Raw genomic sequence first — 54,734 nt, 5'->3', positions numbered from 1 at the left:
GGTCATGGTCTCCACGACCTCCTCGAGCTTACCGAGCTCGCACAGCTCGGTGACGAACCCGGCGGCGTGGGCTTCGTCGGCGGTGAACATGCGGGCGCGCAGCAGCATGTCCTTGGCGCGCGACGGGCCGAGGTGAAACACCAGCATGGAGTAGGTGTTCATGGCCAGGCAGTTGCCCAGGGTGCGCGCCACCGGCACCCCGAAGCGCCCGGTGGTGGTGGAGATCCGCAGGTCGCAGGCCGCGGCCAGGGCGATGCCGGCGCCCACGCAGTAGCCGGAGATCGCCGCGACCGTGGGCACGGTGGCGGCCTCCAGGCGCCCGAAGACCTCCTCCATGCGCTGCTCGTAGGCCACCCCGTCCTCGCCGCTGGTGAACTCGGCGAACTGGGCGATGTCGGTGCCGGCCACGAACGCCTCCTGGCCGGCACCGCGCAACACCATCACCCGGATGTCCGGGTCTGTTTCGGCGCGTTCGATGGCGGCCACCAGCCCGTCGTACATGGTCCAGCTCATGGCGTTGCGCTGCGCGGGGCGGTTGAAGGTCACCCGCAGCACGGGTCCCTCGGCGGCCACCAGCAGTTCATCGGACATCGGCGTGTTCCTTCCTTCCCGCCCGGTGGCGGGCCAGCAGGGGTGCGGTGAGCATGGCCGCGGCGATCAGCAGGATCACCACCGCGATGGGCTGGGTGGCCAGCAGCCACATGTTTCCGTCGAAGATCGCCGAGGACTGCACGAGCGCCTTCTCCAGCAGGCCGCCGATGACCACGCCCACCACCAGCGGCGCCATCGGCAGGTCGAGGCGTTTCATGCCGTAGCCGACGAACCCGAAGACCAGCACGAGCACCACGGAGAAGAAGTTGTTGTCGATGGCGAACGCGCCGGTGAAGCTGGTCACCAGGATGAGCGGGTAGAGCAACCCGTAGGGCACGCGCAGCAGCTGGGCGAACACCGGCGCCAGGGGCAGGTTGAGCACCAGCAGGATGAGGTTGCCGATGAAGAACGACACCAGCAGGCCCCACACGAGGTCGGGCTGCTCGGTGAACAGCAGCGGCCCGGGCTGGATGCCGTAGACGGTCAGCGCACCCAGCAGCACCGCGGTGGTGGCGCCACCGGGGATGCCGAGGGTCAGGGTGGGGATGAAGTTGGCGTTGGCGGCGGCGTTGTTGGCGCTTTCCGGTGCGGCCACGCCCTGGATGGCGCCGTGGCCGAAGTTCTCCCGGTTGCGCGAGACCCGCTTCTCCAGCCCGTAGGCCAGAAACGACGCCAGGGTCGATCCGGCACCGGGCAGGGTGCCCAGGGCGAACCCGATCAGGCTGCCGCGCCCGATCGCCCCGGCCGAATCGCGGATGTCGGACCGGCGGATCACCAGGTCCCGGAAACCCGCCCTGATCGGGCGCGCCCCACCGACCCGGATCTGGTGCAGCACCTCACCGACGGCGAACAACCCGATGACGACCTCCACGTAGGGGATGCCCGACAGCAGGTTGATGCTGCCGAAGGTGTAGCGCGCCTGCCCGGTTCCGGCATCGATGCCCACGCAGGCGATGAGCACTCCCACGCAGGCCATCGCCGCGGCGCGCAGCGTCGACCCGGTGGTCAGCACCACCATGGTCACCAGCGCCAGCACCATCACCGCGAGGTTCTCCGGCGGCCCGAACCGCAGCGCGACCTGCGCGATCGGCGGTGCCAGCGCGGCCAGCAGGATCAGCGAGAGGATCGCCGCGGCGAACGAGCCGATCGCCGCGATCGCCAGCGCCGCACCGGCCCTGCCCTGCCGCGCCATCTGATAGCCGTCCAAAGTGGTCACCACGCTGGCGGCCTCGCCCGGTGTGGACAGCAGCACCGAGGTGATCGTCCCGCCGTACTGGGCGCCGTAGTAGATCCCGGCCAGCAGGATCAGCGCGGTGACCGGCTCGACGGTCAGCGTCAGCGGGATCAGGATCGCCACCCCGGTGGCCGACCCCATCCCGGGCAGCAGCCCGATCACGGTGCCCAGCACGACACCGGCGAAGCACCACAGCAGGTTCGTCGGCGTCAACGCCGTCGCCACACCCAGCAGCAGGTTCTCCCACACCCCGGCCCACCCCCTCCCTTTCTAGAACCCGAAGATCCCGGTCGGCAGCGGCACGGCCAGCAGCACCGCGAAGATCACCCACACCCCACCGGCCACCGCCACCGAGAACGCCACCGCCGGAAGGAGCCTGCGGCCTTCCAGCCAGGTGGAGATCACCAGCACCAGGCCGCCGAACGCGCACACCATGCCCACCACCGGCACCGCCAGCACGGTCACCGGCAGCAGCACGAACACCCGCCGCAGGATCCACGACCGCTGCCCGGCCGTGCGCCCGAAATCATCGGTGCCCGACTCGGTCTCACCCGCCGCGACCGGTTGCGACAGCTGGCGGCGCAGCAACACCGCGGCCAGCACCGCCAGCAGCCCACCGGCGACCATCGGCACCAAACCCGTCCCGATCCGGCCCTGCTCGCCCACGACCCCGTAGACCGGGGCGGAGAGCGCGAAACCCGCGCCCAGCACCACCAGGCCGATCAGCACCCACACCTGCGCGCGATCACCGCTCATCGGCTCACCACCTGCTCCACCGGGCCCTGCGTGGCGGCCAGGTACGCCCCGAACTGCTCACCGAAGGCGGGCCGGGCCTGCAGGAACTCCGAGGCCACGTATTCGCGGTAGGCGGGGGAATCGGCGAAGCGCCGCGCCGCCTGCACCCAGAACTCCCGCGCCTGCGGGTTGAGCTCGCCCGGGGCGATCACCCCGCGGAACTGCGCGAAGACCACCCCCACGCCCTGCTCCACCGAGGTGGGGATGTCGGCGAGCTCGGGGTAGGTGTAGCGCTGGTCGGCGAACACGCACAGCGCCTTGAGCTCCCCGGCGCGCAGCTGGCCGATGACCTCGCTGGGGTTGAGCGAGGCCAGCTCCACCTGCCCGCCCAGCACCGCCGCCATCGACTCCCCACCGCCCTCGTAGGGCACGGTGTCGATGTCGGCGCCGGTGGTGGCGCGCATCTGGGAGAACACCACCGCATCCGGGCCCATCGCGCCGGAGATCGCCGCCAGCACCCTGCGGTGCCGGGCCTGCTCGACGGCATCGGCGCAGCTGGTGATGGGGGAGTCGGGGCGGGCCACCAGCAGCGTGAAGTCCTCACCGACCTTGAAGATCGGGGTAAACGAGCGGTGCGAGAACGCCACGTCCACCGACGCCGGCAGCGACAGCAGCGAGGTCTCGGTGGCCAGCAGGTACTGCGGGGAACCGGCCTTGCCCAGCAGGTAGGAGTAGCCGACCGCGCCTTGCCCGCCCTCGCGGTTGTCCACGCTGATGTTCAAGCCCGGAGTGACCGACACCAGCCCGTCGGCCACCGCGCGCCCGGCGATGTCGCTGCCGCCTCCGGCGGCGAAGGGCACCACCATCGTCACCGGCCCCACCGGTCGATCCGCGCCCGCCGCGTCCTCGGTGCCGGACGCGCCACCGCACCCGGCACACGCCACCGCGACCACGGCCATGATCAGGGATAACGCACGCATCGCTCCTCCTCGAGCTCGCGTAGCGAAAGGGACTGCTCAGGGCTCGGCGATGACTCCCGCCTGCGCCAAGCCCGCGATCTCGTCGGCGCCCACGCCCAGCTCGGCGAGGACCTCACCGGTGTGCTCACCCAGCACCGGGCCGGCCGTGCGCCGCTGCGGCGGGGTGTCGGACAGCCGCATCGGCGAGCCGATCTGGCGCACCGCGCCCAGCTGCGGGTGCGGCGCGTCCCAGAAGAACCCGCGCCCGGTCAGGTGCTCGTCGGTGAACACTTGGCCGGTCTCGGCGATCGGGGCGCACGGCACCCCGGCGTCCACCAGCGCCTCCACGATCCCGGCCGTGGTCCACCGGGTCGTTTCCCGCTCGATCGCGGCGATGAGCTCGTCGCGGTGGTGGTAGCGGTCGTAGGAGGAGCCGTAGCGGGAGTCCTCGAGCAGTTCCTCGAGCCCCAGCGCCCGGCAGAACGCCGGCCAGGTCTTGGTGGTGGTGGCACCGACGGTCACCCACCCGTCCTTGCTGCGCACCGCCTGGTACGGGGCGCTGTTCTGGTGCGCCGAGCCGTGCTTGCGGCCGCTTTCCCCGGTGGCGAAGTAGGTCCCGGCCTCCCACACCGCCAGCGACGCACCGGCCTCGAACAGCGACACGTCGGCGAACTGGCCGCGCCCGGTGTGCTCGCGGGCCCGCAACCCGGCCATCGCGCTCATCGCCGCGTACAACCCGCACACCAGGTCGCACACCGGGACCCCGACCTTGACCGGGGCGCCGCCTTGCTCGCCGGTGATGCTCATCAGCCCCGCGCGGGCCTGGGCCATGATGTCCAAACCGGGCTGGGCGGCCAGGGGTCCGTCCTGGCCCCAGCCGGAGACGGCGACGTAGATCAGCTGCGGGAAGCGCTCCCGCACCTGCTCGGGGCCGAACCCGAGGGATCGCAACGCCCCGGGCCGCAGGTTCTCGATGAGCACATCCGCCGAGCCCAGCAGCTCACCGAGCAGCCGTGCGCCCTGCTCGGTCTTGAGGTCCAGCGCCACCGAGCGCTTGTTGCGGTTGAGCCGCACGAAAGGGGAGGAGTGCTCCTGCAGGAACGGGCCGGTCTGGCGCACCGGGTCGCCCCCGGCGGGGTTTTCGACCTTGATGACATCGGCTCCGAGATCGGCCAGCTGCATCGCCGCGAACGGCGCGGCCATGAACGCGCCGATCTCCACCACGCGCACACCAGCCAGCGGAGCCGACTCTGATCGGGTACTCACATCCACGCCTCCCACCTCACCGGGCGACACGGCGCTACCGTGATCGGCATCACCTGACTTTTGTCTACAGCAGTCAGATCATGGCTGACAAGCTCGACCGACCAGGTTGCTCCAGCCGAGGCAATAGGATCGCGCCGAGCACCGAAGGAGAACAGTGACCGGACCCGTGGACAACACCAGCAGCGCCCCGCACATCGTCGGGCCACCCAGCCTCGTCGAACTCGCCGCCGCCACCCTGCGACGCATGATCGTCGGCGGCGACCTGCTCTGCGGTCAGCGCATCGTGGAAAACCGGCTCACCGGCCAGCTCGGCATCTCCCGCCCACCCCTGCGCGAAGCCCTGCGCGTCCTCGAACGCGAAGGACTCGTCCGGCAAGTCCCCCGCAAGGGCGTGATCGTCACCCCGCTGACGCTGCACGACATCTACGAGATCTGCACCCTGCGCGCCGAATTCGAACGCCTGGCCATCCGCCTGGGCGTGCCGGTCACCGACTCCGCCCGCCGCACCCGCTGCCACCAGGCCCTGCAGGCCATGACCGACGCCGCCCGCACCGGCGACCGGCCCGCCTACCTCGAGCGGTCCTTCGAATTTCACGTCTCGGTGGTCGGCCTGTCCGGCCACGCCCGCCTCGAAGAGGCCTACCGCTCCCTGCAACTGCAGATGATGCTGTCGATGGCCCTCAACCGCCGCGCCCGCGAAGAACACGAAAGCCTCGACGGCGACGTCGCCCGCCACGCCCACCTGCTGGAGATCATCGACACCGGCGACCCCCAAGCCGTCCTCGACGAACTCGCCACCCACGGCGACCGCAGCTTCCTCGACGGCATCGAGGACAAAGTGGACGGACACACCGACGTCGCGCTGGCCTGGCTCGCCCAGCAGCGCACCAGCCGAAAGGACACCCGTTGAACGACCCGCTGACCGTGACCGTCGACGACATCACCCCCGAGATCCACCCCGAGGCCTTCACCGCCCCCGGCACCAGCCTCATCGGCCGCGTCACCATCGGCCCCCGCGCCAGCATCTGGTACGGCGCGGTCCTGCGCGGCGACCAGGAAACCATCACCATCGGTGAGGCCACCAACATCCAGGACGGCACCGTCATCCACGCCGACCCCGGATTCCCCGCCGACATCCACCCCGAAGTCACCGTCGGCCACCGCGCCGTCCTGCACGGCTGCACCGTGCACACCGGCAGCCTCATCGGCATGGGCGCGGTCGTGCTCAACGGAGCCAGCATCGGCGCAGGCTCACTGGTGGCCGCCGGCGCCGTGGTCCTGGAAGGCACCGACATCCCACCCGGCTCCCTGGTCGCCGGCACCCCCGGCAAGATCCGCCGACCCCTCACCGACGACGAACAAGCCGCCCTGAAGCTCTCCGTCGAGCAATACCTCAACCTCGCCGCCAAGCACCGCCAAGCCCTCACCTGACCGCGGCAGGGGAGAAGCCCCGCAGGGGTGGGGCCGCACCAGCGCGAGAGCAGAACCCGCCCACCGCAGCGGCACGCCGCGCGCGACGAGCAGACCGCCGCGCCGGCGCCGCTGCTGACCACCACGCGCACACCGCGCACCCGCCACGAGCACCAGCCCCACCAACGCCGGGCCCGGCTCGAGTTCCGCCACGAACCGGGGACCTGGGCGACCACATACCGCTAATCCCGCCGCCCGGCCACCACCGTGGCGTCGAGCTCATCGCACCGCGACACCCGCGCCCGCAGGCCCGCCGCCGACATCAGCTCCACCGTGCCCCCGGCCTGCTCGCGCGAGGTCTCCACCAGCAGCACCCCGCCCGGAGCCAGCCAGCGCGGCGCCTGCTCGACCACCCGCGCCTGCACGGCCAAACCATCCCCGCCACCGTCCAACGCCACACGGGGCTCGTGGTCACGGGCCTCCGGAGGCATCAATGCCACCGCACCGCTGGGAACGTAAGGCGCGTTGGCGGTGATCACCCGCACCCGCCCCCGCAACCGGCACGGCAGCGGAGCGAACAGATCCCCCGTGCCCACCCGGCCCCCCGGCAAGTTCCGCCTCGCACACCTCGTCGCGCGCTCATCGACATCGCACGCCCACACCACCGCACCCGGCCGCTCGGCCTGCACCGCCGCGGCCACCGCACCCGAACCGCAGCACACATCCACCACCACATCACCCGAACCCAGCCCTGCCACCGCCAGCTCCACCAGGTGCTCGGTACGACGACGTGGCACGAACACCCCCGGCGCCACCGCGATCCGCAACCCCCGAAACCACGCAAAGCCCAGCACCTGCTCCAACGGCAACCCCGACTCCCGCTCGGCGAGCATCCGCTCCAACCGCACCCGATCACCACCGGCCGCATCGCGCAGCAACGCCGCCTCGTCCTCGGCGAACACGCACCCGGCCGCCCGCAACCGGCCGGTCACCTCATCACACACCATCAACGCTCCCCGAAAACCCCTGACACCGGTGCACATCGTCGCACCCGCAGGCGGCGAAACGACGTCTGCCGTGCCCCCGGGGGACGGGGACACGGCAGACGTGAAGTCAGTTCTTCGGTTGTGCGCTCAGAACCTCAACCGCGCGGGAAACGCGTGCAGGTCTGCGAGCGGGGGTGACGCATCTGCGCGCGGGCGCGTTCGAGTTCCCGCGTGATGCCGCCCAGCCAGCGAACCATGCTTGCCATGGGGCGTCCTCCATACTGCTACGTAGGGGTTGGTTGTGGAGTTGACGGTGTTCCCGCTCGTTGTCAACACCCGGATACGCGGACACCCACTTCTCCGGCCGAGTTCGTACCCGTCAACCGGGATGTCGCCGCAGGTCGTCCGCGTGTTTCAACCGTGACATAACAGAATGGTCACAACAATGAGCGGGCAGTCACACCCTTCCGGACGACCCCCGCAACCACCCCCCGTAGCGATCAACCCGGATGCGCACCCACCGCATCCCGCAACTCACCGGCCACCGCCACGTCCGACTGCCGCGCACAATGCGCACAGCAGAAGAACCGCCCACTGGCCTCCACACCGTGCCCCAAGATCCGGCAACCGCAGTGCTCGCACTGCGGCGCCAACCGCTGCGCCGCGCACTCGAACGAATCGAACGTGTGCACACCACCGCCCACGGTGCGCACCTCAAAACTCATCCAGTAGTCGTTCCCGCAAACCTCGCAGGTCCCCATCGAAACCGCCCTCCCACAACACGACGACAAGCCAACAGCGCGAGCATGCGGCCTGCCCCCACCACCGGCAACCGCACACAAGCGAAGACATTTCACCTCTGGCGTGCCGCCGCCCCGAGCCAGCATGATCACCACCACACCCACGCGCCGAAACACCAGGAGCCGCCCCATGCACGACGACCGCCACATCGTCGAACAACGACTCGACCGCGTCCTGCACCAACGCATCAAACCCGCCCAGCACACCGACACCCGCCCCATGAACATCGCCGTCTGGCACACCCCCGGCGAACCCGTCCCCGTCACCCAAGCCCTCGCCGCCACCTACCAACCCGCCCACATCGGCCAACCCTGGGGACCCGCCTGGGGCACCGCCTGGTTCCGCCTCACCGCCACCATCCCCGAACACTGGGCCGGCCACACCGTCGAAGCACTCATCAACCTCGGCTCCCTCGACGAACGCCCCGGCTTCCAATGCGAAGGCCTCTGCTACACCCCCGACGGCACACCGCTGAAAGCCATCAACCCCCTCAACACCTACCTCCCACTAGCCGCCACCCCCGGAACCCACACCATCTACGTCGAAGCCGCCGCCAACCCCGACATCCTCGGCCCCCGCGGCTTCCAACCCACCCACCTCGGCACCCAACCCACCACCGACGGACCCCCCCTCTACCAACTCCACCAAGCCGACATCGCCCTGCGCCACACCGAAACCGCCGCCCTCTACCACGACGCCGAAGTCCTCGACCAGCTCATGCGCCAGCTGCCCGAGAACTCACCCCGCCGCCACCACATCCTCCGCGCCCTCGAACGCATGCTCGACACCCTCGACCTCCACGACATCCCCGGCACCGCCACCGCCGCCCGCAACCAACTCACCCCCGCCCTCACCTCACCCGCACACCCCAGCGCCCACCAGATCTCCGCCGTCGGCCACGCCCACATCGACTCCGCCTGGCTGTGGCCCATCCGCGAAACCATCCGCAAAGTCGCCCGCACCCTGGCCAACGTCACCACACTGCTCGACCACCACGACTTCCACTTCGCCATGTCCCAGGCCCAACAACTCGCCTGGACCAAAACCCACCACCCCCAACTCCACGAACGCGTCCGCCACCACATCAACCGAGGCGGCATCGTCCCCGTCGGCGGCATGTGGGTCGAATCCGACACCAACATGCCCGGCAGCGAAGCCCTAGCCCGCCAACTCATCCACGGCAAACGCTTCTACCTCGACGAATACGGCATCGAAACCCGCGAGGTCTGGCTACCCGACTCCTTCGGCTACAGCGCCGCACTCCCACAACTCATCCACCAAGCAGGCAACACCTGGTTCCTCACCCAAAAGCTCTCCTGGAACCAGACCAACCGCTTCCCCCACCACACCTTCCACTGGGAAGGCATCGACGGAACCCGCATCTTCACCCACTTCCCACCCGCCGACACCTACAACGCCGAAATCACCGGCGCCGAACTCGCCCGCGCCCAGAACAACTTCGCCGAACACGGCTACGCACAACACTCACTGCTGCCCTTCGGCCACGGCGACGGCGGGGGAGGACCCACCCGCGACATGCTCGAACGCGCCCACCGCACCCACAACCTCGAAGGCTCACCCCAAGTCCACCTGCACACCCCCGCAGAATTCTTCACCACCGCCCAAGCCGACCACACCCAACCCGCCGTCTACTCAGGCGAGCTCTACCTCGAAGCCCACCGCGGCACCTACACCTCCCAAGCCCGCACCAAACAAGGCAACCGACGCAGCGAACACCTCCTGCGCGAAGCCGAACTCTGGGCCACCACCGCCACCATCAACACCGGCGCCACCTACCCCTACGACGAACTCGACGACATCTGGAAACAAGTCCTGCTCCACCAATTCCACGACATCCTGCCCGGATCCTCCATCGCCTGGGTCCACCGCGAAGCCGAAGCCACCTACACCGACCTCGCCCAACGCCTGACCACCCTCATCAACCACGCCCAGCACACCCTCACCGGACCCGGCGACCACCCCATCACCTTCAACGCCGCACCCCACACCCACCACGGCATCCCCGCCCTCGGCGCCACCACCGCACCCACCGAAGACCCCGCCACCCCACAACGCCAACCCGACGGCACCATCACCCTCGACAACGGCCTCGTCCGCGCCACCATCGACACCCACGGCCTCATCAACGCCGTCCACGACCACACCGCCGACCGCGAAGCACTCGCCGCCCCCGCCAACCTCCTGCAAATCCACCCCGACCACCCCAACCACTGGGACGCCTGGGACATCGACAACTTCTACCGCCACAACACCCACGACCTCACCGAACTCGACTCACTCGACATCCACGACCACACCGTCGTCATCCGCCGCACCTACCAGAACTCCACCATCACCCAAACCCTGTCCGTGCCAGCAGGGGAGAAGCGCGTCGACATCACCACCGACGTCGACTGGCACGAATCCGAAAAACTCCTCAAAGCCGCCTTCCCCCTCGACGTCCACGCCGACCGCTCCGCCTCCGAAACCCAATTCGGCCACGTCATGCGCCCCACCCACACCAACACCTCCTGGGACGCCGCCCGCTTCGAAATCTGCGCCCACCGCTACATCCACGTCACCGAACCCGGCTACGGCCACGCCCTGGTCAACGACTCCACCTACGGCCACGACGTCACCCGCCACACCCGAAACGACGAAGGCACCACCACAACCATCCGCCTGTCCCTGCTGCGCGCACCCCGATTCCCCGACCCCGACACCGACCACGGACACCACACCCTGCGCTACGCCCTCTGCATCGGCGCCGACATCACCGAAGCCGCCCGCCAGGGCTACCGCATCAACCTGCCCACCCGCACCCAGCAAGGCACCCACACCGTCGAACCCCTCATCACCCTCGACAACCCCAACGTCATCGTCGAAGCCCTCAAACTCGCCGACGACCGCAGCGGCGACGTCATCGTCCGCCTCTACGAAGCCCAAGGCGCCCAAGCCCGCGCCCACCTCACCACCAGCTTCCCCGCCACCACCATCACCCGCACCGACCTACTCGAACGCCCCACCCGCGACCCCCAGCCACCCGACACACCCCTGCAACTGCGCCCCTTCGAGATCCGCACCCTCCGCATCACCCGAGCATGAGAAAACCCCGGGGTGGACCTGACCGGCCCACCCCGGGGCTCACCCGCAACAGGGGAGAGGGGGCATCAAGACAGCAGCCGCTGCCAACTCGCCTGATCCACCACACCCGAGACCGCAAGCCCATTCGCGGCCTGGAAATCACGCACCACCGACACCACCCGATCACCGAAAACACCATCGACCGGCACGTAATGACCGCGCGAGGTCAACAACACCTGCACCGCACGCACCGCCTCACCAGCAGCACCCGCACCCAGCACCGGCGCCACGTCCTCCCACGCCAGACCACCGAACAACCCCGGCTCGGCCACCCGCGAGGCGAAGCACGACGGACCCGACCCAGCACGCGCCGCCGACACACCGCCCGCCGCCCGCTGCGTGGCCTCACCGAACACACCATCCACCGGCACCGCCAGGCCCCGCGCACCCAACAGCACCTGCAACGCCGTCACGGTCGGCCCCTGCGCACCCGGACGCAGCAGCGGCCACGTCGACGGCTGCACCACCGCCGAGCCCAGCGAGGCGCCCACCGTCTGCCGCAACTCCGGCAGACGCGCGTAGAGCACATCGCCCGGGCACGCCGTGGACATGTAATCCCGGTGCCCGTAGATCTCACCCGGCTCGATCCCGTACTGCGAGACCATGTACAAGCACAACTCCACCAGCGAGTCCCACAACGAGTCCGGAACCGAGGCCTCGGTGTAGGTGCCCTCATTCTCGATGCCCAGCGACACCGAGTTCTGCTCACCGGCGTGCGCACCCTTGACGTGCTGCGTACCGCCCTGCAGCGCCGCGAGGCTCTTGTGCCGGCCTTCCATCAGGTGCCCGCCGCGGGAGTTGGTGAAGTTCTGGCCGGTGTCCGACCAGCCGTTGCTGTCCATGTGGAAGGCCTGGATCTGCCTGGATAACTCGAACGCGTGCGCCTGCGAGGTGTCATCGCTGTTGGGCGTCGCGGTGTGGTGCACGATGATCATCGTGGGCTTGGAGTCGAGCACCTCGATGTCCCCCAAGGCGTCCCGCGCGTTCCAGTCCGCCGTGGAGGAGATCGACGGAGCCGCAGCCGGGCGCCGCACCGCCGCACCCGCGGGCAACCCCGCGAAACCCACCGCTGAGACGGCCAAACCGCCGGCCAGCACCGCACGTCGAGCCACTCGCACTTCCCGTAGCGCCATAACTTCTCTCCCGAAATCGGTCAGCGATCACGAAACAGGGCCCGTGCCCTCGGGGATCGACACGCTACGCAGCCGATCAGGTTCACGGGAATTCCTGGCGACAAGCCGCCACCAGTTCGCCAAAAAGTCACCAACCAACAATCCCGCGGCAACACGTCATGACCACGCGCTCAGCACGTCCCCGCTAAGGACCGAGATCACCGAGGGACACCAGGGGAGAGCCGACGATGGGCCGCTTCGTGCAGTTCTTGCGCCGCCAGATCGACATCGACCTCGAGCTGCACAGCCAGGCCAGACAAGACGAGGAGACCGGCAACGCCCCCCACCGCTGCCTCATCGGCCCCCTGCGCGGCTTCCGCGAGTGCGAGCTCAAAACCCGCCTGCTCACCCAGCACCACCACTGCGGCTCCGGCCAAGGCCCCTGCGACACCCTCGGCAACAGCTACCCGCGAGAAGACGAACGAGGATGCCCCACCCTGGCCCTGTTAGGACTGCCGTACACAGACCGCCCCGGCTACGCCCAACGCTGGCGCCCGTAGGGGATCAGCCCAGCCGGCAGGGGAGCGCGCGTTCCGGCTTCCGCCGGGGTAGGGCTGCGCGGGAGCTCGCAGGGAAGGGGAGTGCTGAGGGCTTCCAGTGATGGTTGTCCCTGTGGATCCGGAAGTCCTCGGCCTGCGGGGGTGGAGTCGAGGCGAAAGCTGCTTCGCAGCAACGACATCCATACGTTGATCATGACAATGCGTGGATAATCTACGTTATCCATCAATCGGAGTGATGGATCAGGAGAGAGGGCGATGCTTCCTCGGGGGATCGAGGCGTTGCCCATCTCTGGCTCCACGGGTCGGCCTGGCAGGCCCGCGCCGACCCAACGGCTTCCTTCTTCGCGTCGCGTCCACCTGAACCTGGCTTGCGGCCGGCCAGGCCGACCCCGGGCGCGTCTCCGGCAGGCCGGAGTGATCATCAGTGAAACGGGAATGCCCTGCGCGGCGCACTGTTTCCAGGTCCAGCAAGACCAACCCAGTTCCGTCACTGTGACGCAAATAGTGGTTGATAAGGGGTTGCCAAGGCGGCAAGGGGATAGCGAATCGAGCCCCGTCATGGCAACGCTTGCGACTGGCTCCGCGTGGTGCCGGCGCACTTGAGCACCCGGCTGGCCGCCAGGCTGCTGCGTCGCGGTGCACACGCCGAAGACGCGACGCCGACTCCGCACCAAGCCGCTCAACGAGCTCACGGCCACAGCCTCACCGACACAGCCACCTCAATCCTCGACAGCGCCCGGCCTCGCAACGCGCATCTGACACTGCAGCTACGTCGAGAAACCCCGCCAGGCAACCCCTCTCGGTCCATCCGCGCACCATGACCTAATGCCGATAATGCACATTATGTTAAGTGAAGTGTTCGGAGGTCCGCGAGGACCTCTTCCCCGGGTGGTTGGTGCGCTGTCAGTTCGCTGGAGGCGTCCGGGCGCAGATGCGCAGGCGCCAGGTGTTTGTCAGCTTGTGCACGGGCAGCAGCAGGGTCCAGATCGTGCGCGCCAAGCGGGACGTGTAGCGCACGTGCGTGGTCCAGGTGACGTTGGTGCCTTCGAGGGTGATGACGTTGGCGGCCGCGATCAGCCATGAGTCCTGTTCGAGACGCAGCTTCTCGCGTTCCGAAGTGGCGATCCGCCAGCCCAGGACGTAACGAGGGTCTGTCAGCGGGCCCAGGCCCAGGCCGAGGACGACGCGCCAGCCCAGCAGGAAGGTTCGCATCAGTATCGATGTTCCTTCGAAGACCTCCCGGGCCCATTGTTCGGCGGTGCGCATGTCCCTGGCGGACGCGTGTGCCGACGGGTGTCGTGGAAGTCGTAGTCGCGTTCGTCCACGGGGGGACTCACGTCGGGCCCTCCCCTCGTCGCCCTGGCACAGCACCAGTCGGATGGTAGCGAGCGCTTCCAGGCCTGGTGGGCGGAACTCACCCCTCTCCCCTGTGTCCGGCCATGTCGAGGGCTGCGAGGTGGCTGAAGACCATGCAGGCGCCGATGGGGTTTCCGCCAGCGGGATAGGTGGTGCCCGAGACCGCGGCCATCGAGTTTCCCGCTGCGTACAGGCCGGGGATGACGTCGCCGTGGGTGTCGAGGACGCGGGCTCGCGGGTCGGTGCGAAGGCCTCCCTTGGTGCCGAGGTCGGAGACGCCGAAGGCCGCTGCGTGGAACGGGCCTTTGGTGATGGGCACCAGTGGTGAGGCTCCGCCGGTGAAGGTGCGGTCGAACGGTTCGTCGCCGCGGCCGAAGTCCTCGTCGGTTCCGGTTTCGGCGAAGGTGTTGAAGCGGGTGACGGTTCGGGTGAGTTCGTCGGCGGGGACGCCGATCTTGGTGGCGAGTTCGTCGAGGCTGTTGGCGGTGTGCCAGAGCCCGGCCTCGACGTAGTCCTGGGTGTTGCCGAGGGGGACGCTGGTGGACTGCACGGGTGGCCTCTCCCCTTCCCTGTCGTCGTAGATCATCCAGTACGGCAGGGTCATGCGGTCGTCGGCGATGCGGGTGAGGATTTGACGTCCGATGCGGTCGTAGGCGGCGGATTCGTTGACGAAGCGGTGGCCGTGGTCGTCGACGAAGATGCCGCCGGTGAACCACAGGGAGAACGTCGAGGTGCCGTCGAGGTGGGTGATTCCTGGTGACCACCAGGCCTCGGACATGAGGTCGGTGTCTGCTCCGGCTGCGATGCCGGCGAGGGTGGCCAGGCCTTGGTTGCTGGTCGGACCCATCGCGTCGCGGGTGGAGCCGGGGACGCCGTGGTCGGTGCGCATGTGCTGGTTGTGCTCGAAGCCGCCTGCGGCGATGAGCACGCCTCTGCGGGCGTGGATGTGGCGGCGGGCGCCGTTGTGGGAGACCACGGCGCCGGTGATGGTGCCGTCGGTGCGGATGAGTTCGTGGCAGGTGGTGTTGCGGCGCAGGTCGGCGCGGGGTTGTTGGGACAGGGCGATGAGCAGTCGGGCGAGCAGGGCTTGGCCGCCGAAGAGGCCGTCTGGGAGGGGTTCGCCGGCTCGTTCGGTGCCCAGTGGTGGGCGCAGGGTGTCGCGGAGCGCTCCGAGTTTTTCGGCTTTGACGGGTTTGGCCATGATGTGGCGGCCGGTGGCGCTGGCTTTGGGTGCTGAGCCGAAGTAGTCGGGCCACGGGAAGGCCATGAACTTGAAGTCGGGGTCGGCTTCGAGATAGTCGATCAGCGGTGCGCCGCCTTCGAGGAAGGCGTCTTGGAGTGCGGTGGGTGTGCGGTCGCCGACGACGGCGCGGAAGTAGGTGCGGGCGTCGTCGAGGGTGTCGTGGTCGCCTGCGCGTTGGAGCGCGGCGTTGCAGGGCAGCCAGATGCCGCCGCCGGAGTAGGCGGTGGTGCCGCCGAAGTGGGTGGAGGCTTCGGCCACGATGACGGAGAGTCCTTCTCGGGCGGCGGTGTAGGCGCCGGTGAGTGCGCCGCCGCCGGATCCGATGACGAGCACGTCGCATTCGTCGTCCGGGGTGTTGACCATGCACCCAAGTAGAACATGTTTCATTTTGTGTGGCGAGGCTTGTTCTCGGGGGCGTTGTCGGGTGTTTCCCCGAGTCGCCGGTGTGGGTGGTGGGCCTAGCTTCGGTCCATGACCACACGAGTCGCGCGGTTGTCCTGGCCGCTGATCGCCCTGCTCGGGGTGTTCGCCCTGGTGCGCCCGGTTCCGAGCATCACGGGTGCGATGGAGGTGCTGGGCAGGCCGTGGGCGCCGCTGGTGGTGACGGTGCTGATCTCGATCGTCTGGTTCGCCGCGGTGGTGTGGCGGCGAGAGGGCCGGCCGGTGTTGACCTTGACGTGCGCGGGCCTGGTGTACGGGGTGTTGGCGGTGGTGCTCAGCGCGGTCCTCTCCCCCGTCTTGCATGGTGAGCTGATGGGGCCGCTGGCCTCGCCCGGTGGTGTCGGTGTGGTGATGGTGCTGCTGGTCAACGCCGCGTGGGGCGCGGTGGTGGGTGTGGTGGCGTCGGTGGTGTCCCGTCGCCACCACACCGGTGATCGGTAGGTCAGCTGCCGGTGGGGTTTTCGAAGAGGACCTCGGGGTAGTTCGCCGACGGTGCCTGCAGGAGTGGGTGCGGGGTCGCGCGCAGGTGCTGGTCGAGGAAGGCGGCGACGTAGTCGCGGGTGATCTGGGCGGTGCGGTGGCCGTCGAGGGTTTCGCCGGGCAGTCCTGGGCCGAGCTGCTGGAGGAGGATCGAGAAGTCGGTGAACGAGGCGTGCTCGGTTCCCGAGACCGTCAGCCAGCGTCGCCAGTCGGTGAGGTGCGGCCAGCTGGTGTCCCAGGATGGGTCGATGCCGTGGGGCCGGTGCGCGGGTGTGCCGATGAGCATGAAGGGCCGGTGCAGGTCGTGGTCGAGTGCGGAGGCGAAGGTGCCGTCGAGGTTGATTCCGGCGCTGACTCGCGGGTCGGTCTGCAGTGCCCGCGCGGCGCTGGCGCCGCCGATGGAGTGGCCGACCATCGCGGTGCGGGTGGGGCGCAGCGGTGTGTGCGGGGTAGTTGGTCGAGGACGAAGGTGACGTCGTCGGTGCGGGTGCGCGCGACTTTCGGCATGTCCTGGGGTTGGCAGGCCAGGCATGGGGTGAGGCGGCCGTCGGGGAATTCGGTGGCGAAGGATTCGTGGTTGTGGCCGATGGGCGCGACGGCGTAGCCGCGGCTGGCGAGGTCTTCGCCGAGGCCGGTGAGTGCGGCGCGGGGGTGGGAGAAGCCGGGTGAGAGCACGACGAGCGGGAGTCGGGGCGAGAGGGGTGGTGCTCCGGTGTGGGCGTGGGGAACGGGTTGGGGTGGTGGTGCGTCGGAGCGGTGAGTGCGCCGGTTCGAGAGGAGTGGTCGTGGTGGACGACGCTTGGCCCGAGATGGTGGATGGTTGGGAGTTGGCTCGTTCGCAGGGGCGGGAGACCTATCGCAAGCGGTTGGCCAACAACGTGACGGTGTTCGCGATCTGGGAGTCGGCTGCGGGTGTGGGCCGGGTCAAGGCGCGGGTGGGTTCGTCGGGGTTGGGGCGGGAGTTGACGTGCAGCCGGGCGGATTTTCGGGATCGGGAGTCGTTTTGGACGGCTGCGTGGTGCGTGGTGGAGATGGCGGCGAACCTGCCGTTCTTCGAGGGTGAGCGCGAGAGTTCGGCGGGGTCGTTGGTGCGGGAGCAGGTGGCCGGCTCGGTGGAGGTCGCCGAGGGGGCGTTGACCTTCACGCTGGTCAGTGGCCGGACGGTGACGGTGGTGCTCTCCGGTGAGCAGGTGGCGGGTTTGTCGCGGGAGTTGGAGGTGGCCGGTCGGGTGCGGGCTTGACCGGCCACCTCCGTGGGCTAGAACTGCACGGTGCGGCCTTCGGTGGCGGCGTTGGCCGCGGTGTAGGTGACGCCGTGGATCTTGTTGCCGCGGGGGTCCAGGACGGTGATCTGGCCGCCGTCGTTGCCGAGGTGGAACTCGCCGGTGGCGGGGATCTGCAGGGTTTGTCCGGCGGCGATGTCGCGCACCGGCAGCGGCATGGTGTTCTTGTGGGTGTCGGCCAGTGACCAGCCGGTGAGGTCGATGGTGTGGTCGGCGGTGTTGAGCAGGGTGATGGTTTCGTTCTCCCTGCCGCCTCCGACGGGGTTGACCATCGCGGCCACGACGCGGATGGTGCCGTCTTCGGTGATGCCTTCGGCCGGCAGCGGGTGTCCGGTTTCGTCGTCGGTGTGCCAGGACTGGGTTTGGAAGGCCAGGAACACCGCGACCCAGCGGTTTTCGCCGGCGAAGTGCAGGAGCATGCCGCCGTCCTGCCAGACGCCGTTGTCTTGCTGGAACTGCTCGCTGTTGCCCTGGTTCATGTGGACGTTGTGCACCCCGGCTCCGGGGGTGAAGCCGAAGATCTTGTCGGGGGTGTCTTCGGGTCCCCAGGGTTCGCCGTAGAGGTAGGCGGTGGCGGTGGGGTCTTGTTGGGCGCGGCGGACGTAGTGGTCGAGGAAGTCGGCGAGGTCGTTGTTGGGGCCTTCGGCGTCGGGTGGGACGGGCCGCATCTGCTCGCGGGTGACGATGTTGGCGCGGATGTAGTCCAGTGCGGCTGCGCCGGGTTGGGAGGCGAGTTTGTTCCAGCCCGAGCCTGCCGGGGGCAGCGCGGTGGTGAGCGGGTGCTGGAAGTTGTCGACGGCGAAGTAGAGCAGGTCGGAGGGCTGTTGGCTGGATTCGACGTTGACCGCTGCGCGGTAGTGGCGGTTTTCGTTGTCGCCGAGGTGGATTTGGTAGTGGGGTGTGTCGCCGGTTTCGCGGCGGATGTCGATGACGCGTGCGCTGAGCACTCCGTAGGCGTTCAAGGGCATGGTGGTCTCCCCCATCGTCGGGCCGTGTGCGGTGATCACCATCGCGGTGCCGCAGGATGCAGGGCAATGGGCTGTTCGGCTGATTGACCGGTGTTTCGCTGGGGGTCACCGGTTGTTCAGGGGGAGCTGGTCGAGGTCGAGCGGGCCGAAGACGGTGGTGAACAGTCGTGCGGCGCGTTGGGTCATGGCGTGGGGGGTTTCGGTGGGGTGGTCGGTCCACCAGGTGACCAGGGCGTCGAAGACGTTGATCCAGGCTGCGGTGAGCGCGGAGGCGTCGAGGGGGTCGTGGTTGTCGGCTTTGCGGAGCATGTCGGCCACGCCTTGGGCGCCGACGGTGTGCATGCGGTGCTGGTAGTGGGTGTGCTTGACGGTGATCTCGGGGGTGGTGGGTGTGGTGGGGTCGTGCAGCAGGCGCCACATCCAGGTTTGGCCGTGCAAGGCGGTGAAGATGCGGTCGAGGCTGAGGATGGCTTGTTCGGGTCCGACGTGGCCGAGTTCGGCGGTGTTTTCGATGACGCCGGCGATGGTTTCGCCTGCTCGGGTCAGGCAGGCGGAGAACAGGCCTTCTTTGGAGCCGAAGTAGTTGTAGATGAGGGGTTTGGAGATGCCGGCGTCGGCGGCGATGGCCGCGAGTGAGGTGCCGGCGTAGCCGTGTTCGGCGAAGGTGCGTCCGGCGATGTCGAGGATTTGGCGTTCGCGTTGTGCGCGGGCGACGCCTTTGGTTCCTGCCTTGGCCACTGGTGGAGTCTACCGAATCGGGTGACCCACTGGTAACTTACCCGATGGTCAATTCGGCGGGAGGGACTTCCATGACCGATCTGCTGGACCCGATGAAGAACCCGGTGACCTACGCGGTGCCGTTCTTCGCGCTGAGCATCGCCATCGAACTCGCCGCGTTGAAGTGGCTGGACCACGACGACAACGTCACCGGCTACGCCTTCAAAGACACCCGCGCGAGCCTTCTGATGGGCCTGGGCTCGCTGGTGTTCCTGACGGTGTTCAAGGTGGGCACGTTCTTCATCTACAACGCCCTCTACACCCACCTGGCGCCCTGGCATCTGCCCACCGACACCTGGTGGTTCTGGGTCGTGCTCATGCTGGGCCTGGACCTGGCGTACTACTGGAACCACCGGTTCGTGCACCGGGTCAACATCGGCTGGGCCGCCCACCAGGCGCACCACTCCAGCGAGCACATGAACTTCGGCACCGCGCTGCGGCAGAAGTGGAACCCCTGGTTCGAGTTCTTCTTCTGGCTGCCGCTGCCGATGCTCGGTTTCGCGCCCTGGGCGCTCTACGTCGCCTTCTCGTTCAACCTGATCTACCAGTTCTTCGTGCACACCGAGACCATCGGCAAGCTGCCGCGGCCGGTCGAGCTGGTGTTCAACACCCCCTCGCACCACCGCGTGCACCACGGTTCGGACCCGGAGTACCTCGACAAGAACTACGCCGGGATCCTGATCGTCTGGGACCGGCTGTTCGGCACCTTCCAGCCCGAGCTGCACCGCCCCACCTACGGGCTGACCCACCCGGTGCGCACCTACAACGTCGTCACCCTCCAGTACGGCGAGTTCGCCCGCATCCTGCGCGAGGTCCGCGCGGCCACCCGCTGGCGGGACAAGCTCGGCTACCTCTTCGGCCCGCCCGGCTGGAGCCCCGGCGACTGAGCACCCCGGTCACATCGGCCGCTGCGGACGCGTCATCGGGGGCAGCGAGGAGAGGAGTGGCTGATGGTGCTCGCCTACGTGGTCGTGGTGGTGGTGACCGCGGTGTTCAACGCGGTCAGCGCGGCGGTGGATCTGGCCGGGCACCGGTACGTGCTGGCCACGGCCGAGGCCAACGGGGTGCCGCCCGGGTGGTTGCCGGTGCTCGGCGTCCTCAAGGGCGCTGGGGCGCTCGGGCTGGTGGCCGGGCTGGCGGGCGTGCCGGTCGTCGGGGTGCTGGCCGCGGGTGGACTGGTGCTGTTCTTCCTGGGTGCTGTGGTGGTGCACGTGCGGGCGCGCACGTTTTCCACCCTCGCAGCGCCCGGGGTGTTCCTCGGGTTGGCGGCCGGTTCGTTGTGGCTGGGCCTGGCGGTGTGAGGCCTCGTTCAGAGCGGTTGGCCGGTTTCCAGGAGGGTTTTCAGGCTCGAGAGCAGTTGCGGCCAGCCTTGGCTGATCATCGTGCGCAGCGTGGAGTCGGTGCTGAAGCCGGCGTGGGTGACGGTGAGCTTGACCGAGCCGGGCTCGGCCGGTTCGAGTTCGAAGACGACCCTGCTGCGGGGTTCTGCGGCCAGGCGGGCCCGCAGGTCTTCGTCGATGCCGTTGGCCGCGGCCCAGTCGGGGGTGAAGGTGTGCCAGGTGTAGGCCAGGCGGTGGGGCGGGTCGGATTCCAGCACGACCTGCTCGGGGTCGGTGCTGCCGTGCTCCTCCCAGGTGATCGGTGAGCCGGGTTTCCAGTCGCTGCGCAGGCTCACTCCCCAGTAGCGGCGGGTGAACTCCGGGTCGGTCAGCGCCTGCCACAGCTTCTCGGGGGTGGTGCGGATGTGGGTCTGGTAGACGAAGTCCGGGTCGGGCATGGGGTCCTCCAGGGCGGTTGCGAGGTCGTGGAGGGCGTGGGCGTGGTGTTGGTGGTAGCGGCTGATCCAGCGGTCGGTGATGGCCGCGATCGGGGCGGCGTTGAGGTGGTGGAGCTTTTCCCGGCCGCGCCAGGTGGTGGTGATCAGCTCGGCGGTTTCCAGGATCGCGAGGTGCTTGCTGACCGATTGGCGGGTCATGTCCAGTTCGCCGCACAGTTCGCGCAGGGTTTGGCCGTTGGTGCGCTGGAGGCTGTCGAGCAGTCGCCGGCGGCCGGGGTCGGCCAGGGCGCGGAACACCTCGTCCATGCCACTCCCCCTTGTTCTGTCGCGGCGCGTTCATGCAGCCGTTCGGTTGCCCAACTATAGGCAACCGTTTGGCTGCATTTCAAGTGCGCAAGAGGGCTCCGGGATCTCAGCCCCCGAAGCCCTCTGGAAAACGCCTGGTCAGAACCTCAGTCGACGGACATCTCGCCGAGCAGGGACCAGTCGTCCTGGTCCAGGGAGGTGTTGATGACCCGCGGGGTCTCGGCCAGGTGCTGCGGCAGCGTCTGCTGGGCGTGCTTGAAGTGCTCGCTGTTGACGTGGGCCGCGCCGGCCTCGCCGTCGCGGAAGGCCTCCACGAGCACGTACTCGTTGGGGTCCTCCAGGCTGCGCGACCAGTCGAACCACAAGCAGCCGGGCTCGTTGCGGGTGGCGTTGGTGAACCCGGCCGAGATCTGCGGCCACTGGTCGGCGTATTCGGGCTTGACCCGGAACTTGGCGGTAATGAAGATCATGCTTCGCTCCTGAGGACGCTGCGGCGCGATGTCGGACGATGACCATCCTAAGTGGCCGATCGCGAACGGCCGGACGGGCGTGGCTCAGTCCAGCCGCGCGGCGTAGTGCTCGCGCAGCGCCTCGGTGCGCTCAGCGGGCCACGGGCAGCGGACGTCGCCGTGCAGGGCGGCGAACAGCAGCTCCAGGTGGGTGTGCCACGCGGCCAGCAGGGTGGCGCGCTGGCCGGGATCGGTGATGGTGTGGGTGAGCACCAGGCGGGTGCCGATCGGGTGCTGCTCGCGCAGCTCGAAGACCACCTGCCCGCCACCGGCCCACCCGTAGGACAGCGCGCGGGCCGGTTCGGCGCCGGTGACCGTGGTGGCTTGCCCGTAGCCATGGGTGGCCGGCAGCGGCGGCTCGTCGCCGATGCCGGGGTTGCCGCCCTCGGTGAGCAGGTCCCACACCTGCTGCGGGGACTGCACCAGGTCGCGTTCGAAGCGGATCGTCCAGCCCCGCTCGTCGGCGTGCACCTGCCCTTGGCCGAGGCCGAAGAGCTCGACGAGCCCTTCGGCGCGGGCGAACCACAGCGCCATGTCGAACTCGCTGGTGGCACCCTCCAGCCCGGCTTGCAGGGCGTCCAGGCAGATCAGCCACCCGGCGCCGTGGCGGGCCGCCGAGGGGCGGTCGCTGTCGGGACCGCGCAAGGTGTGGGTGAACACCAGCAGGCAGCCCTGCTCGTGCGGCAGCAGTTCGCAGCGGATGACGTCGGTGTTCCAGCGGAAGGCGAAGACCTTGGGTTCGTCGGCCTCCAGGATCTCCCCGGTCTCGGGTTCCTCGGCGCCGTCGAAGTGGAAACGCATCGGCGCACCCGGGGTGGTCTGGTCGAACTCCACCCGGGCTGGGAACCACGCCGAGAGCTCGGCCGGCGCGGTCACCGCCTTCCACACCGTCGCCGGCGGGTGGGCCAGCACGCGGTGCAGGCGCAGGACCGGGTGGCCGTTGATCATCGACAGTTCGGGTTTCATCACGCATCCATCGCGTCGAGGTGCTGCTGCAGGACGTCGAGGCGCTGCTCCCACATCCGCCGGTAGGGCGCCAGCCACAAATCGATCTCGGCCAGCGGCTCCGGGCGCAGCCGGTACCAGCGGCGCTGGGCCTCCTGGCGGACCTCCACCAGCCCGGCCTGGCGCAGCACCTTGAGGTGCTTGGAGACCGCGGGCTGGCTCAGCGGTAGTTGCTCGACCAGCTCGCCCACCGCGCGCTCGCCGCTGCGCAGCAGGTCGAGGATGTCACGGCGGTGCGGCTCGGCCAGCACCTCGAACGCGGTTTCCACACCAGGAATATAGCCGGCGAGGAATATGGCTGTCGAGTTCAGCGGGACTCGGCGGCCAGCACCACCACAGCCGCGGCCACCAGCTCGGCGTTGTCGGTGGCGATCTGCCCGTTCGGCAGCACCAAGGTGTCCTCCAACCCGATGCGCGTGGCAAAACCCCGGCGCGCCGCCACCCGCAGCACCGGCCACGCCCCCGCGGACTCCCCGTGCAGCAGGATCGGCGCCGAGGCCGGGTGCAACCGATCCAGCAGCGCTTCGGCGGTGCCGGCCGCACCACCGGCGCTGGGATCGGTGACCTCGGCCAGCACCCGCAGCACCCGCCCCCGATGCGGGGAGAGCTTGAAGTGGTGATCGCCGTCGGTGCCGGAGAAGATCCCGGCCTCCACCCCCACCCCGCGCTCCAGCAGCGCGGCCGCCACCTCATCGGCACCGGGCTCGTGCCAGTTGACCGACGCGTGATCGGGCAGCAACGTCCAGGCCTTGATCGCCCGCACCCGCGAGGCGGTGTCCGGCGCCGTCCACGCCCCCGTGGTCACCCCCACGCTGACCCCCGGCGCGGCCGCGCGCACCGCCCGCAGCGCCGCCGATACCGAGTGCGGGTCCAGCGTGTCGGTGCCATCGGCGGACTTGGGGTGCAGGTGCACGTCGGTGGCACCCGCGGCCACCGAGTCGGCCGCGGCCTTGGCCAGCTCCTCCGGCCGCACCGGCAGGTGGAAGTGCTCACGCGGTGACCGGGCGCCGTTCAGGCAAACCTGCAGCATGCGCCGATTGTCCCCCCACGCGGCGCACCTGCGGTAGTTGATGAATTCGTTTCGTGATCAACACGCGCCCTGCCCGGGCCCGGCGACCACCCGTATTAGCGTGGAAGGCGTGTTGAGCGAGAGGATCGCGCGCGGCGTGGCCGCCGGCCACGTCACCCAGGCCTACATGCGCTGGGCCAGCCCGCAGGCACGCCCCGGTGCGCGCGTGCGCACCCGCGCCGGAGTCATCGAGATCACCGCGCTGGTCGAAGTCGACCCCGAGCAGCTCACCGACGCCGACGCCGCCCGCGCCGGTTTCAGCACCGCCGCGGGCCTGCGCGCCTCGCTCTCGCGCCACCGCGGCACGACCTACCGGCTGGAACTGACCCACCTCGACCGGCCCGCCGCACCCGAGCCCGCACCAGTCGCCCTCGGCGAAGCCCAGCGCCGCGCCCTGAAGGCCCAGCTCGCCCGGCTCGACCTGGGCACCCCGCGCGGACCCTGGACCCGTCAACTCCTCGAACTGCTGCGCCAGCAGCCCGGCCTGGCCCCGGCCGAGCTGGCCGCAGCCCAGCAGCGCCCCGTCTCACGCACCAAGACCGACCTGTGGCGGCTGCGCGAACTCGGGCTCATCGACACCACCGGCCCCGGCACGCGCCTGTCCGGACTGGCACTGTCCTACCTGGACGCCTCGTAGTCGGTGCCCATCGCCTCCCGCACCTCGGCCAGCGTGGCCTCGGCCCGCCGGTTTGCGCGGGTGTTGCCCTGCCGCAGCACCCGGTGCAGGTAGGCCGGGTCGGCGGCCAGCTCGGCGCGCCGCGCCCGCATCGGCGCGAAGCGGGCGTTGACGGCCTCGGTCACCTCGGCCTTGAGCACCGCCGCCCCGCCCCGGCCGATCGACTCGGCGAACTCGACCGGATCCCGGTCGCTGCACAACGCCCCCAGCAGCACCAGGCTCGCCACCTCCGGGCGCGAGCGAGGCTCGTAGGTGATGTGGCGCTGCGCATCGGTCTTCGCGCCCCGGATCAACCGGGCGGTGTCCTCGGTGCTGGACCGCAGCATGATCGCGTTGCCGCGGCTCTTGCTCATCTTGGCCCCGTCGGTGCCCAGCAGCAGCGGCGCCGCCGACAGCAACGCCTCCGGCTCCGGGAACACCGGCCCGTAGCGGTCGTTGAACCGCCGTGCGATCGTGCGCGTGAGCTCCAGGTGCGGGAGCTGGTCCGATCCCACCGGCACCAGGTTGGCCTTGCAGAACAGGATGTCGGCGGCCTGGTGTGCGGGGTAGGTGAACATCAGCCCCGAGACCCCGGACTGGCGGGAATGGCTGATCTCGTCCTTCACGGTGGGGTTGCGCTGCAGCTCCGGCACCGTGACCAGGCTCAAAAACGGCAGCAGCAGCTGGTTGAGCGCCGCCACCGCGCTGTGGGTGAAGATCATCGCCTCGTCCGGGTCGATGCCGGCCGCCAGGTAGTCGGCGATCAGGCCGGTCACGTGCTCCTGCAGGTCCTCGGCGACGTCGCGGTCGGTGAGCACCTGGTAGTCGGCGATCACCAGCCCCAGCTCAACTCCGCTGCGCTGCAACCGAACCCGGTTCTGCAGGGTGCCGAAGTAGTGGCCCAGGTGCAGCGGCCCGGTCGGGCGATCGCCGGTGAGGATCCGGAAGCGGGAAGGATCGGTGGTGATCTCGGCCTCCAGCTCGGCGCTGCGCCGGGCGGCCGGAGAAACCTCGACAGTGCTGGTCATGGTGCGTCCTTTCGTGTCGGGCGCCGCCAACCGGGGCCCGCACGCAAAGGGGAGAACGCGCACGAAAAAAGGGCCGTCGGTCGAACGGCCCCCGGGGTGATCTGGGTGTGTTCCGCAGGGATGGCCGCTCCTAGCTGGAGCGCCACCACGCAAGACGACAACTGCGGATCACACCGCCACTGTAGCGCCTGCCCTGCCCGGCCGGTCAGCAGATGGCGAAAGTCATCGTCGTCTCGGTGATCTCGAAACCCAACCGCCGGTAGAGGCGCTGCGCCGGGTTGCCGACCGTCACCGCCAGCCCCACCCGCTGAAACTCCCCCACCAGCCCCGCCAGCGCACGCCCCAGCAGCAGCCCGCCCAACCCGGTGTAGGCCGGTGCGCGGCGGCGGAAGACGTCGCTGATCCAGGCCGTGCCGGAGCGGTCGTTGGCGATCAACCCGGCCACCACGGTGCCCGCGCCGTCGGCGACCAGGGCGCTGCACCCCAGCAGCGGTCACAGCACCCGGCCCGACAGCAGCGGCTGCAGCAGTTCGGTGCGCAACGCGCGATCGTCGGCGGTGACGTGATCGGGATGGCCCGGCGGGTAGGCCTCGCGCCACGCCGCCAGCAGCGCCTCGGCGGGGCGGTCGCAGGCGGTGATCTGCAACGGCGGTGCCGGACTGCGCTGCGCCCACTCCCGCGGCGGCGGGTCGGCGTGCAGGTCGCGGTGCATGGTGTGGGCGTGGCGGCGCAACCGCCCCCCGGCCCGCAGCAGCCGGTGCCCGTCGGTGAGGTCGGTGACGACGTTCCAGCCCTGCAGGCGGCGGTGCAGCAGGCCCAGCACGTCGGGGCCGTCGGTGTCGATCAGCCGCGCCATGCGCGGGGCACCGGCAAGCGGCACGTAGCGCAACGTCGTGGTCCCGCCGGTCAGCGCCACGACCTCGCCGGTACCGCTCTCGTGCAGCATCCCATGACCTCTACACCCCGAATTCGCCCAGGACAAGCGGTTTTCGCCCCTGGCGCGGGCGTCAGGGGCGGTCTTCGGCGCCGAAGCGTTCGGTGAGATCGCCCAGCAGGATCCGCAGCAGTTCGGTGAGCTGGTCGCGCTGGTCGGGCTCCAGCGAGGACAAAAGGGTTTCCTCGTGGCGCAGCAGGTCGTCGACGCGGTCCTCGATGAGGCGGTGGCCGGTGGTGGTCAGCTCCACCTGCACGCTGCGCCCGTCGGTGCCGCCGCGGCTGCGGCGCACCAGCCCGCGCTGTTCGGCGCGGGCCACGCGCTGGGAGATGGCACCGGCGCTGACCAGCGACTGCCGCGCGATCTCGCCGGCGGCCAACCGGTAGGGCGGTCCGGCCCGGCGCAGCGTCGACAGCAGGTCGCGGGTGGCGGCGTCCATGCCGATGCGCGCGTCGGTGCGGCGCCGCTCGTCCTCCAGGAGCTTCGCGATGCGCCAGATCCGGGTGATGATCCCGATGGAGTCCACCGGCATGCCCGGGCGTTCCCGCTGCCAGGCCGCCTGGATGCGGTCGACCCCGTCCTCACCGTGCGCCATGACCGCAGAGCCTAGACCCGCCACCGGTGGGCACGTGCCCACGCACCCCGGCGTGGCCGGGGCCGGGCCGGGTGGGTCATGATCAGTTGATGATCGACCCGCGACTGCGCGACCGCGTCGCCGTCATCACCGGCACCGACAACGCCCTGGGCATCGGCGCGGCCATCGCCCGCGCCCTGGCCCGCCAGCAGGTGCGGCTGCTGCTGGTCAACCCGCCCGGCAGCAGCGACCACCTCACCCCCGCGCTGCGCGCCGACGGCCACACCGCGCAGTCCCTCACCGCCGACCTCGCCGACCCCGACACCCCGGCACGGGTCTACGACCAGGCCGAAGCGCTGCTGGGGCCGGTGGAGATCCTGGTCAACAACGCCGCCCACAACGATCCCGACACCTTCACCCGGGCCCGGGGCGCTCGCCCGGTCACCGCGGCGAGCCTGGACGCCCACCACGCGGTCAACACCCGCGCCCCGGCGCTGCTGATGGCCCAGCACCACCGCCGGCACCTGCAGCGCCGCGCCGAGTGGGGCCGCATCATCACCATCTCCACCGACGCCGCCGACGGCGCACCCGGTGAGATCTCCTACTGGGCCACCAAGAACGCCCTGGAATCGCTGTCGCGCTCGGCGGCCGCCGAATTCGGGCCCGCCGGCATCACCGTCAACATCATCGCCCCCGGCCCGGTGCAAACCGGCTGGATCAGCCGCGAGATGAACGCCCGCTTCGCCGAGTACAGCCCGCTCGGGCGCGTCGGGCACCCCGACGACGTCGCCGACATCGCGGTGTTCCTGGCTTCCCACCAAGCCCGCTGGCTGACCGGCCAAACCCTCTACGCCGGTGGCGGCAAGCGCATGAGCTAGACCGGCCGCGCACGCTCACCCAGCAGCCGCAGCGCCAGCGCGCACAGCACGGTGCCCATCAACCACCGCTGCACCCGCAGCCACCGCGGTCGCCCAGCCAGCACCCGCGACACCGAGCCCGCCGTGACCACGATCAACCCGTTGACCGACAACGCCACCACGATCTGCACCGCCGCCAGCACCACGCCCTGCAGCGCCACCGAACCCAGAGCGGGCTCGACGAACTGCGGCAGCAACGACACGTACAGCACCGCGATCTTGGGGTTGAGCAGGTTGGTCACCAATCCCATCGTGAACAGCCCGCTCGCGCTCACCGGCGGCACCGGTCGCGGGTCGAACACCGAGACAGCGCCCGGGCGCAGCGCCTGCCAGGCCAGCCACAGCAGGTAGCCGGCGCCGGCGACCTGCAGCACCGAGTACAGGGCCGGGACGAGGTCGAACACCGCCGACAGGCCCGCCGCGGTGGCCGCGGCGTAGGCGCAGAAACCCACCGCCACCCCCGCCAGCGACACCAGACCCGCGCGGCGGCCCTGCGTCAGCGTCCGCGACACCAGGTAGAGCATGTTCGGCCCCGGTGTGAGCACCATTCCCAGCGCCACCAACGCGATCCCGGCCACCGCCGCCCCGCTCACCACGGAAAACGCCCTCCTCCACACCGCCCGGACACCTCGCCCTCGACGCTAGGAGCCGCGCGCCGCGCCGCCCAGAGCCAATCCAGGTGTGGTGGCCTGGGCGCGAATCCACCCCACGTGTGGTGCGGGTCTCGGGTGGCTGAATCGGTCCCGGACGGTGTCCACTGTGATCCCTGACGGGTCTCCCACAGCCTCGCCGCGCTGGGGATAGCATCCCCAGCAGAGCAAACCCCACCCGTCGAGCAGGAGAACGAGACCTCATGACCAAAGCTCCCGTCACCGTGACCGTCACCGGTGCGGCCGGTCAGATCGGCTACGCGTTGCTGTTCCGGATCGCCTCCGGTCAGCTCATCGACGCCGAGACCCCGATCAAGCTTCGGCTGCTGGAGATCCCGCAGGCGGTCAAGGCTGCCGAGGGCACCGCGATGGAGCTCGACGACTGCGCCTTCCCGCTGCTGGAGAGCATCGACATCACCGACGACGCGCGCACCGCCTTCGACGGCACCAACGTCGCGCTGCTGGTCGGCGCCCGCCCGCGTGCCAAGGGCATGGAGCGCGGTGACCTGCTCGAGGCCAACGGCGGCATCTTCAAGCCCCAGGGCGAGGCCATCAACGCCGGTGCCGCCGAGGACGTGCGCGTGCTGGTGGTCGGCAACCCCGCCAACACCAACGCGCTGATCGCCCAGGCCCACGCCCCGGACGTGCCGGCCGAGCGCTTCACCGCCATGACCCGCCTGGACCACAACCGGGCCCTGACCCAGCTGGCGCAGAAGCTCGGCGTGTCGATCACCGACATCAAGAAGATGACGATCTGGGGCAACCACTCGGCCACCCAGTACCCCGACCTGTTCCACACCGAGGTCGGCGGCAAGATCGCCGCCGAGCAGGTCGAGCAGTCCTGGCTGGCCGACGAGTTCATCCCGACCGTGGCCAAGCGCGGCGCGGCCATCATCGACGCCCGCGGCGCCTCCTCGGCGGCCTCGGCCGCCAACGCCGCCATCGACCACGTCCACACCTGGGTCAACGGTACCCCCGACGGTGACTGGACCTCGGCCGGTGTGGTCTCCGACGGCTCCTACGGCGTGCCGGAGGGCCTGATCTCGTCGTTCCCGGTCACCGCCCGCGACGGCAAGTTCGAGATCGTCCAGGGCCTGGACATCGACGAGTTCTCCCGCTCCCGCATCGACGCCTCGGTCGCCGAGCTCACCGAGGATCGCGCCCCACAACCGTTTCGCACCGGGCGCCGGAAAACTCGGTTGCGGCCCGAGGCGAGCGGCCAGCAGCATCACGGCATGGACCACCCCGCCGAGCGCATCGAACTGCCCGGTGCACTGCTGCGCCGCCCGGTGGCGGCCGACCTGCAGGCCCTGCACCAGGCGGTGACCGAGTCGCTGCCGCACCTGCGCCCCTGGATGCCCTGGGCCGCAGGCGATTACCCGCCCGCGGCGGCTGCGACCTTCATCGACGAGGCCACCACGCGCTGGCAGACCGGGCGGGCCTACACCTACCTGATCACCACCAGCGCCGGGCTCGCCGGCACGATCTCGCTGGAGCGGCGCATCGGCGAGGCGGGCCTGGAGATCGGCTACTGGCTGCACCCCGCCCACACCGGCCGCGGGCTGGTCACCACCGCGGCCCAGGCCTTGACCGAGCAGGCCTTCGCGCTGCCGGGCATCGGCCGCGTGGAGATCTGGCACGACGCGGCCAACACCGCCAGCCGCCGCGTCCCCGAACGCCTCGGGTTCACCTGCGTGGACACCCACCACCCGCCGCGTTTCGCCCACACCCCCGGCAAGGCCGGTGTCGAGGTCGTCTGGCGCCTGACCCGCCCCGCCTAATTCGCCGAAGCGTCCGGTTCAGCCGGGCGGGCGCGCAGCTGCTCGGTGAGGGCGTCCACTTGGGTTTCGGCCCGCTCGGCACGGGCTTGCGCCTGATCACGGGCCTGCTGCAGCGATTCCAGCCGCTGGGCGTGGGTGTCGCGCTCGGCCCGGAGGCGCTCGGCGGCCTCTTCGCGGACCCGCTGGAGCTCCTCGGCGTGCCCGCGGCGCAGCTGCGCCAGCTCCTCGCGCTGACGCTCGATCTCGGCGCGGGAGGCCTGCTCGGCCACGCGCAGCCCGCTGAGCTGTTCCCGGGCGGCCTCGGCGGCGGCTTCGGCGCGGGCGGCGCGTTCGGCGGCCTCGGAACGCCGGGAATCGGCCTCGGCGACCTCTTCGCGCGCCTGCTTCTGCGCGGCCTGCACCTGGGCGGCGGCCTGCTCGCGGGCCTGCTCGAGGTCCTCGTGCGCCTGCGCGACCTGGTTTTCGGCGTCCTGACGGGCTCGGGCGATGAGCTCCTCGGCGTCGCGGCGAGCGGCGGCGGTGGCGACCTCGGCCTCGTTGCGCGCTGCCTCGACGTCGGCGGCGGCCTGCTCGCGGGCCTGGGTGGCCTCGGCGTGGGCCTGGTCGCGTTCGGCCTCGGCCCGCTCAGCGGCGGCGGTGGCGGTTTCGGCTTGGGCGATGGCGTCTTCGGCGGCCTCGGTGGCGGCCTGGCGGTCCTGCTCGGCGTCGCGGCGCTGCTGCTGGGCGGTGGCCAGGGCCTGCTCGGACTGGGCGATGCGGTGCGCGGCCTCGGCCTGGGCGGCCTGGATCTGGGCTTGGGCGGCCGACGGGTCGGCCAGCGTGGACAGTTCCTCCAGGCCCGCCCGCAGGTTGCGGCCCAGCTGCTCCGACAGCAGCCGGTACTGGCGCAGCAGTTCCTCGGCGCGCATGCGCGCCCCGTCGAACTCGCTGGAGCCCTCCGAGGTGGTGGCGGCCGGGGTCTGCTCGGCCACCGCCTGCAGGCGCTGGCGCTGCTTCCAGGCGCGCCAGCGGGTGTGCTCGGGAAGGTCGCAGTACTCGGGGGGACGTCCGGGTCCGCTGGGGCGCTCCACGGCCCGCTCGCATCCGGGGAACCGGCAGATCCCCTCGGCTTTGTCCTCGGCCCGCTCCGGCTGCTCACTCACGAGCAGTGACCGTACCAACGCCCCCGCCGTCGCCGATCACCGCAGGTGAGCGCACAATCGTGCAGGTGAGTTCCAGTGGGGATGTGCAGGCCGATTGCTCGCGGTGCTTCGGGCTGTGCTGCGTGGCGCTGCCGTTCACGGCGTCGTCGGATTTCGCCGTGGACAAGCCCAGCGGGGTGGCCTGCCACAACCTGCTGGACGATTTCTCCTGCGGCATCCACGACCGCCTGCGCGACAGCGGTTTCGCCGGCTGCACGGTCTTCGACTGCTTCGGAGCGGGCCAGCACCTCTCGCAGCACACCTTCGGCGGCATCTCCTGGCGTCAGGCGCCCGAGACCGCAGGGGCGATGTTCGCGGCGTTCCCGGTGATGCGCGGACTGCACGAACTCCTGTGGTACCTCGCCGATGCCCTCGCCCGCGAGGAGACCACGTCCCTGCACGAGCAGCTGAAGGCACGCCGCAGGGAGGTCATGGAGCTGACCGAGCGGGACGCCCAGGCGCTGCGGGCGGTCGATCTCAACGCCGAACGCGCCCGCACCGGCGACCTGCTCGGTCTGGCCAGCCGCCTGGTGCGCGGGCAGAACCCCGGGCCCGAGCACCGCGGGGCCGACCTGATGGGCGCGAGGTTGCGGCGGGCAGATCTGCGGGCGGCGAACCTGCGGGGTGCGCTGCTGATCGCCGCCGAGGTCCGGCAGGCCGATCTGCGCCGAGCGGACCTGTTGGGCGCGGATCTGCGCGACACCGACGTGCGCGGAACCGACCTCACCGATGCCCTGTTCCTCACGCAGCCGCAGGTCTCGGCCGCCCGAGGTGATGAAAACACTCGGCTGCCAGTTGGTCTGGAACGCCCGCAGCACTGGGAGTAGGCCCCGCCGCGCACCCCGGTGTTGATCTTTTGCCAAGATCTGCCGGGTGCGCTTCTACGCCGATCTCCACATCCATTCGAAGTACTCGCGGGCCTGCAGCCGTGACTGCGACATCGAGCACCTGACCTGGTGGGCGCGCCGCAAGGGCATCACGCTGGTGGGCACCGGCGATTTCACCCACCCCGCGTGGTTCGCGCACCTGCGCGAGGTCCTCGAACCCGCTGAACCGGGCCTGTTTCGGCTGCGCCCGGAACTGGACGCGGCCATGACCGCCGCCATGCCCGCCAACTGCGGCGGCCAGGTGCGGTTCATGCTGTCGGTGGAGATCTCCACGATCTACAAGTACGGCGAGCACACCCGCAAGGTGCACCACCTGTGCTACGTCCCGGATTTCGCCGCGGCCGAGAAGTTCAACGCCCAGCTGGGCCGCATCGGCAACCTCGGCTCCGACGGCCGCCCGATCCTGGGCCTGGATTCCAGGGACCTGCTGGAGATCACCCTCGAATCCGGTGCGGGCTCCTACCTGGTTCCCGCCCACATCTGGACGCCGTGGTTCGCGGTGCTGGGCTCCAAGGCCGGTTTCGACCGCATCGAGGACTGCTACCGCGACCTGGCCGGGCACATCTTCGCTCTGGAGACCGGCTTGTCCAGCGACCCGGAGATGAACTGGCGCGTCTCGGGCCTGGACGGTTACACGTTGGTCAGCCACTCCGATGCGCACTCGCCGCCGATGCTGGGGCGCGAGGCCAGCGTGTTCGACACCGACCTGGACTACTTCGCGGTCAAGCACGCCCTGGAAACCGGTGAGGGCTTCGCCGGAACCGTCGAGTTCTTTCCCGAGGAGGGCAAGTACCACCTCGACGGGCACCGCAAGTGCGGCATCCGCCTGCACCCCGCCGACACCCGCGCCCACAGTGGACGCTGCCCCACCTGCGGCAAGCCGCTGACCGTCGGCGTGGCCCACCGGGTCGACAGCCTCGCCGACCGCCCCGAGGGGTTCCGGCCCGCCCACGCCGCGGGCTTCGACAACCTCATCCCGCTGCCGGAGATCACCGGTGAGCTGCTCGGCGTGGGCCCCAAGAGCAAGAAGGTCGTGGCCAAGGTCAGCGAGCTCACGGCCGCCCACGGCCCGGAACTGGCGATCCTGCAGCACGTTCCGGTCGACGAGCTGCGCCGCAGCGATGCGCTGCTGGCCGAGTCCATCGCCCGCCTGCGCAGCGGCGAGGTGGTGCGCGAAGCCGGCTACGACGGCGAGTACGGCGTGATCCGCGTGTTCGCACCCGCCGAACTCGACCGGCTGCGCCAGCGCGACACCCCCGCGCTGTTCGACGCCGTGCTCACCCCACAACCCGCACCCGAGGCGCCCGCGCCACCACCGCCGCCGGTCGCGCCGGAACCGCACACGCCCGCACCCGAGGCGCCGGCGCCCGGCGAGGGGGTGTTGGGCGGGTTGGACCCCGATCAGCGGCAGGCGGCGTCGGTGCCGGAAGGGCCGCTGCTGATCGTGGCGGGGCCGGGCACCGGCAAGACCCGCACCGTCACCCACCGCCTGGCCCACCTGGTCCTGGAACGCGACGTCGACCCGGCCTGCTGCCTGGCGATCACCTTCACCCGCCGCGCCGCCCAGGAGATGACCGACCGGCTGCACACCCTCATCGGCGAGCCCGCCCGGGCCATGACCGTGGCCACCTTCCACTCCTTCGGACTGCAGGTGCTGCGCGAACACCACCAAGCGCTGGGCCTGCAGGAGGAGTTCGGGCTGGCCGAGGCGGGCGAGAGCCTGCGGATCCTCACCGAGCTCACCGGCGAAGCCCGCACCGCCCGCACCGCCCGGGAAGAGCTCTCCACCGCACGCCGCACCGGGGGCGACCACCCGCTGCTGGCCGACTACCTCACCGGGCTGCGCGAGCAGGGCCTCATCGACCTCGACGACCTGCTGGCCTTACCCGTCGAACTGCTCGAGACCCACTCCGACATCCGCGAGCACTACCAGCGGCGCTACCGGTGGATCACCGTTGATGAGTACCAGGACGTCGACGAACTGCAGTACCGGCTGCTGCGACTGCTGGCCCCGCCCGGCCACAACCTCACCGCCATCGGCGATCCCGACCAGGCCATCTACTCCTTCCGCGGCGCCGACGTCGGGTTCTTCCTGCGCTTCGAGCACGACTACCCCACCGCCCCGGTGACCTCGCTGACCCGCAACTACCGGTCCGGGCGGCACATCCTCACCGGCGCCACCCGCGCCATCGCCCCGACCACCCTGGTCACCGACCGCACCCTGCAGCCGGCCTCCACCCGCCCGGCCAACACGATCGTGGTGCACCGGGCGGTCGACGAGCACGCCGAAGCCGCCTACATCGCCCGCACCATCGACCAGCTGCTGGGCGGGTCGTCGTTCCACTCCCTCGACAGCGGGCGCGTCACCGGCGACGGGCCCGGCGGCATCGGTTTCAACGACATCGCCGTGCTCTACCGCAGCGACGCCGCCTGCCGCCCGGTGCTCGAGGAACTCACCCGCCGCGGCCTGCCGGTGCAGAAGCGCTCCCACGACCGGCTGGCCGCCCGCCCCGGCGTGGAGCTGCTGCTGGGCGAACTGCGCCACACCGGCGGTGCGGGCGATGCTCTGACCCGCCTGCGCGCGGCCGCCTCCGGGCTGGACGTCACCGAACAGGTGCGCGCCGAGCTGCACTCGGCGGTGGAGGTGCTCGCGCCGCTGGCGCGGCGCTGCGGCCACGACGTGGAGGTCTTCCTGCGGGAAGTGGCCCTGGGTGCGGAGGCCGACGCCCTGGATCCCCGCGCCGAGGCGATCTCGATGCTGAGCATGCACGCCGCCAAGGGCCTGGAGTTCCCGGTGGTGTTCCTGCTGGGCTGCGAAGACGGCCTGATGCCGCTGCGCTGGCCCAGCACCCCCACCACCAGCGAAGCGATCGCTGAGGAGCGGCGGTTGTTCTTCGTCGGGCTCACCCGCGCCCAGGACCACCTCTACCTCACCCACGCCGCCCGCCGCAGCGTGCACGGCAACGCCCAGGACCGCCGCCGCTCACCGTTCCTCGACGCGCTGGGTGATGCGGCCACGCACGTCGAAACCGCCCCCAGGAGGCAGAAACCGGCGCAGCTCAGCCTGCTGTGACCGGCTGGGCGATCGGCTCGCGCTCAACGGCGGGCAGGTGGCCCACGGCGTGGCGCAGGAAGTGCTCGGTGCCGAACAACTCCCGCCGCGCCACCGGATCCAACGCGCCGAGCTGGGCGGGCAGGCCGCCGCGCTGCACCTCGCTGCGATGCGCCAGCACCGCAGCGGTCTTGACCCCCAGCCACTCGGCGACGTCGACCGAGGCGGTGACCTGCTCGTCGGGCACGGTGTGCACGGCCTTGCGCCGGCCCACCAGACCTCGGTGGGCGGCCAGCTCCGAGTGCGGGTGCGTCACCGAATACCCCGCCTGGGGCTGCCAGGCGGGCCCGGTGTCCGGGTAGAGCTGGTCGAGCCCGGCGGCGTGCACCGCCAGCACCGTGATGCGGTGGGTGTGCACGTGATCGGGGTCCCCCGACAGGCCGCCGTGGGCGTCGTGGGCGTCGTGGGTGATCACCACCTCCGGCCGGAACTCGCGCAGCTGGGCCACCAGCCGGTGCACCGCCTCCTCCAGCGGCGCCTTGACCAGCCGCGGGCACCCGGGCGCGGACTCGGGCACCCGCGCATCGGCGTAGCCCAGCAGCCGCGGTGTGCCGGCGCCGAGGATCCGCAGCGCCTGCCCGAGCTCGGCGGCGCGCGGGGTGTCTTGCACCCAGGTCGCGGTCACCACACCGGTGCGCGCCCCGGCTTGGGCGTGGCAGGCCAGCACGCCTCCGGCCGACAACGACTCGTCATCGGGGTGGGCGAACACCCCGAGCAGACTGGGCATCGACATCGCGGGAACCACCTTCCGAAACCGGCGCGGCCGGCAGCCTAGCCAGCCCGCCCGCACCGGCTGCGGGTGTGGCTGGTTCGCGCAACCGACCACACCCGCAGCCGCTGCGCCGTCCGGGTGCGCCCGGATTGCCCCGAAACGCCCTGGCGTGCTGCCGGCTGGCTGGGAAACTCCACGGCATGACCACGCTCGTCAGCGACGCCCCCGCCGGCAGGCACCGCCCTCGCGGTGCTGGAGCTGGCCTGGCGATGGCGGTGCTGGTGGGCTTGGCGGCCGGTGCGGCCACCGCCATCGCCCAGGGCGCGCTGCCCGCGCAGGTCGCCTCGCTGGCCAACTCCAGCGGATCCTGGTGCCTGCTGGCGTTCCTACTGGCCCTGCCCGCGCCCACGGCCGGATTCGGGGCGATGGCCGGGGTGGCGTCGCTGGCCTGCATGCTCGCCGGCTACGTGCTCACCGACGTGCTGCGCGGATACCCCTCCTCCACCGGGCTGATGGTGTTCTGGGGCGCTGCGGCCCTGCTGGCCGGGCCCCTGCTGGGCTTGGGCGCGCAGTGGCTGCGGCGGCGGCCGGGAACCCGCGCCGCACTGGGCATCTCGGCGCTGTGCGGGGTGCTCATCGGTGAAGCGACCTACGGTGTGCTGGTCCTCTCCGGCAGCACCGAGCCGGCCTGCTGGTGGGCGCAGGCGGTGCTGGGCGTGCTGCTGCTGGTCGCTGCGGCGGCCTGGAAGCTGCGCGGACTCGGGGTGATCGTGCAGGCGGTGCTGTTCACCGCGGCGGTGGCCACCGTCTTTCCCGTGCTCTACATGCACGACAGCGTGCTGATGCTGCTGGTGCCATGATCTGGGCATGATCACCATCGTCACCGGCGGCTCGCGCGGGCTCGGCGCTGCAGTTGGCCGGGCAAGGCCACGACCTCGTCCTGGGGTATCGCAGCGGCGCCGAGCAGCCCGCCGCCGTGGCCGAGCAGGCCCGCCCCAGCGGGGTGCGGGCGGTGGCGGTGCGCGCCGAGGTCACCAGCGACTCCGATGTGGACGGCCTGTTCGCCGCGGCCGCCGAACTGGGCCAGCTCCGGGCTGGTCAACAACGCCGGGCTGACCGCCCACATCGGCGATCTGGCCGACACGCCCACCGCACCATCCGGCAGGTGCTCGAGGTCAACCTGCTGGGCACGATCCTGTGTGCGCGCCGCGCAGCCCAGGTCATGTCCACCCGCCGCGGCGGTGCGGGCGGGGCGATCGTCAACGTCTCCTCCAGCGGCGCCACCCTGGGATCACCCCACGAGTACGTGCACTACGCCGCGGCCAAGGCCGGTGTGGACGCCTTGACGATGGGGCTGGGCAAAGAGCTGGCCGCCGAAGGCATCCGGGTCAACGCGGTGGCCCCGGGACTGGTGCGCACCGGCATCCACGCCGGTCCGAACGCATCGACACCGCCGTGGCCCGCGTCCCGGCCGGGCGCGCCGGTGAACCCGACGAGATCGCCCCGGCCATCGCCTGGCTGCTGGGCGAGCAAGCCCGCTACGCCAGCGGAGCGGTGCTGCGCGTGGCCGGAGGCCTCTGAGGCGGCCGAACCCAACAGCAGGTCCGGCCGCCCGGGTCTCACACGCCGAGCGCTTCCTTGAGCGGTTCGACGCAGAAGTAGACGACGAACAGCGCCGAGACCACCCACATCAGCGGGTGGATCTCCCGCGCGCGCTTCTGCACGCAGCGGATGACCACATAGCTGACGAAACCCACGCCGATGCCGGCGGAGATGGAGTAGCTGAAGGGCATGACCACGATCGTCAGGAACGCCGGGATCGCCAGCCCGTAGTCGCTGAAGTCGATGCCGCGGATCTGGGTCAGCATCAGAAACCCGATGATCACCAGCGCCGGGCTGGCCGCCTCGAACGGCACGGTGGAGATCAGCGGCGTGAAGAACATCGCCAGCAGGAACAGCGCGCCGGTGACCACGCTGGCCAGTCCGGTGCGCGCGCCTTCGCCGATGCCGGCGGCCGATTCGATGTAGGTGGTGTTCGACGAGGTCGAGGCCACGCCGCCACCGATGGCGGCCAGCGAGTCGATGAAGAACACCCGGCCGATGCCGGGCAGCTTGCCGTCGCGGTCGAGCAGATCACCCTCGGCTCCCAGACCGACGACGGTGCCCATCGTGTCGAAGAAGTCGACCAGCAGCAGGGTGAACACCAGCAGCAGCACCGCCACCAGGCCGACGTTCTCCAGCGACCCGAGCAGGGTGAACTGCCCCAGCAACCCCAGGTCGGGCACGTCGAGGACCTTCTCGGGCAGCGCGGGCACCACCAGGCTCCAGCCGCGCGGATTGCTCGACCCGTCATCGGCGGTGGAGGGGCCGGTGCGGGTGAGCGCTTCGACGATGACGGCCAGCACGGTGGTGGAGACGATGCCCAGCAGGATCGCGCCCTTGACGCGGCGGGCCACCAGCGCGGCGGTGATCAGCAGGCCGATGGCGAAGACGAACACCGGCCACCCGGCGAGGTTTCCGTTGATGCCCAGCTGCACCGGGGTGGTGGTGCCGGCCTCGTCGGGCATGCGGCGGATGAAACCGGAATCGACCAGCCCGATCAGCGCGATGAACAACCCGATGCCCACGCTGATGGCGGTCTTGAGCTGCCCGGGCACGGCGTTGAACACCGCGGTGCGCAGGCCGGTGAGCACCAGCACGGCGATGATCACGCCTTCGATGACGATCAGGCCCATCGCATCGGCCCAGCTCATCTGCGTGGCCACCGCCGAGGCCAGGAAGGCGTTGAGCCCCAATCCGGCGGCGATGGCGAACGGGTACCGGCCGATGAGGCCCATCAGGATCGTCATCACCCCGGCCACCAGCGCGGTCGCCGAGGCCACCGGCGCCACACCCAGCGTCGCCCCGGTCTCGTCGGCGGCGGTGCCCACGATCAGCGGGTTGAGCACCACGATGTAGGACATCGCGAAGAACGTCGCCAACCCGCCCCGGATCTCCCGGGAGATCGTCGAACCCCGCGCGGTGATCTCGAAGTAGCGGTCGATGGCACCCACCGGCTGGGTGCTGCGCTGCGTGGGTAACTCGGGTCTGGCCCCGTGGGACATGTGCGCTCCAAGCGTTCTTCGGACAGCTTCGAACGCGCGATCTTAGGCGCCCACCCGGCCCCTACCGCCCCGATTCACCCAAACCGAAACCACACGACAACCCGAACAACACCCCGCTGACCCGACGACGCGCGCGTGCCGTGACGGTCAGGGTTGAGCACCGGTTGGAGTGCGGGTGCGTTGCTGTCCGGAGCTCGGTCCTGTGCGGCGGTGCGATGCCGTTGCGGTGGCGTAGGTGAGGGCGGCTGCGCCCAGCAGGGCGGGCAGGATCAGGAACGGGCCGCAGAAGGCCAGGACGACGGCGGTGGAGGTGCTGGCGGTGATCGCGGCGTAGCGGCGGGCGCCGGAGAGCAGCCGGGCGGCTGCCAGGCAGCCGGCGCAGGTGACCGCGGCCAGGCACGCGGAGGTCGCGCGCATCAGGGTGTCGAGGGAGCAGGCGCCGAGCGCGACCGCGACGAGCACGGCTGCGCTGAGCACCCCCAGCGCCGTCACGCTGCGGCGAGGAACCTCCCCTGGTCGGCCACCCGGCGCCAGCCAGGCCGGCAGTGTCGCTTCGCGGGCGAGCGAGGCCCCCAACCGGGCACCACCGGCGAGGTAGGTGTTGACCGCGCCGAAGCACAACAACACCGCCGCAGCACAGGCCACGATGCCCGCCGCGCCGCCGATCCCGCGTTCCAGCAGCAGCGTCAGCGGCACCGCGGTGCTGCCGCCGCGCGCACCGAGAACACCGATGCTGGTCACGGCCAGGGCGAGGTAGACCACGCCCACCACGACCACCGCCACGGTGGTGACCTGCGGGAGATCGCGGCGCGGAGCGCGGAACTCGCCCGAGAGGTGGCTGATGGCTTCCCACCCGGCGAAGGCGAAGAACAGCACGCTGACGGCATGGGCGACACCGCCCCACCCGTGCGGCAGGAACGGCGTGAAGTGCGCCCAGTCGAGCTCAGGCGCGGCCGCCAGCGTGGCCGAAGCCAGCAGCGCCACCAAAACCGCGACCAACAGCAGCTGAACGCGGCCGGTGAAGCGCAGACCGACGTAGTTGGCGGCGAACGCGGCGGCCAGCAAGGCACCGGCGACCACCAACGCCCCCGCCTGCCCCCATCCGAGCGCCTCGGCGACGTAGTGCCCGCCGACCAGGGCGGCGGCGACCACCCCGAACGGGACGGCGAAGAAGAACCACCAACCCACCGATGCCGCCACACGCGGCCCGAACGCCCGTGCGGCGAACGCGGCCGCGCCGCCCCCGTCGGGCAAACGCGCCCCCAGCGCCGCGAAGGAGCCCGCGACCGGCGCGCTCAAGGCCAGCAGCCCAGCCCAGGCCACGATCGAGGCCGGTCCTGCCGCGGCCGTGGCCACAGCGGGCAGCGCCAGCACCCCGGGCCCGAGCACGGCCGCCACGCACAGCGCCGTGCCTTCGGCCCGCCCGAGCGATCCGGGTCGCACCGAGGCACGCGAACACATCACGCCTCGCCCCCGCTCATCGTCAGAACCGAACGAACCACCACAACCAGCCTGGTCGGCAAAGACACCACCATCTCCTCCACATGACCGACGAACGGCCACCAAACTAGTCAGCTGTGCGCCCAGGCCTGCTTTGTCGTGTTCGTTCGTTCGGAATCCGTGCGAAGATGGCGGGATGGACGAACTTAATTCGGCGATCATCGAGCAACTCCAGACAGATGCGCGGCAGTCCAACCGCGAACTCGCCCGCACGCTCGGGATCGCCCCCTCGACCTGCCTGGAACGCGTGCGATCGCTGACCCGCCGCGGTGTCATCCGCGGCTACCACGCCGACATCGATCTCGCGGCCCTCAACCGCGGCGTCCAAGCACTCGTGGCCGTGCAGGTCCGCCCCCTGAGCCGCGCGGTGATCGACGACTTCAAGGACTCCGTCGGCCGGATGGAGGAGGTGGTCACCGTCTTCGTGCTGGCCGGGGGCGACGACTTCATCCTGCACGTGGCCGTGCAAGACCTAGACCGCCTGCACTCCTTCGTCGTCGACCGGCTCAGCAAACGACGCGAGATCGTCAGCTTCCGCACCTCGGTGATCTACCAACGCGCCCACAACACCGCGCTCGCCCCGCTCCCGGACACCAGCGAACCGTCCTGACAGCGACCACCTCGGCCGCAGGCAGGCTCAGCGCCGGTAGAGGTCGGTGAGCAGGTCGACGACCTTGCCTGCGTGGGGGTGGCGTTCGTCGCGCCACCAGATCAGGTGCACCGGGATCGGTGGGGCGTCGCGGACCGGGCGGAAGACCACGCCGCTGCGCCGGTACTGGGTGAGGGTGGCCTCGGAGGTGATGCCCACGACGCGTCCGCTGGAGACCGCAGTGAGCCAGTCATCGACATCCGCGGTGTACTCGAAGTCGGGCTGGTGGTCCTGCGGCCACAGCTGCGGGGTGGTGGACCCGGCGCGCCGGTCGATGAGCACGGTGCGTTCAGCGATGTCGGCCAGCCGCACGAACCGGCGTCGCGCCCACGGGTCGTCGGTGGCCATCGCGCAGTAGCGGCGCTCCAACCCCACCACCGCGCTGGAGAAGCGACGCCGATCCGGCTCGGACCGCACCACCGCCACGTCGCAGGCACCTTCGGCCAGCCCGGCTGTGGCGGAATTGGTGCGCACCAGCTGCAACCGGACCTCCGGGCGTTGCTGCGCCCACCACCGCTGGAAGGCCACGGTGTGCCGGCCCAGCGCCGACCAGGCATAACCGACGCGCAGCACGGCATCACCGGTGGTGGCCTCGCGCACCAGCTCCTCGGCCTCGGCCAGCACCCGGCGGGCACGCGCCAAGATGCGGGTTCCCGCCGCGGTGGGACTGACCTGCCGGCTGGTGCGCCGCAGCAGCCGCACGCCGAGGGCGTTCTCCAACCCCGCCAGGGTGCGTGAGACCTGCGCTTGCGAGAGACCGAGTTCGGCGGCGGCGTCGGTGAAGGTGCCCGCCTCGACGATGGCGACCAGGCATCGCAGCTGCCGCAACTCCACATCCATGCATCAAGCGTATCGCCGGTGTGGCGGATGCATTTTGCGCAACGATCGCCCGGGCGCACGCTCAAGGCCATGACGAGCGTGCACACCCCCACCGCCCCGAGCACCCCGGCACCCTCGCGGAGCACCGGCGTGGCGTTGATGTCGGGCGGTGCGGTGTCCAACCAGACCGGCGCCGCGATCGGCTCGCTGGCCTTCGACACCATCACGCCGGCCGGAGTCGTGGCGGTGCGCCAGTGGCTGGCCGCCGTGGTGCTGATGGCCGTGACCCGCCCGCGCCTGCGGGAGTTCACCCGGGCCCAGTGGCGGCTGGTGCTGGCCCTGGCCGCGGTGTTCGCCGTCATCAACCTCGCGCTCTACAGCGCCATCGACCACATCGGACTCGGCCTGGCCGTCACCCTGGAATTCTGCGGGCCGCTCGCGGTCGCGCTGGCCGGATCACGCCGCCGCACCGACCTGGGCTGCGCGCTGCTGGCCGCCGCCGGAGTCGCGGTGCTGATGCGCCCGCAACCCAGCACCGACTACCTCGGCATGGCCTTGGCGCTGCTGGCCGCGGCCTGCTGGGCCTGCTACATCCTGCTCAACCGCGCCCTGTCGCAGACGCTGCCCCACGGTCAGGGCACCGCCACCGCCTGCGGGGTGTCCGGTGTGCTGTTCCTGCCCATCGGCATCGGCGTGCTGCTGACCCACCCGCCCACCGCAACGGCGCTGGCCTGCGCGATCACCGCCGGAGTGCTGTCCTCGGCGGTGCCGTTCCTGTGCGACGCCCTGGCCTTGCGCCACGTCCCGGCACCGCTGTTCGCGATCTTCATGAGCCTCAACCCGGTCCTGGCCGCCACCACCGGCATGCTCATCCTCGACCAGCACCTCGACGCCTGGCAGTGGGCCTCCATCGCCGCCATCGTCACCGCCAACACCACCACCGTGCTGACCCGCCGCTGAAGGCGATCACGCCGCCAGAGGCCTGGCCAGCACAGCGGCTTCGGCCTGCACCGCCTCGTCCAGGTCGCGCAGCCGCGCGGCGGTCAGCTCATCGGCGGGCACCAGCGACACCATCCGCACCGACCGCGCCGCATCCAGCCACAGTCCGGTGAAGTTCACCCGCAACAACCCCACCCGATCGTTGCGGAACCCCCGCTCGGAACGATCACCGAACGCCACGTCGTGACGCTGCCAATGCCGCTCGAAACACGGCGACTCCGACCGCAACCGCTCCACCAGCCCCGTCCACTCCGGATCCTCGGCGTGGGAGACCATCGAAGCGCGCAGCCGGGCCACCACGCTGGCGGCGACCTTGTCGAAATCCAGGTAGCGCTCCCGCCACGCCGGGTCGAGGAACACCAGCAGCGCGCAATTGCGCTCGTGCGCCGGCCACTTCTCCACATCGTCGATGAGATACCGGTAGGTGCGGTTGTAGGCCAGCAGGTCGAACCGGTCGGTCTGGATCGCCACCGGGTACGGCAGCAACTTGTCCAGCATCGCCAGATGCGCCTCGGTGAGCACCCCCGCGGCATCGGCCACCGGATCAGCCACCGGGAACCCGCCCAACCGCAACAGGTGCCTGCGCTCATCGGGCTCCAACTGCAACGCGCGAGCCACCGCGCACAACACCTGCGAGGAGACGTTGATCCGGCGCGCCTGCTCCAGCCACGTGTACCAAGTGACCCCGACCCCGGCCAGCTGCGCGACCTCCTCCCGCCGCAAACCCGGAGTGCGGCGACGACCGTGAGCGGCCAACCCGGCCGCCGCCGGGCTCAAGCGCTCGCGGCGGCTGCGCAGGAACGCGGCGAGTTCACGTCGGGTCACCTCGGTCATGCCACCATCATGCGAGACCCGGCCACGCGTTATCCAGGTGGCGTTAGTACCGGTATGAACGGGCTTCTGGTACCCGGATCGGAGACGAGAGCAGGCTGGCGCCCGTGAACCTCCCCGTCTCCACCGCACCCGAGGCACCGCCACGCGCCCTGAGCACCACCGCGCTGCTGGCGCTGCTCAGCTGCGGGTTCCTCGCCACCTACAACTTCGGCAGCGTCAACGTCGCGCTGCCGGCCATCGGCGCGGCCCTGCACACCTCGCACGCCTGGCTGGAACTGATCATGGGCGGCTACGCGATGTGCCTGGCCGCGCTGCTCATCCTCGGCGGACGGCTCGGCGACGCCTTCGGACGCCGCCGGGTCCTGCTCACCGGCATGATCGCCTTCGCGGTGATCACCTCCCTGACCGCGCTGGCACCCGACGCCGCCGGCATCGTCGTGCTGCGCTGCCTGCAAGGCATGGCCTCGGCGCTGACCGTGCCGCAGGTGCTCGCGGTCATCCAAGCCACCACCACCGGGCACGCCCGGGTGCGCGCGGTGGGCATGTTCGGCGGCGTGGCCGGTTTCGGCGGGGGTGTCGGCATGGTCCTCGGCGGCGTGCTGGCCGGTCTCGGCCCGGAGGGCTGGCGGCTGACGTTGTGGGTGGCGGTGGCCATCGCCGTGATCGCGCTGCCGGGCATCGGGTTCGTTCCCGAAACCCGCGAACAGCAGCGCCCGCCCCTGGACCCGGTGGGCGTGGCACTGCTGGCGGCGCTGATCCTGGCGGTGCTGGTGCCGATCACCCTCGGCCCGGGAACCGGATGGCCGCTGTGGACACTTCTGGTGCTGGCGATCTCGCTGCCGCTGCTGGCCGGCCTGCTGTGGTGGGAACACCGCTACGCGCGCACCACGGGAATCCCGGTGCTGCCCGGATCAGTGCTGGGATTGCGGCCGATGCAGGTCGGACTGGCCTGCACGGGCATCTTCTTCGCAGGCTACGGCGCCTTCATGTACGAATACGCCCTGGCCACCCAATCCGGCATGGGCTACTCGGCGGTGCGCTCCGGGGTCAGCCTCGCCTCATTCGCCCTGTCGTTCCTGGTGGTGTCGCTGCTGTCGGGGCGGTTGCCGTGGTCGGCGGCCACCACCCTGCGCAACGGCTGCCTCGGCCAGGCCGCCGCGCTGCTGCTGCTGGCCGGCGCGGTGGTGGCGGGCTGGCCCGCGCCACCGGAGTGGTTGGTGCAGATCGGGTTGCTGCTGCTGGGCTCGTCCCAGGCGCTGATCTTCGGGCCGCTGGTCCAGACGGTGATGGCGCAGGTCCCCGCCCACATCGCCGGGCTCAGCGGCGGGTTGTTCTCCACCACGCAGCAGCTGTTCCTGGCCGTCGGTGTTGCCGCCTACGGAGCGGTGTTCACCGTGGCCGCCGCCCACTGGGGCTTCGGTGCCGCCTTCGCCATCGGCACGAGCATCCAGGCCGCCTCCGCGCTGGTCATCCTGCTGCTCACGCGCCTGACCAGATCATCGGGGAGTTGACGATTCCGGGACCGACCGGCCGCAGCGGTGCGTAGGTTGGGCGTGTGCGAATCCTGTTCAGCGCGACGCCCGCCTACGGGCACGTCCTACCGCTGGCGCCGTTGATGCAGGCAGCCGTGGCGGCAGGGCACGCTGTTGCCCTGACCACCAGCGCAGGCGTGCGGGACCAGGTGGGCCCGGAACTCGCAGCCGAGGTGGAATGGCTGGCCGCGGGTGCGATGCCGATGGAGTTCTCCCAGGACGCCGCCCGCCGCACCGGCGCCGACCCGTTCCACCCGAGCCCCGAACTCATCGGCGAGATCTTCGGACGGTTCGCGCGTGGACCTCGGCGCCGCCGAGACGCTCGCGCTCGGCCGCACGTGGGCTCCCGACCTGGTCGTGTCCGAAGCCTTCGACGCCATCGGCCCGATGGTCGCCGCTGAACTCGGCATTGCCTGGTACCGGGCGGGATTCGGTCCCGCGACCCCAGCGGTGATCGCCGAGATCCAGCACGCCGCGACCTCGCGCTACCGGCACGCCGGGCTCACTGCCGTCGCACCACGCGGATACATCGACCCGTGCCCGGCGCTGATGCAGGATCCCGAGTGGTCCAGCGACGTTGCGGTGCTGCCGCTGCGCGCGCAAGCCCACCGGCGCCCCCGCGACATGGCCTACGAGCCACCGGCTTTCCACGACCCGACCAAGCCCACCGCACTGGTCACCCTGGGCACGATCTTCTCCGACCCCGACGTGCTCGCCACGACCGTCGACGCGCTGGCCGGCCACGACCTCAACGTGATCGCCACAGTGGGTTCATCGCTGACCAAACCGGCTGCGGCACACGACCCGCCGAGGCGGCCAGACGGTCTCGAGGTGCACTTAGTGCCGTTCGTCCCGCTCGGTCAGCTCCTCCGAGAACGACGCTCGTCCCAGTCCCGCCGAGGTGAACGAGGAGATCACCACCGCCTAGCCATCTCGCCGGTGGGGCTCGGCAGCCGAGGTGGTCGCGTTCGGCCACCGACCTCGCCGAACGCGACCAACCTGCCCGCTCAGACCTGCACGACGGCGATGTGGTTGCCGTCGGGATCGCTGATCATGAACAGCAGCGGAGCCCCCGGGCTGCTCTCGGGCGCGGAGTCGATCTGAACTCCGCCGAGGGAACGCAGCCGCTCGTACTCGGCGTGCACGTCGGGTGTTTCCACACCGATGCCGCAGCCGCCGGGCTGCCCGCCGCCCATCGGCGGGTTGAGCGCCAGCCGCGCCGTCGACCCGGGTGGCGCGACCTCCAGCCAGCGGTACTCGTCGTTGGGGCCGAAGCGGGTGTCGCCGCGGACCTCGAAGCCGAGTTTGCTGGTGTAGAACTCCAGCGCGGCGTCCTGGTCGGCGACGGTGAACATGGTGACGCCGATGCTGTTGACGGTGGTGGGTGTCTGGGTGTGTGAAGTCATGCCCGTGTAGACCCGCCGGCCGGGCCGAACTCATCGCGTCCCACCAAGATTCTTTTCGTCACCGTGACCTAAATGATCAAGGGGATGGCTCGTTCGAATCCGGGCTGGCCCGGGTCGCTTCGGCGACCAGATGCGCCGGATCGCGGGTCAGCGACAGCGCCACGTGGTCGTAGAGCTGGGTGATCGCCGCCGAGGAATGCCCGAGCGCGTCCCGCCGGTCTTCCAGGGCGGCGCCGTGCTGGCGGGCGATGGTGTTGAAGGTGTGGCGCATCGAGTGCGGGGTGATGCGCTGCGGCATCGGCACCCCGGCCTGGGCGGCCATCGCCTGCACCAGCCGGTAGATCTGGTGCCGGTTGACCCGCCTGCCCTCCCGGGTGATCACCAGCGCCTCGGTGTCGGCGTCGGGGCGCTGCTGCAGGTAGGCGTCGAGCACGCCGTGCAGTCCGTGCGGGATCGGACGGGTGCGGACCTTGCCGCCCTTCATCCGCACCGTGAGCACCCGCATGCCCTCCCGCTGCCCGAGGTCGGACAGATCGGCGTTGCACAGCTCCGAGACCCGCACGCCCAGGTCGATCAGCAGCGCCATCACCAGCGCGGCGGCCTGCGGCCCCAGGGTGCGGTGGTGGTACTGGCGGCTACCGGCCAGCATCGCACCGGCCTGCTCGGCCGAGACGCTGGTGGTCGGTGAATGCCTGCGGTCGTAGCGGGGGCGCGCGGCATCCCGGGCCGGGTTGGCATCGATCGCCCCGGCGCGCACGAGGTGGGTGTAGAAGCTGGAGACCGCGGCGAGCTTGCGTGCCCGGGTGGAGGCCGCCGCGGGCCTGCCGGTGCGGGGGTTGGCGGTGGCGGCCAGTTCCGCGGCGTACATCTGCACCTCGGGCAGCCGCACGCCCAGCGGGTCGAGGTCGCGGCGGGTGCACCAGTCCAGGTACTCGCGCAGGTCCCGCGAGTAGGCCTGGCGGGTGTCGGCGGACTCGGCGAACGAGCCCAGCCAGGAGGCGATCAGCGCGGTGAGGGTGTGGCCGGTGCGCGTGGTCGCCGCCAGCAGTTCCGTTTGCGCCCGCCGTCCCGCTGCCCCACCGGCCGGTGCCGCCTGAATCTCCATGATCCCATCTTACCGCACATAAGCGCGATTATGCACGGTGCACTTTTGTCCGTTTCCCCTGGATACGGTTCCGTTTCGTTGACTGAGAAACGTTAGTAACGTAATTGATGAAGCGGGGCGCGGAAGAAGGGCGCGGACTGCCCCGGGCCTGCCGGGCCGGGTGGTCGCGCTAACGTCGGTCGATGCGTCAGAGCTGGGAGTCGCGGCGGGCCACTGGGGCGTTCCTGCGCCACGCCCGCTTGGAAGCCGGGGCCGGCACCGGCCGCTACCCCTTCACGCTGCCGGTGGTCTCCCACCTGGCCGATGGCGACGGACTCGACCTGGAATCGTCAGTGACGTTTCTGGTCGGGGAGAACGGAACCGGCAAATCCACGCTCGTCGAGGCGATCGCCACCGCCGCGGGCTTCAACCCCGAAGGCGGATCGCAGTCGTTCCGCTTCGCCACCCGCGCCACCGAGTCCAGCCTCGGCGACCACCTGGTCCTGCGCTGGAACCGCAAACCCCGCACCGGCTTCTTCTTGCGCGCCGAGTCCTACTACAACGTCGCCAGCGAGATCGAACGTCTCGACCAGGACCCCGGATCGCCCTCGCTGCTGCCGGCCTACGGGGGGTGTCTCGCCGCACGAGCGCTCGCACGGCGAGTCGTTCCTGGATCTGGTCACCCACCGCTTCGGCCCGCGCGGGCTCTACGTCCTCGACGAACCCGAGGCGGCGCTGTCGGTGCGCGGTTGCATGGCGCTGCTGGCGCGTCTGACCGAGCTGGCCGGGCAGGGAAGCCAGTTCATCATCGCCACCCACTCCCCCGTCCTGCTGGCCCTGCCGGGCGCGCGGATCGTCGAGATCGACGACGACGGCACGACCGCCACCACCGACTACGACCAGGCCTTGCCGGTGCGCCTGACCCGCGACTTCCTGGCCGGCCCCGACAAGTACCTCCGCCACCTGCTCGACGAGGACTGACGCACGAACCGGCAACGCCCTGTTGGCTCAGGGATGGCCGGCGCCGGGCGTGGGGGCGGGCAGGACAGAGTCGTCGCCAGAACTCATCGCCCGGCGCGCACTGACCTCGAACAAAGCAGGGGCGTCGGCGGGCGTGGTGGCGGTAGGTTTCCGGGCATGTCTCGATCAGTGGTGACCGCCGATGACCTCGCCCTCGCCGTTCGGATGGCCGTGGCGGTGCTGCGGGCGGTGCCCGCGGAGGCGTGGCGGTCGCCGGCCGGGTCGCTGGAGTGGGACCGCTGGGAAACCGTGGAGCACCTCAGCGACGACCTGTTCTCCTACGCCGTCCAGCTCGGCCCCGCCGCACCCGCGTTGGACGGCCTCGTGCCCTTCGTGTGGCAACCGCGCCGGGAGGGCGGGCCGTGGAACGCCGTGCACGCCGACCCCGACGCCGGACCGGACGGTCTGCTGCAGACGTTGGAGGCCACGGGCGCGCTGCTGGTGGCGATGGTGCGCACGGCATCGTCACAGGCGCGCTCCTACCACGTGTTCGGCAACTCCGATCCCGAAGGCTTCGCGGCGATGGGCATCGTGGAAACCCTCGTGCACACCCACGACGTCACCGACGACCTCGGCCTGGACTGGAATCCGCCGGCCGAGCTGTGCACGGGCGTGCTCGAGCGGCTCTTCCCCGAAGCTCCCGCCTTCACCGATCCGTGGCCGGCCCTGCTGTGGTCCACCGGCCGCGCGGACCTGCCCGGCCGCCCCAGGCCGTTCACGTGGCGCTGGGACGGCACACCCCGGGATGAGGTCAGTGGGCGAGCTTGAGGCCGACCACGCAGCTGATCAGACCGAGCAGCAGCGTGATCTTGACCGGTGAGATCGATTCGTCGCCGGTGGCCATCGAGTATCCAACGGTGAGCACCGCGCCGACGGCCACCCACACCGCGTAGGAGGTGCCCACGGGCAGCGTCCGCATCGCCATCGCCAGCCCGCCCATGCTGATCGCGAGCGCGACGACGAACACCAGCGACGGCGCGAGTCGGCTGAACCCTTCGGATTTGCCGAGCGCGAGCGCCCAGACGGCTTCGAACATGCCGGAGATGATGAGAACGATCCATGCCATGACGGTGCGCGCTCCTTGCGCGCCTGCACCGTCTTTGCATGGCCAGGTACGGTGCGCCTCGTCCGGATCCGATTCACCCCTGATTGTGCCCAACGCCCGCCCCGGTGGCTCGACGCGGGACGGTGAGTTCGGGCACTCCACCGGCGCGAGAGATCACGGCCCCAGCCTCGCGATGGAGTTGATGGTCGCCCCCAACTTCGTCACTCATCGCGACATCGCGAAGCCGTTGAAGGGTTGGCTGCCACGCGATCAGAGGGCCGCTCGTCGTGACCACTGCGAGACCGTTCCAGCCAACCATCCTCGATCGGACAGCTGCTGACCCTTCGAGCCGATGCCGTGTAGGAGGGTGGTCACGACGAGATCGGCGAGTTCTTGGGTGTCGATGGTTTGCTCGGTGTGTTCGTGGATGGCCATGTCGACGGCGTCTTGGGCCGCTCGGCGTAGCGCTCGAGGCACGAAGCGTCCGCGATGTCCAACCGGGCCGCGACGTGGTCGACCACCTGGGCGGCACGCCCAGCGGATCGGGCAGGAACGTGCCCAAGTACCGAACCGTCCCGAGCTGCACAGCCATGCCCAGCATGTGGTGCTCGCCCCGTCGTTTGCCACCAAGGCGCGGTCAGCGTCAGGTTTCAGCAGCTCAGAAGGCTCACGCCATTGACTTTTGCCCTCAACGGGCGTGTACTAAGGGTGCGGTGAATCGATTGAGAGGGTCGGTGAACCGAAGGGGCGATGGCGCGACAGCCCCGAAAGGAACGCATGGTCCAACTCAAGGACGTTCGTAGTCCTGAGCCCTGCCGGAAGTTGAAGAGCAGGCGGAGTTCAGCAGTGCGAAAGACGCTCGTCAAACTCGAGCTAGCGTTCCCGGCAAGGGCCTCCGCGGCTGCGGAGGCCCTTGTTTGTGCAGCGCACCAGCGAGGCCAAATCAGCTCGTCCGACTCCCAGCTCTGACGCACGCCTGGACGCTGCGCGACCACCGGCAACATGATCGGGCGATCGCCCTCTACTTCGCGGCTGGCGGGAGCTACGGGAGAACTGGGCCGACCGGTATCGATCAGCAGCACGGTCCGGTGAGCTGGAGCGGGGTGAGGTTGCACACCGATGGGCGACCCGGGTGGATAACCATACAGCCGGTCGCATAAACTTTCCGCATGTCCAAGGTTCTGACGTCTCTGCCGGTCGGCCACCGGGTCGGCATCGCCTTCTCCGGGGGTCTCGACACCTCCGTCGCTGTGGCCTGGATGCGCGACAAGGGCGCTGTGCCGTGCGCCTACACCGCCGACATCGGCCAATACGACGAGTCCGACATCGCCTCGATCCCGGGCCGGGCCAAGGACTACGGCGCCGAGATCGCGCGCATGGTCGACTGCCGCGAGGCGCTGGTCGAGGAGGGTCTCACGGCGCTGTCGTGCGGGGCCTTCCACATCCGCTCGGGCGGGCGGACCTACTTCAACACCACTCCCCTGGGCCGCGCGGTGACCGCCACCCTGCTGGTGCGCGCGATGCTGGCCGATGACGTGCAGATCTGGGGCGACGGGTCGACGTTCAAGGGCAACGACATCGAGCGGTTCTACCGCTACGGGCTGATGGCCAACCCGCGGCTGCGGATCTACAAGCCGTGGCTGGACGAGGACTTCGTCGAGCAGCTGGGGGGCCGTCAGGAGATGTCGGAGTGGCTGGTCGAGCACGGCCTGCCCTACCGGGACTCGGCGGAGAAGGCCTACTCCACCGACGCCAACATCTGGGGTGCCACCCACGAGGCGAAGTCGCTGGAGCACCTCGACACCGGTATCGAGATCGTCGATCCGATCATGGGTGTGCGGTTCTGGGACGAGTCGGTGGCGATCCCGGCCGAGGACGTCACGGTCTCGTTCGTGCAGGGCCGTCCGGTGGCCATCAACGGCAAGGAGTTCTCCTCGCCGGTCGATCTGGTGCACGAGGCCAACGCGATCGGTGGCCGGCACGGGCTGGGCATGAGCGACCAGATCGAGAACCGCATCATCGAGGCCAAGAGTCGCGGCATCTACGAGGCCCCGGGCATGGCGCTGCTGTTCACCGCCTACGAGCGGCTGGTCAACGCCATCCACAACGAGGACACGGTGGCGGCCTACCACAACGAGGGCCGCAAGCTGGGCCGGTTGATGTACGAGGGCCGCTGGTTCGACCCGCAGGCGCTGATGCTGCGGGAGTCGTTGCAGCGCTGGGTGGGTTCGGCGGTCACCGGTGAGGTGACGTTGCGGCTGCGCCGGGGTGAGGACTACTCGATCCTCGACACCCGGGGCCCGGCGTTCTCCTACCACCCGGACAAGCTGTCGATGGAGCGCACCGAGGACGCAGCGTTCGGCCCGACCGACCGGATCGGGCAGTTGACGATGCGCAACCTCGACATCGCCGATTCGCGGGCGAAGCTGGAGGGTTACGCCCAGCTGGGTCTGGTCGGCAAGGCCCAGACGGCGCTGGTGGGTTCGCTGCAGGCCGGGGGCGCGGAGGCGATCGCCTCGGTGGGCGCCGAGGAGTCGGAGTCGCAGGCGCTGGATCGCGCGGCGATGGAGTCGGGCACCGACTGAGCACGCGTCGTCATGGCCACTCGCGCGGGTCGCACCGCGCGAGCGGCCATGATCGCATTCGCCTGCTGCCGCGCGTGTGCGGGGGCGCTGGGTTCGGTGGCTCCGGGCGGTGTGGTTAGGGTCCGGTGATGAACCGGGGTCGGGTTGCGGAGGTGCGAGTTGTCGGGTGACCGGCCGAGTGCGCAGGAACTGGAAGCCGCCAGCGGGGCCGTGATCGGCGATGTGCTGGCACCGGATCTGAAGGTGCTGTTCTGCGGGATCAATCCGGGTTTGTGGTCGGGTGCGACGGGTTTTCACTTCGCGCGTCCGGGCAACCGGTTCTGGCCGGTGCTGCACGTCAGCGGTTTCACCCCGCGCGAGCTGGCTCCGGCCGAGCAGTCGGAGCTGCTGGGGATGGGTTTGGGCATCACCAACCTGGTGGCGAGGGCCAGCGCGAAGGCCGCGGAGCTCTCCGAGGAGGAGTTGCGCGCGGGCGCGCAGGCGTTGGAGGCGAAGGTGCAGAGCTACCGGCCGCAGTGGGTGGCGGTCGTGGGCATCACCGCCTACCGGGCGGCGTTCGGCGCCAAGCGCGCCACGTTCGGTAAGCAGGACCGGACGATCGGTGGTGCCGGGGTGTGGGTGTTGCCCAATCCCAGTGGCCTGAACGCGCATTGGAGCGCCGCCACGCTCGCGGCGGAGTTCGGGCAGCTCAGGCAGGCGGTCATGGCCGGCGATGAATGCCGTTGCGGGTGAAGATCGTGTCGTGGGGAACAGGGGGTGTGCTTTACCGGTCCGTTACCGGTAGGGTCTGCTCCGCCGGAAGGGAAGTCCCCGATCCGGTGACATTGGCCGTTTGCTGACGCAGAGTCGATACGGATGACTATTCAAGACGATCTTGCTCGACCGTGGTTCCAGCCCGTGGTCCCCTCGGAAGCGCAACAGCAGCAGCCGGATCCGGGACAACCGACGACCCGCATCATGGGCCAGCTGCCCGTGGACGAGCCGCTCGATCCCGCCCCGCCGGCTCCCGGTCCGATGCCCGCCCCGAACGCCGCACCGCAGATGGCGCAGTTCCAGACCGCCACCTCCCCGCAGCCCCAGGTGCAGCAACCCCCGATGACGCCTCCGGTCGACGAGGCGCCGCGCAACCCCCTCCCGCAGCGGCCGAGCACGGCGATGTCGGAAGGCACGACCTTCGCCGAGGCGCTCAACCCCGGTTCGCCCCCGCAGCCGGCCCCCGGCCCGCACGCCCCGTCGCAGGACGCGATCGCCGGTGACACGGCGTTTCAGGCCTTCTACAGCGACGAACCGGTTTCGATGCCCTCGATCCCGCCTTCGGCGGCCGCCCCGCCGGCCCCGCAGCAGCAGCCGCCGATGGCGCCGCCGCCGGTGCCCGAGCACGTCGAGGTCACCCAGCCCTACATCCCGGCGATCCGCGACGAGCAGCCGGAGTTCGCCAAGCGGCTCAACCCCGAGATCTCGGCGGCCTCGCCTGCGGCGGTGACCGGTCCGCAGCCGGCGGTGACCGAGCGGGCGGTGGCCCCGGCGCGCAAGCGCAGCCTGATGCGCCGCGTGGTGCGGCGGATCATCGGCCCGGACCTGCTGCGCAAGGACCCGCCGAAGAAGCGCCGCTAGAACCCCCTTTTTTCGTCCCGGCGGTGGGGGGGGGGGGGGGGGGGGGGGGGCCGGCGCGCCCGCCCGCCCCGGCCCCGCCCCGGGGGAGAGCGCCCGCAGA

Annotated in this window: 59 protein-coding genes, 4 pseudogenes and 1 riboswitch (1 of these 64 only partly in view); of the genes and pseudogenes, 29 read left to right on the top strand and 34 right to left on the bottom strand. The window is 70.3% G+C overall.

Features of this window, described 5'->3' with window-relative positions:
• The 5 genes in view from R4I43_RS26165 to R4I43_RS26145 are tightly spaced (at most 36 nt apart) and all read right to left on the bottom strand, a layout consistent with a single transcriptional unit that may run on beyond the window.
• Window positions 1-591, bottom strand: partial view of an enoyl-CoA hydratase/isomerase family protein gene (locus R4I43_RS26165; protein ID WP_324268355.1) — the 5' portion only. It extends 183 nt beyond the left edge of the window; only the first 591 of its 774 coding nucleotides appear in the window; its start codon is at window positions 589-591; the stop codon falls past the left edge of the window.
• Window positions 581-2,074, bottom strand: a complete 1,494-nt coding sequence (locus tag R4I43_RS26160) for a tripartite tricarboxylate transporter permease (protein WP_324268354.1) — start codon at window positions 2,072-2,074, stop codon at window positions 581-583. The genes R4I43_RS26165 and R4I43_RS26160 overlap by 11 nt, the downstream gene beginning before the upstream one ends.
• Before the next feature lie 21 nt (window positions 2,075-2,095).
• A complete protein-coding gene (locus R4I43_RS26155) occupies window positions 2,096-2,581 on the bottom strand; it encodes a tripartite tricarboxylate transporter TctB family protein (RefSeq protein ID WP_324268353.1) in 486 nt (161 codons plus the stop codon).
• Complete coding sequence (locus tag R4I43_RS26150; RefSeq protein WP_324268352.1) at window positions 2,578-3,540, bottom strand: tripartite tricarboxylate transporter substrate binding protein; 963 nt, start codon at window positions 3,538-3,540, stop codon at window positions 2,578-2,580. Before R4I43_RS26150 ends, R4I43_RS26155 begins: the two co-directional genes overlap by 4 nt.
• Window positions 3,541-3,576: 36 nt before the next feature.
• A complete protein-coding gene (locus R4I43_RS26145) occupies window positions 3,577-4,785 on the bottom strand; it encodes a CaiB/BaiF CoA transferase family protein (RefSeq protein ID WP_324268351.1) in 1,209 nt (402 codons plus the stop codon).
• 154 nt (window positions 4,786-4,939) lie between these two features.
• Between R4I43_RS26145 and R4I43_RS26140 the strand changes: the two genes are divergently transcribed.
• From R4I43_RS26140 to R4I43_RS26130, 3 genes are read left to right on the top strand one after another with little or no spacing between them, the layout of a single operon-like run.
• Window positions 4,940-5,695, top strand: a complete 756-nt coding sequence (locus R4I43_RS26140) for a GntR family transcriptional regulator (protein WP_324268350.1) — start codon at window positions 4,940-4,942, stop codon at window positions 5,693-5,695.
• Window positions 5,692-6,216, top strand: a complete 525-nt coding sequence (locus R4I43_RS26135; protein WP_324268349.1) for a gamma carbonic anhydrase family protein — start codon at window positions 5,692-5,694, stop codon at window positions 6,214-6,216. The genes R4I43_RS26140 and R4I43_RS26135 overlap by 4 nt, the downstream gene beginning before the upstream one ends.
• Window positions 6,217-6,243: 27 nt before the next feature.
• Window positions 6,244-6,441, top strand: coding sequence for a hypothetical protein (locus R4I43_RS26130; RefSeq protein ID WP_324268348.1), 198 nt, complete (start codon window positions 6,244-6,246; stop codon window positions 6,439-6,441).
• Here the strand turns inward: R4I43_RS26130 and R4I43_RS26125 are convergent.
• Entirely contained in the window at window positions 6,438-7,202 is a 765-nt protein-coding gene (locus R4I43_RS26125; protein ID WP_324268347.1) for a putative protein N(5)-glutamine methyltransferase, read from the bottom strand. The two genes, R4I43_RS26130 and R4I43_RS26125, sit on opposite strands and share 4 nt — an antisense overlap.
• A gap of 479 nt (window positions 7,203-7,681) precedes the next feature.
• Window positions 7,682-7,942, bottom strand: coding sequence for a Prokaryotic metallothionein (locus tag R4I43_RS26120; protein ID WP_324268346.1), 261 nt, complete (start codon window positions 7,940-7,942; stop codon window positions 7,682-7,684).
• Window positions 7,943-8,111: 169 nt separating this feature from the next.
• On the opposite strand from R4I43_RS26120, the gene R4I43_RS26115 reads away from it, so the two are divergent.
• The gene (locus R4I43_RS26115) at window positions 8,112-11,087 is read left to right on the top strand and encodes an alpha-mannosidase (protein WP_324268345.1); all 2,976 of its coding nucleotides are present in this window, start codon (window positions 8,112-8,114) and stop codon (window positions 11,085-11,087) included.
• Window positions 11,088-11,152: 65 nt separating this feature from the next.
• Here R4I43_RS26115 and R4I43_RS26110 read toward each other — a convergent pair whose 3' ends face one another.
• The gene (locus R4I43_RS26110; protein WP_324268344.1) at window positions 11,153-12,238 is read right to left on the bottom strand and encodes a peptidoglycan recognition protein family protein; all 1,086 of its coding nucleotides are present in this window, start codon (window positions 12,236-12,238) and stop codon (window positions 11,153-11,155) included.
• Window positions 12,239-12,486: 248 nt separating this feature from the next.
• On the opposite strand from R4I43_RS26110, the gene R4I43_RS26105 reads away from it, so the two are divergent.
• A complete protein-coding gene (locus tag R4I43_RS26105; RefSeq protein ID WP_324268343.1) occupies window positions 12,487-12,798 on the top strand; it encodes a DUF6221 family protein in 312 nt (103 codons plus the stop codon).
• A 903-nt stretch (window positions 12,799-13,701) separates the two neighbouring features.
• Here R4I43_RS26105 and R4I43_RS26100 read toward each other — a convergent pair.
• The gene (locus R4I43_RS26100; RefSeq protein ID WP_324268342.1) at window positions 13,702-14,010 is read right to left on the bottom strand and encodes a DUF2867 domain-containing protein; all 309 of its coding nucleotides are present in this window, start codon (window positions 14,008-14,010) and stop codon (window positions 13,702-13,704) included.
• A gap of 202 nt (window positions 14,011-14,212) precedes the next feature.
• On the bottom strand, window positions 14,213-15,760 hold the full coding sequence (locus tag R4I43_RS26095) for an FAD-binding protein (RefSeq protein WP_324268341.1): 1,548 nt from the start codon (window positions 15,758-15,760) through the stop codon (window positions 14,213-14,215).
• Between the two features lie 108 nt (window positions 15,761-15,868).
• On the opposite strand from R4I43_RS26095, the gene R4I43_RS26090 reads away from it, so the two are divergent.
• Entirely contained in the window at window positions 15,869-16,279 is a 411-nt protein-coding gene (locus R4I43_RS26090; RefSeq protein WP_324268340.1) for a hypothetical protein, read from the top strand.
• A 1-nt stretch (window position 16,280) separates the two neighbouring features.
• Here the strand turns inward: R4I43_RS26090 and R4I43_RS26085 are convergent, their stop codons facing one another.
• Window positions 16,281-16,850, bottom strand: a complete 570-nt coding sequence (locus tag R4I43_RS26085; RefSeq protein WP_324268339.1) for an alpha/beta hydrolase — start codon at window positions 16,848-16,850, stop codon at window positions 16,281-16,283.
• Between R4I43_RS26085 and R4I43_RS26080 the strand changes: the two genes are divergently transcribed.
• Both R4I43_RS26080 and R4I43_RS26075 read left to right on the top strand, forming a co-directional pair.
• Complete coding sequence (locus R4I43_RS26080; protein ID WP_324268375.1) at window positions 16,772-16,987, top strand: hypothetical protein; 216 nt, start codon at window positions 16,772-16,774, stop codon at window positions 16,985-16,987. The genes R4I43_RS26085 and R4I43_RS26080 overlap by 79 nt on opposite strands.
• A 110-nt stretch (window positions 16,988-17,097) precedes the next feature.
• A complete protein-coding gene (locus tag R4I43_RS26075; RefSeq protein WP_324268338.1) occupies window positions 17,098-17,559 on the top strand; it encodes a hypothetical protein in 462 nt (153 codons plus the stop codon).
• 17 nt (window positions 17,560-17,576) lie between these two features.
• Here the strand turns inward: R4I43_RS26075 and R4I43_RS26070 are convergent, their stop codons facing one another.
• Both R4I43_RS26070 and R4I43_RS26065 read right to left on the bottom strand, forming a co-directional pair.
• Entirely contained in the window at window positions 17,577-18,611 is a 1,035-nt protein-coding gene (locus R4I43_RS26070) for a DUF2278 family protein (protein WP_324268337.1), read from the bottom strand.
• A 63-nt stretch (window positions 18,612-18,674) separates the two neighbouring features.
• Window positions 18,675-19,307, bottom strand: a complete 633-nt coding sequence (locus R4I43_RS26065; protein ID WP_324268336.1) for a TetR/AcrR family transcriptional regulator — start codon at window positions 19,305-19,307, stop codon at window positions 18,675-18,677.
• A 71-nt stretch (window positions 19,308-19,378) separates the two neighbouring features.
• Between R4I43_RS26065 and R4I43_RS26060 the strand changes: the two genes are divergently transcribed.
• Together R4I43_RS26060 and R4I43_RS26055 are read left to right on the top strand one after the other, a co-directional pair.
• The gene (locus tag R4I43_RS26060) at window positions 19,379-20,233 is read left to right on the top strand and encodes a sterol desaturase family protein (protein ID WP_324268335.1); all 855 of its coding nucleotides are present in this window, start codon (window positions 19,379-19,381) and stop codon (window positions 20,231-20,233) included.
• Between the two features lie 63 nt (window positions 20,234-20,296).
• Window positions 20,297-20,647: a DoxX family protein gene (locus tag R4I43_RS26055; protein WP_324268334.1), complete on the top strand. Its 351-nt coding sequence runs from the start codon at window positions 20,297-20,299 to the stop codon at window positions 20,645-20,647.
• 8 nt (window positions 20,648-20,655) lie between these two features.
• On the opposite strand, the gene R4I43_RS26050 is transcribed toward R4I43_RS26055, so the two are convergent.
• The 5 genes from R4I43_RS26050 to R4I43_RS26030 form a co-directional block, all read right to left on the bottom strand.
• On the bottom strand, window positions 20,656-21,429 hold the full coding sequence (locus R4I43_RS26050; RefSeq protein WP_324268333.1) for an ArsR/SmtB family transcription factor: 774 nt from the start codon (window positions 21,427-21,429) through the stop codon (window positions 20,656-20,658).
• A 146-nt stretch (window positions 21,430-21,575) separates the two neighbouring features.
• Entirely contained in the window at window positions 21,576-21,899 is a 324-nt protein-coding gene (locus tag R4I43_RS26045) for a putative quinol monooxygenase (protein ID WP_324268332.1), read from the bottom strand.
• An 84-nt stretch (window positions 21,900-21,983) separates the two neighbouring features.
• On the bottom strand, window positions 21,984-22,904 hold the full coding sequence (locus tag R4I43_RS26040) for an SRPBCC family protein (RefSeq protein WP_324268331.1): 921 nt from the start codon (window positions 22,902-22,904) through the stop codon (window positions 21,984-21,986).
• A complete protein-coding gene (locus R4I43_RS26035; RefSeq protein ID WP_324268330.1) occupies window positions 22,904-23,212 on the bottom strand; it encodes an ArsR/SmtB family transcription factor in 309 nt (102 codons plus the stop codon). The genes R4I43_RS26040 and R4I43_RS26035 overlap by 1 nt, the downstream gene beginning before the upstream one ends.
• Before the next feature lie 38 nt (window positions 23,213-23,250).
• Window positions 23,251-23,973 carry a 3-keto-5-aminohexanoate cleavage protein gene (locus tag R4I43_RS26030; protein WP_324268329.1) on the bottom strand — a complete coding sequence of 241 codons (723 nt, stop codon included), beginning with the start codon at window positions 23,971-23,973 and terminating at the stop codon, window positions 23,251-23,253.
• A gap of 109 nt (window positions 23,974-24,082) precedes the next feature.
• On the opposite strand from R4I43_RS26030, the gene R4I43_RS26025 reads away from it, so the two are divergent.
• Window positions 24,083-24,649 carry a hypothetical protein gene (locus R4I43_RS26025; protein ID WP_324268328.1) on the top strand — a complete coding sequence of 189 codons (567 nt, stop codon included), beginning with the start codon at window positions 24,083-24,085 and terminating at the stop codon, window positions 24,647-24,649.
• On the opposite strand, the gene trpS is transcribed toward R4I43_RS26025, so the two are convergent.
• The 4 genes from trpS to R4I43_RS26005 all read right to left on the bottom strand — a co-directional run bounded on the left by trpS (window position 24,631) and on the right by R4I43_RS26005 (window position 27,224).
• A complete protein-coding gene (gene trpS / locus R4I43_RS26020; protein WP_324268327.1) occupies window positions 24,631-25,695 on the bottom strand; it encodes a tryptophan--tRNA ligase in 1,065 nt (354 codons plus the stop codon). The genes R4I43_RS26025 and trpS overlap by 19 nt on opposite strands.
• Window positions 25,696-25,900: 205 nt before the next feature.
• On the bottom strand, window positions 25,901-26,131 hold the full coding sequence (locus tag R4I43_RS26015; protein ID WP_324268326.1) for an N-acetyltransferase: 231 nt from the start codon (window positions 26,129-26,131) through the stop codon (window positions 25,901-25,903).
• Between the two features lie 57 nt (window positions 26,132-26,188).
• Complete coding sequence (locus R4I43_RS26010) at window positions 26,189-26,641, bottom strand: hypothetical protein (protein WP_324268325.1); 453 nt, start codon at window positions 26,639-26,641, stop codon at window positions 26,189-26,191.
• A gap of 61 nt (window positions 26,642-26,702) precedes the next feature.
• Entirely contained in the window at window positions 26,703-27,224 is a 522-nt protein-coding gene (locus tag R4I43_RS26005; RefSeq protein WP_324268324.1) for a MarR family winged helix-turn-helix transcriptional regulator, read from the bottom strand.
• An 89-nt stretch (window positions 27,225-27,313) separates the two neighbouring features.
• Here R4I43_RS26005 and R4I43_RS26000 point away from each other — a divergent pair, with 89 nt between their 5' ends.
• The gene (locus tag R4I43_RS26000; protein ID WP_324268323.1) at window positions 27,314-28,081 is read left to right on the top strand and encodes an SDR family NAD(P)-dependent oxidoreductase; all 768 of its coding nucleotides are present in this window, start codon (window positions 27,314-27,316) and stop codon (window positions 28,079-28,081) included.
• Here R4I43_RS26000 and R4I43_RS25995 read toward each other — a convergent pair.
• Window positions 28,078-28,716: a LysE family translocator gene (locus tag R4I43_RS25995; protein ID WP_324268322.1), complete on the bottom strand. Its 639-nt coding sequence runs from the start codon at window positions 28,714-28,716 to the stop codon at window positions 28,078-28,080. The genes R4I43_RS26000 and R4I43_RS25995 overlap by 4 nt on opposite strands.
• A gap of 257 nt (window positions 28,717-28,973) precedes the next feature.
• On the opposite strand from R4I43_RS25995, the pseudogene R4I43_RS25990 reads away from it, so the two are divergent.
• Both R4I43_RS25990 and R4I43_RS25985 read left to right on the top strand, forming a co-directional pair.
• Window positions 28,974-29,930: pseudogene (locus R4I43_RS25990) on the top strand (malate dehydrogenase); the annotation flags it as partial.
• Between the two features lie 75 nt (window positions 29,931-30,005).
• Window positions 30,006-30,551 carry a GNAT family N-acetyltransferase gene (locus R4I43_RS25985; protein ID WP_324268374.1) on the top strand — a complete coding sequence of 182 codons (546 nt, stop codon included), beginning with the start codon at window positions 30,006-30,008 and terminating at the stop codon, window positions 30,549-30,551.
• On the opposite strand, the gene R4I43_RS25980 is transcribed toward R4I43_RS25985, so the two are convergent.
• Window positions 30,548-31,693, bottom strand: coding sequence for a coiled-coil domain-containing protein (locus R4I43_RS25980; protein WP_324268321.1), 1,146 nt, complete (start codon window positions 31,691-31,693; stop codon window positions 30,548-30,550). The genes R4I43_RS25985 and R4I43_RS25980 overlap by 4 nt on opposite strands.
• A gap of 65 nt (window positions 31,694-31,758) precedes the next feature.
• Between R4I43_RS25980 and R4I43_RS25975 the strand changes: the two genes are divergently transcribed.
• Window positions 31,759-32,559, top strand: a complete 801-nt coding sequence (locus R4I43_RS25975; RefSeq protein WP_324268320.1) for a pentapeptide repeat-containing protein — start codon at window positions 31,759-31,761, stop codon at window positions 32,557-32,559.
• A gap of 46 nt (window positions 32,560-32,605) precedes the next feature.
• The gene (locus R4I43_RS25970; protein WP_324268319.1) at window positions 32,606-35,692 is read left to right on the top strand and encodes a UvrD-helicase domain-containing protein; all 3,087 of its coding nucleotides are present in this window, start codon (window positions 32,606-32,608) and stop codon (window positions 35,690-35,692) included.
• Here R4I43_RS25970 and R4I43_RS25965 read toward each other — a convergent pair.
• Window positions 35,679-36,464, bottom strand: coding sequence for a PIG-L deacetylase family protein (locus R4I43_RS25965; protein ID WP_324268318.1), 786 nt, complete (start codon window positions 36,462-36,464; stop codon window positions 35,679-35,681). The genes R4I43_RS25970 and R4I43_RS25965 overlap by 14 nt on opposite strands.
• A gap of 179 nt (window positions 36,465-36,643) precedes the next feature.
• Between R4I43_RS25965 and R4I43_RS25960 the strand changes: the two genes are divergently transcribed.
• Window positions 36,644-37,303, top strand: coding sequence for a DUF6518 family protein (locus R4I43_RS25960; protein ID WP_324268317.1), 660 nt, complete (start codon window positions 36,644-36,646; stop codon window positions 37,301-37,303).
• A gap of 53 nt (window positions 37,304-37,356) precedes the next feature.
• Window positions 37,357-38,024 (top strand): annotated as a pseudogene (locus R4I43_RS25955) (SDR family oxidoreductase).
• Window positions 38,025-38,062: 38 nt separating this feature from the next.
• On the opposite strand, the gene R4I43_RS25945 reads toward R4I43_RS25955, so the two are convergent.
• Complete coding sequence (locus tag R4I43_RS25945) at window positions 38,063-39,547, bottom strand: NCS2 family permease (RefSeq protein ID WP_324268316.1); 1,485 nt, start codon at window positions 39,545-39,547, stop codon at window positions 38,063-38,065.
• A gap of 147 nt (window positions 39,548-39,694) precedes the next feature.
• Complete coding sequence (locus tag R4I43_RS25940; protein WP_324268315.1) at window positions 39,695-40,990, bottom strand: APC family permease; 1,296 nt, start codon at window positions 40,988-40,990, stop codon at window positions 39,695-39,697.
• Window positions 40,991-41,183: 193 nt separating this feature from the next.
• Between R4I43_RS25940 and R4I43_RS25935 the strand changes: the two genes are divergently transcribed.
• A complete protein-coding gene (locus R4I43_RS25935; protein WP_324268314.1) occupies window positions 41,184-41,657 on the top strand; it encodes an Lrp/AsnC family transcriptional regulator in 474 nt (157 codons plus the stop codon).
• 27 nt (window positions 41,658-41,684) lie between these two features.
• Here R4I43_RS25935 and R4I43_RS25930 read toward each other — a convergent pair whose 3' ends face one another.
• Complete coding sequence (locus R4I43_RS25930; RefSeq protein ID WP_324268313.1) at window positions 41,685-42,536, bottom strand: LysR family transcriptional regulator; 852 nt, start codon at window positions 42,534-42,536, stop codon at window positions 41,685-41,687.
• A gap of 69 nt (window positions 42,537-42,605) precedes the next feature.
• Here R4I43_RS25930 and R4I43_RS25925 point away from each other — a divergent pair, with 69 nt between their 5' ends.
• Window positions 42,606-43,475, top strand: a complete 870-nt coding sequence (locus R4I43_RS25925; protein WP_324268312.1) for an EamA family transporter — start codon at window positions 42,606-42,608, stop codon at window positions 43,473-43,475.
• A gap of 6 nt (window positions 43,476-43,481) precedes the next feature.
• Here the strand turns inward: R4I43_RS25925 and R4I43_RS25920 are convergent, their stop codons facing one another.
• The gene (locus R4I43_RS25920) at window positions 43,482-44,348 is read right to left on the bottom strand and encodes a helix-turn-helix transcriptional regulator (protein ID WP_324268311.1); all 867 of its coding nucleotides are present in this window, start codon (window positions 44,346-44,348) and stop codon (window positions 43,482-43,484) included.
• 104 nt (window positions 44,349-44,452) lie between these two features.
• On the opposite strand from R4I43_RS25920, the gene R4I43_RS25915 reads away from it, so the two are divergent.
• The 3 genes from R4I43_RS25915 to R4I43_RS25905 are packed head-to-tail and all read left to right on the top strand — an operon-like array spanning window position 44,453 to window position 46,984.
• Window positions 44,453-45,859, top strand: coding sequence for an MFS transporter (locus R4I43_RS25915; protein WP_324268310.1), 1,407 nt, complete (start codon window positions 44,453-44,455; stop codon window positions 45,857-45,859).
• Between the two features lie 44 nt (window positions 45,860-45,903).
• Window positions 45,904-46,281 carry a hypothetical protein gene (locus R4I43_RS25910; protein WP_324268309.1) on the top strand — a complete coding sequence of 126 codons (378 nt, stop codon included), beginning with the start codon at window positions 45,904-45,906 and terminating at the stop codon, window positions 46,279-46,281.
• Complete coding sequence (locus R4I43_RS25905; protein ID WP_324268308.1) at window positions 46,178-46,984, top strand: hypothetical protein; 807 nt, start codon at window positions 46,178-46,180, stop codon at window positions 46,982-46,984. Before R4I43_RS25910 ends, R4I43_RS25905 begins: the two co-directional genes overlap by 104 nt.
• On the opposite strand, the gene R4I43_RS25900 is transcribed toward R4I43_RS25905, so the two are convergent.
• On the bottom strand, window positions 46,888-47,286 hold the full coding sequence (locus R4I43_RS25900) for a VOC family protein (RefSeq protein ID WP_324268307.1): 399 nt from the start codon (window positions 47,284-47,286) through the stop codon (window positions 46,888-46,890). The genes R4I43_RS25905 and R4I43_RS25900 overlap by 97 nt on opposite strands.
• A 76-nt stretch (window positions 47,287-47,362) precedes the next feature.
• The gene (locus R4I43_RS25895; protein WP_324268306.1) at window positions 47,363-48,391 is read right to left on the bottom strand and encodes a tyrosine-type recombinase/integrase; all 1,029 of its coding nucleotides are present in this window, start codon (window positions 48,389-48,391) and stop codon (window positions 47,363-47,365) included.
• A gap of 182 nt (window positions 48,392-48,573) precedes the next feature.
• Here R4I43_RS25895 and R4I43_RS25890 point away from each other — a divergent pair.
• The 3 genes and pseudogenes from R4I43_RS25890 to R4I43_RS25880 all read left to right on the top strand — a co-directional run.
• A pseudogene (locus R4I43_RS25890) lies at window positions 48,574-48,759 on the top strand (ABC transporter ATP-binding protein); the annotation flags it as partial.
• A 280-nt stretch (window positions 48,760-49,039) separates the two neighbouring features.
• Complete coding sequence (locus R4I43_RS25885; RefSeq protein WP_407691318.1) at window positions 49,040-49,351, top strand: AAA family ATPase; 312 nt, start codon at window positions 49,040-49,042, stop codon at window positions 49,349-49,351.
• Window positions 49,352-49,507: 156 nt separating this feature from the next.
• Window positions 49,508-50,158, top strand: coding sequence for a hypothetical protein (locus tag R4I43_RS25880; RefSeq protein WP_324268304.1), 651 nt, complete (start codon window positions 49,508-49,510; stop codon window positions 50,156-50,158).
• Here the strand turns inward: R4I43_RS25880 and R4I43_RS25875 are convergent.
• The 3 genes and pseudogenes from R4I43_RS25875 to R4I43_RS34425 form a co-directional block, all read right to left on the bottom strand.
• Window positions 50,142-50,456: a DMT family transporter gene (locus R4I43_RS25875; RefSeq protein WP_324268303.1), complete on the bottom strand. Its 315-nt coding sequence runs from the start codon at window positions 50,454-50,456 to the stop codon at window positions 50,142-50,144. The genes R4I43_RS25880 and R4I43_RS25875 overlap by 17 nt on opposite strands.
• A 22-nt stretch (window positions 50,457-50,478) precedes the next feature.
• Window positions 50,479-50,545: riboswitch (guanidine-III (ykkC-III) riboswitch) on the bottom strand.
• A 160-nt stretch (window positions 50,546-50,705) separates the two neighbouring features.
• Window positions 50,706-50,870: a hypothetical protein gene (locus R4I43_RS25870; RefSeq protein WP_324268302.1), complete on the bottom strand. Its 165-nt coding sequence runs from the start codon at window positions 50,868-50,870 to the stop codon at window positions 50,706-50,708.
• Window positions 50,871-50,970: 100 nt separating this feature from the next.
• Window positions 50,971-51,045 (bottom strand): annotated as a pseudogene (locus R4I43_RS34425) (hypothetical protein); the annotation flags it as partial.
• 559 nt (window positions 51,046-51,604) lie between these two features.
• Here R4I43_RS34425 and argG point away from each other — a divergent pair.
• The 3 genes from argG (at window position 51,605) to R4I43_RS25855 (ending at window position 54,634) form a co-directional block, all read left to right on the top strand.
• Window positions 51,605-53,020: an argininosuccinate synthase gene (gene argG, locus R4I43_RS25865; protein ID WP_324268301.1), complete on the top strand. Its 1,416-nt coding sequence runs from the start codon at window positions 51,605-51,607 to the stop codon at window positions 53,018-53,020.
• A gap of 159 nt (window positions 53,021-53,179) precedes the next feature.
• Complete coding sequence (mug, locus tag R4I43_RS25860; RefSeq protein WP_324268300.1) at window positions 53,180-53,752, top strand: G/U mismatch-specific DNA glycosylase; 573 nt, start codon at window positions 53,180-53,182, stop codon at window positions 53,750-53,752.
• Between the two features lie 123 nt (window positions 53,753-53,875).
• Window positions 53,876-54,634 (top strand): hypothetical protein, encoded by a 759-nt coding sequence (locus R4I43_RS25855; protein ID WP_324268299.1) that lies wholly within the window; start codon window positions 53,876-53,878, stop codon window positions 54,632-54,634.
• Window positions 54,635-54,734 lie beyond the last annotated feature (100 nt).

It is taken from the genome of Saccharopolyspora mangrovi, assembly GCF_035320975.1.
GTDB classification, from domain to species: domain Bacteria; phylum Actinomycetota; class Actinomycetes; order Mycobacteriales; family Pseudonocardiaceae; genus Saccharopolyspora; species Saccharopolyspora mangrovi.
Note: the sequence above shows the minus strand (reverse complement) of the source record. Positions and strands in the feature narration are given on the sequence as shown.

Excerpts from the sequence above, each read along its gene's own strand:
- R4I43_RS25880 (WP_324268304.1), top strand. The coding sequence starts at position 49,508 with ATGTCTCGATCAGTGGTGACCGCCGATGACCTCGCCCTCGCCGTTCGG.
- R4I43_RS26060 (WP_324268335.1), top strand. The coding sequence starts at position 19,379 with ATGACCGATCTGCTGGACCCGATGAAGAACCCGGTGACCTACGCGGTG.
- R4I43_RS26085 (WP_324268339.1), bottom strand. The coding sequence starts at position 16,850 with ATGCCTGGCCTGCCAACCCCAGGACATGCCGAAAGTCGCGCGCACCCG.
- R4I43_RS26105 (WP_324268343.1), top strand. The coding sequence starts at position 12,487 with ATGGGCCGCTTCGTGCAGTTCTTGCGCCGCCAGATCGACATCGACCTC.
- R4I43_RS26030 (WP_324268329.1), bottom strand. The coding sequence starts at position 23,973 with ATGCTGCAGGTTTGCCTGAACGGCGCCCGGTCACCGCGTGAGCACTTC.
- R4I43_RS26155 (WP_324268353.1), bottom strand. The coding sequence starts at position 2,581 with ATGAGCGGTGATCGCGCGCAGGTGTGGGTGCTGATCGGCCTGGTGGTG.
- R4I43_RS25925 (WP_324268312.1), top strand. The coding sequence starts at position 42,606 with ATGACGAGCGTGCACACCCCCACCGCCCCGAGCACCCCGGCACCCTCG.
- R4I43_RS26115 (WP_324268345.1), top strand. The coding sequence starts at position 8,112 with ATGCACGACGACCGCCACATCGTCGAACAACGACTCGACCGCGTCCTG.
- R4I43_RS26090 (WP_324268340.1), top strand. The coding sequence starts at position 15,869 with ATGACCACACGAGTCGCGCGGTTGTCCTGGCCGCTGATCGCCCTGCTC.
- R4I43_RS26055 (WP_324268334.1), top strand. The coding sequence starts at position 20,297 with ATGGTGCTCGCCTACGTGGTCGTGGTGGTGGTGACCGCGGTGTTCAAC.
- trpS (WP_324268327.1), bottom strand. The coding sequence starts at position 25,695 with ATGACCAGCACTGTCGAGGTTTCTCCGGCCGCCCGGCGCAGCGCCGAG.
- R4I43_RS25870 (WP_324268302.1), bottom strand. The coding sequence starts at position 50,870 with ATGGCCATCCACGAACACACCGAGCAAACCATCGACACCCAAGAACTC.
- R4I43_RS25935 (WP_324268314.1), top strand. The coding sequence starts at position 41,184 with ATGGACGAACTTAATTCGGCGATCATCGAGCAACTCCAGACAGATGCG.
- R4I43_RS26050 (WP_324268333.1), bottom strand. The coding sequence starts at position 21,429 with ATGGACGAGGTGTTCCGCGCCCTGGCCGACCCCGGCCGCCGGCGACTG.
- R4I43_RS25945 (WP_324268316.1), bottom strand. The coding sequence starts at position 39,547 with ATGTCCCACGGGGCCAGACCCGAGTTACCCACGCAGCGCAGCACCCAG.
- R4I43_RS25920 (WP_324268311.1), bottom strand. The coding sequence starts at position 44,348 with ATGACCGAGGTGACCCGACGTGAACTCGCCGCGTTCCTGCGCAGCCGC.
- R4I43_RS26150 (WP_324268352.1), bottom strand. The coding sequence starts at position 3,540 with ATGCGTGCGTTATCCCTGATCATGGCCGTGGTCGCGGTGGCGTGTGCC.
- R4I43_RS26125 (WP_324268347.1), bottom strand. The coding sequence starts at position 7,202 with ATGGTGTGTGATGAGGTGACCGGCCGGTTGCGGGCGGCCGGGTGCGTG.
- R4I43_RS26000 (WP_324268323.1), top strand. The coding sequence starts at position 27,314 with ATGATCGACCCGCGACTGCGCGACCGCGTCGCCGTCATCACCGGCACC.
- R4I43_RS25965 (WP_324268318.1), bottom strand. The coding sequence starts at position 36,464 with ATGTCGATGCCCAGTCTGCTCGGGGTGTTCGCCCACCCCGATGACGAG.
- R4I43_RS25895 (WP_324268306.1), bottom strand. The coding sequence starts at position 48,391 with ATGGAGATTCAGGCGGCACCGGCCGGTGGGGCAGCGGGACGGCGGGCG.
- R4I43_RS26005 (WP_324268324.1), bottom strand. The coding sequence starts at position 27,224 with ATGGCGCACGGTGAGGACGGGGTCGACCGCATCCAGGCGGCCTGGCAG.
- R4I43_RS25875 (WP_324268303.1), bottom strand. The coding sequence starts at position 50,456 with ATGGCATGGATCGTTCTCATCATCTCCGGCATGTTCGAAGCCGTCTGG.
- R4I43_RS26040 (WP_324268331.1), bottom strand. The coding sequence starts at position 22,904 with ATGAAACCCGAACTGTCGATGATCAACGGCCACCCGGTCCTGCGCCTG.
- R4I43_RS25985 (WP_324268374.1), top strand. The coding sequence starts at position 30,006 with ATGGACCACCCCGCCGAGCGCATCGAACTGCCCGGTGCACTGCTGCGC.
- R4I43_RS26095 (WP_324268341.1), bottom strand. The coding sequence starts at position 15,760 with ATGGTCAACACCCCGGACGACGAATGCGACGTGCTCGTCATCGGATCC.
- R4I43_RS26045 (WP_324268332.1), bottom strand. The coding sequence starts at position 21,899 with ATGATCTTCATTACCGCCAAGTTCCGGGTCAAGCCCGAATACGCCGAC.
- R4I43_RS26010 (WP_324268325.1), bottom strand. The coding sequence starts at position 26,641 with ATGCTGCACGAGAGCGGTACCGGCGAGGTCGTGGCGCTGACCGGCGGG.
- R4I43_RS25960 (WP_324268317.1), top strand. The coding sequence starts at position 36,644 with ATGACCACGCTCGTCAGCGACGCCCCCGCCGGCAGGCACCGCCCTCGC.
- R4I43_RS25930 (WP_324268313.1), bottom strand. The coding sequence starts at position 42,536 with ATGGATGTGGAGTTGCGGCAGCTGCGATGCCTGGTCGCCATCGTCGAG.
- argG (WP_324268301.1), top strand. The coding sequence starts at position 51,605 with ATGTCCAAGGTTCTGACGTCTCTGCCGGTCGGCCACCGGGTCGGCATC.
- R4I43_RS26070 (WP_324268337.1), bottom strand. The coding sequence starts at position 18,611 with ATGGTGATCACCGCACACGGCCCGACGATGGGGGAGACCACCATGCCC.
- R4I43_RS26120 (WP_324268346.1), bottom strand. The coding sequence starts at position 7,942 with ATGGGGACCTGCGAGGTTTGCGGGAACGACTACTGGATGAGTTTTGAG.
- R4I43_RS26100 (WP_324268342.1), bottom strand. The coding sequence starts at position 14,010 with ATGCGAACCTTCCTGCTGGGCTGGCGCGTCGTCCTCGGCCTGGGCCTG.
- R4I43_RS25855 (WP_324268299.1), top strand. The coding sequence starts at position 53,876 with ATGACTATTCAAGACGATCTTGCTCGACCGTGGTTCCAGCCCGTGGTC.
- R4I43_RS25900 (WP_324268307.1), bottom strand. The coding sequence starts at position 47,286 with ATGACTTCACACACCCAGACACCCACCACCGTCAACAGCATCGGCGTC.